Source organism: Aeromicrobium sp. (assembly GCF_032084975.1).
Classification (GTDB): Bacteria; Actinomycetota; Actinomycetes; order Propionibacteriales; family Nocardioidaceae; genus Aeromicrobium.
This window is the reverse complement of record NZ_DAMDLR010000021.1, coordinates 1-49,520: the sequence shown is the minus strand read 5'-3', so window position 1 is coordinate 49,520 and position 49,520 is coordinate 1. Positions and strand designations below refer to the sequence as shown.

Genomic DNA, 49,520 nt, shown 5'->3' with positions numbered 1-49,520 from the left:
CCCTCGCTGCGGCCGAGGCGCTGCACGACGGGCCCGCCGAGGTGGCCGTGGTGGGCGAGGTCGGCGGCCCGATGCACCGCGCGGCGCTCGCGATGACCAGTCCCGGAGCGGTGGTCGTGGCCGTCGAGCGCCCTGGCTCGAGCGTGCCTCTGCTGGCCAGCCGCGAGGCAATCGGCGGTGCGCCGACGGCCTACGTCTGCCGGGACTTCGTGTGCAACCTGCCGGTCACGGACCCCACCGCGCTGGCGTAGGGGAGTCGGTCAGGTCTGCTGGCCGTAGACCAGCAGGCTCACGCCGATGTAGTGCACGATGAACGCCGCGATCGTCAGCGCGTGGAAGACCTCGTGGTAGCCGAACCACCGCGGGCTCGGATCGGGCCACTGGAAGGCGTAGACGAGGGCGCCGATCGTGTACAGCAGGCCGCCGGTCACCAGCATCGCGAACACGGCCGTCGAGGACGCGGCCATGAAGTCGGGCAGGTAGATCAGGGCGGCCCAACCGAGCGCCAGGTACAACGGCACGTAGACCCACCGCGGCGCCGACAGCCAGAAGACCTTGAACAGCACGCCCAGGATCGCGCCACCCCACACCAGGGTCAGCAGCACCGCGGTCTGGTTCGGCTCGAGCAACAGCAGCGAGAACGGCGTGTACGAGCCGGCGATCATCACGAAGATGTTGGAGTGGTCGAGCCGGCGCAGGACCTGCTTGGCCCGCTCGCGCCACGGCACGGTGTGATAGACGGCGCTGACGCCGAACAGCAACAGGGCGCTGATCATGAAGACCGCGATGCCGGCTCGTGCCTCGCGGCTGTCGGCCAGCACCAGCATGACCAGGAACGAGATCAGGGCCAGCGGCGCCGTGGCGGCGTGGAGCCAGCCCCGAAGCTTGGGCTTGATCTCCTGGACCGTCTCGCGCAGGCGTCCACCGACCTCGTCGACGATGGACTCGGGCTGGGAGGGCGGCATGGGGACAACGATAGTCCGCACTGACCAGCACGCGCGTCGGCGAACGCGTGATGGTCATCCCATCGCCATGACGGCCGCGTACTCTGACCCCATGCCCGTCAGCGATCTCCTCTACGGCGCGTACGAGCGTCGCCTCGCGAAGGGGCTCGATCCCGAGCGTCTTCCGCGCCACGTGGGAGCCATCGTCGACGGCAACCGGCGCTGGGCCAAAGGCGCCGGAACCGCGGTCGACCACGGCTACCAGGCCGGCGCCGACAAGATCAGCGAGTTCCTGGGCTGGTGCGACGAGCTCGGCGTCGAGATCGTCACGCTGTGGCTCCTGTCGACCGACAACCTGCGCCGCCCGGCCGAGGAGCTCGACGCCCTGCTCGTCGTCATCGAGCGGCTCGTCGAGGACCTCGCGGCGACGGGATACCGCCTCCGGCTGATCGGCAACCTCGACATGCTGCCGTCCGAGTCCGCCGCCCGGCTCAAGCGCGCCGTCGACCTGACGGCCGCGGTCAAGTCGCGCGTGTCCGTGAACGTGTGCGTCGGGTACGGCGGCCGCCAGGAGCTCACCGACGCGATGCGGTCGCTGCTGCTCGAGCAGGCCGGCAACGGCCGGACCCTCGAGGAGGTCGCCGCGACGCTCGAGGTCGACCACATCGCCGAGCACCTCTACACGAAGGGCCAGCCCGATCCCGACCTCGTGATCCGCACGTCCGGCGAGCAGCGACTCAGCGGCTTCCTGCTGTGGCAGAGCGTCCACTCGGAGTTCTACTTCTGCGACGCGCTGTGGCCGGCCCTGCGCCGGGTCGACTTCCTGCGTGCGATGCGCTCGTACGCCGCGCGTGAGCGCCGCTTCGGCGGCTGACGCCGGCGCGTCCCACAGCGTTCACGCGTTCGTCATCGACACGCCGCGAGCCCTCCCGACCCACGCGGTCCGGCAGTCGTACTTTCAGGGTGTGCCCATGCTCCAACCGGAGCCTTTCGGTCACCCGAAGGCTCAGGCCCACACCCACTAGGAGGGCTGGGCGCTGGGCGCGCGCACGGCTCTCGAGGAGACTGCCGTGGCTGCATCGATGAGCGTGACCCCCCGCACCGACCGCCGCACCTACGTGCTCGACACGAGCGTCCTGTTGGCCGATCCGGCCGCCATGGCACGCTTCGGCGAGCACGAGGTCGTCATCCCGGTCGTGGTCATCACCGAGCTGGAGGCCAAGCGCCACCATCCCGAGCTGGGCTACTTCGCCCGCAACGCCCTGCGTTTCCTCGACGACCTGCGGGTCCAGCACGGCACCCTCGACGTCCCGATGCCGATCGGGGACGAGGGCGGATCGCTGCGGGTCGAGCTGAATCACACCGATCCGCAGGCGCTGCCGTCCGGCTTCCGGCTCGGCGACAACGACACGCGGATCCTGTCCGTGGCCCGCAACCTCGCCGACGAGGGACACGACGTCGTGCTGGTCTCCAAGGACCTGCCGATGCGCATCAAGGCCTCCGCCGTCGGGATGAAGGCCGAGGAGTACCGCGCCGAGCTGGCGCTCGAGGCCGGCTGGACCGGCATGACCGAGCTCGACGTCGACAGCGCCGACGTCGACGACCTCTACGAGCACGGCCACGTCGACCTCGAGTCCGCGCGCGAGTTGCCCTGCCACACGGGGCTGGTGCTGCTCTCCGACAAGGGCAGCGCCCTGGGCCGGGTGACCGCTGACAAGCACGTGCAGCTGGTGCGCGGCGACCGTGAGGCCTTCGGGATCCACGGACGCTCGGCGGAGCAACGCGTCGCGCTGGACCTCCTGCTGGATCCCGAGGTCGGCATCGTGTCGCTCGGTGGCCGCGCCGGCACCGGCAAGTCGGCCCTCGCCATCTGTGCGGGACTCGAGGCGGTCATGGAGCGGCGCCAGCACCAGAAGGTGATCGTCTTCCGGCCCCTGTACGCGGTCGGCGGCCAGGAGCTCGGCTACCTGCCCGGCAGCTCCGAGGAGAAGATGGGCCCGTGGGGCCAGGCGGTGTTCGACACCCTCGGTGCCGTCGCCTCGCCGCACGTGGTCGAGGAGATCGTCGACCGCCAGATGCTCGAGGTCCTGCCGTTGACGCACATCCGGGGACGCTCGCTGCACGATGCCTTCGTCATCGTCGACGAGGCCCAGTCGCTCGAGCGGAACGTGCTGCTGACGGTGCTGTCGCGCATCGGCGCCAACTCGAAGGTCGTGCTGACCCACGACGTCGCCCAGCGGGACAACCTGCGGGTCGGCCGGTACGACGGCATCGTCGCCGTCGTCGAGAAGCTCAAGGGCCATCCGCTGTTCGCCCACGTCACCCTCAACCGGTCCGAGCGCTCGCCCGTCGCCGCGCTCGTCACCGAGATGCTGGAGGACGTGACCCTCTGAGCGCATGGCCGCGGGGGAGCGGTGACCCAGCGTCCGAATGGGCCCGTGAACGGACGCTGGGTCACCGCCCCACACCCGCCGCCGGGTCCTGCGCACCGATCGTTCGTCCCGATGGGTGCAAATCGCAGTTACCGACCGGTACGGTGACCGGGTGAAGCGATGGATGCCATGGGGCTGGGCCGCGATCGTCGGGCTGCTGTACTCACTGATCACCCTGTTGTCGTGGCGGCGGCTGACCGTCAACTCATGGGACAACGCGATCTTCGAGCAGGCGGTCAAGGCGTACTCGCGGTTCGAGGCGCCGATCGTCCCGGTGAAGGGGCCCGGCTACAACATCCTGGGTGACCACTGGTCGCCGATCGACGCGCTGCTCGCACCGCTGTACTGGCTGTTCCCGTACGGGCAGACGCTGCTGGTCGCGCAGGCCCTGCTGATCGCGATCTCGGTCGTGCCGGTCACGAAGCTAGCCGTCGACCGCCTGGGCGACCGGCTCGGCTGGACGATCGCGATCATGTACGGCTTGGCCTTCGGTTTCGGCGGCGCGGTCGTCGTGGACTTCCACGAGGTCGCGTTCGCCGTGCCGATCCTGGCCATGGCGGGCGTCGCGTTCGTCGAGAGGCGGTACAACGCCGCCATCGCGTGGTCGCTCGCGCTGTTGCTCGTCAAGGAGGACATGGGCGTCACGGTGGCGGCCGTGGGCGTCGCCCTGTTCCTGGCCGGCGAGCGCCGTCGTGGCCTGATCGTCGCGGTCACTGGGGTCGTGGCGCTCGTCCTGGTGGTGTGGGTGCTGATCCCGGCCTTCAACACCGGCGGCGGGTACGACTACACGGGCAACCTGGGTGGGGACGCGGGCGTCATCGAGACGCTCCTGACCGAGGCCGACCGCAAGATCCTGACGCTCGTGCTGACCTTGGGGATCACGGGCTTCGCGGCGCTGTGGTCGCCGTGGGCGGTCGTGGCCGCCCCGACGTTCCTGTGGCGCTTCCTCGGCTCGGTCGACTACTACTGGGGCACCGAGTGGCACTACTCGGTGGTGATCATGCCGATCGTCTTCGTCGCGATGATCGACGCGCTCGAGCGGAGACCCCGGCTGGAGTTCCCGGCCGTGGTGCTGGGCGCCGCGATCGGCGGCTACATGCTCGCAGGCGGTCCCGTCGTGAAGCTGCTCGAGCCCGAGACGTGGGACGAGTCCCCGCGTCGCGCCGCGATGCAGGAGGCGATCGCCACCGTGCCCGAGGACGCGGTCGTCGAGACCGACATCGGCGTCCTGAAGTACCTCACCGGCAGTCACGACGACGTGTACTGGATCGGCACGATCGGCGACGTCGTGCCGGACTACATCGTCTTCGACCGTGGCGTGACGGGTCAGGACCCGGTCGAGCACGGCGCCGAGCACGGTGCGGACTACGAGGTCGTCTTCGACCGCGACGGCTACGTCGTGGCGCGAAAGGTCGGCTGAGACGACGAACGCCGCTCGCCCCTGTCGGGGGCGAGCGGCGCGTCGTCCGGATCGCGGTGTGTCACGGTGACACACCGGGTCACGGGTGGGTCATGCTCATGACGTCCAGCGCGGAGTCGAGGTCGGCCTCGCTGATGTCGCCGCGCTCCACGTAGCCCTCCTCGATCACGACCTGGCGGATCGTCTTGCGCTCCTTGACGGCCTTCTTCGCGATCGCCGCGGCGTTCTCGTAGCCGATGTGGCGGTTGAGCGGGGTGACGACGGACGGGCTGGACTCGGCCAGCTCGCGGCAGCGTTCGACGTCGGCGGTGATGCCGTCGATGCAGCGGTCGGCCAGGGTCGTGGAGGCGTTCGCCAGCAGGCGCATCGACTCGAGGATGTTGCGGCCGATCACCGGCAGCATCACGTTGAGCTCGAACGAGCCCGAGGCGCCGGCGAAGGCGATCGCGGCGTCGTTGCCGATGACCTGGGCGCACACCATGAGCGTGGCCTCGGGCAGCACCGGGTTGACCTTGCCGGGCATGATGCTCGAGCCGGGCTGGAGGTCGGGCAGGTGGATCTCGCCCAGGCCGGTGCGCGGTCCCGAGCCCATCCAGCGCAGGTCGTTGTTGATCTTGACCAGGCTGACGGCGATCGTGCGCAGCTGGCCGGACATCTCGACCAGGCCGTCGCGGGCGCCCTGCGCCTCGAAGTGGTCGCGCGCCTCGGTCAGCGGCAGGCCCGTGCGCTCGGCGAGGATCTCGATGACGCGCTGCGGGAAGCCCTTCGGCGTGTTGATGCCGGTGCCGACGGCGGTGCCGCCCAGGGGGACCTCGGCGGTGCGGGGGAGCGAGGCCTCGACGCGCTCGATGCCGCGGCGGATCTGCGCGGCGTAGCCGGCGAACTCCTGGCCCAGCGTGACGGGCGTGGCGTCCATGAGGTGCGTGCGGCCGGACTTGACGACCTCGGCGAACTCGGCGGCCTTGGCCTCGAGGCTCTTCGCGAGGTGGTCGAGCGCCGGGATGAGGACCGTGAGGGCCGACTCGGTGGCGGCGACGTGGATCGAGGTCGGGAACACGTCGTTGCTCGACTGCGAGGCGTTGACGTGGTCGTTCGGGTGCACCTCGATGCCGGAGTTGCGCGTGGCGAGCGTCGCGAGCACCTCGTTGGTGTTCATGTTGCTCGACGTGCCCGAGCCGGTCTGGAAGACGTCGATCGGGAAGTGTGCGTCGTGAGTGCCGGCGGCGACCTCGTCGGCGGCGGCGACGATCGCATCCGCCATGTCCTGCTCGAGGATGCCGAGCTCGGCGTTCGCCGTCGCGCACGCGGCCTTGATCTGCGCGAGGGCGCGGATCTGGGCGGACTCGATGGGAGTGCCGGAGATCGGGAAGTTCTCGACGGCGCGCTGCGTCTGGGCGCGATAGAGGGCGTCGGCGGGGACCTTGACCTCGCCCATGGTGTCGTGCTCGATGCGCCACTGAGTGTTGTCGGTCATGGTTCGAACCCTAATGGGCCACGGGGACAGGGGACGATCGAGGTCGGGCCCGTGACGCGAGGTGCCGGTGTGTCCCGCGGGCGATCGCTACCGGCCGTGCGTGGCAGGCGCGTGCAGCGCCGTGAACGTCGCCGACCACGGCCGGCCGACCACCTGGGTCCCCGGTGGGAGCAGCGCCTTGAACTCGCGCAGCGACAGCAGGCGGGTGAACTCGGGGCGGCTGTCGCGCCACCGTCGCGACCAGTGGCGGAACGCGACCGCGGTGTGCGACTCGACGGGGAACCAGCGGTTGGGCGTGGTCATCACCCAGCTGCGGCCGACGCGCAGGTGCTCGGCGACGAACCGGCGCTGGTCGGCCTCGTCGCCGACGTGCTCGATCACGGCGTTGGCCAGCAGGACGTCGGCCGCCTGGTCGCGGAACGGCATGGTTCGCGCATCGGCCAGCACGAACGGCCACTGCGTCTCGGCCATGAGGACGTCGCACGCGGCGAGCACGGTGGTCCGCTCGGCAACCGCGCGCTCGACGATGCCCTCGTTCTCGTTCGTCCCGGGACTGCAGCCGATGAAGATCGACGTCCTCAGGCCGTGCCGGTCGAGGAACGCGCCGATCACCTCGGCCTTGCGACGACGGCTGCGGATGCTGAAGCGGAGGACGGCACGACGGCTCAGACGCTTGAGATCCATGCGAGAAGGATGCCCCACGCGAGGCGGTCCGCGGAGCCGAAATCAGCGACGTCTCACGACGGCGGCGTCAGCGGGCGCGAGCGGCGGTCGCCGCGATCGCGTCGGCGAACGTCTCGTGGAGCTGGGCGGGCAGGTCGTGGCCCAGCCCGGCGATCTCGAGGAGCTCGGCGCCCGCGATCGCGCGCGCCGTCGCGCGTCCGCCGGACGGGTGGACCAGGAGGTCGCGGGTGCCGTGGATGACGGTGGTCGGGACGTGCACCGCGCCGAGGCGCTCGGTCCGGTCGCGCTGGGTGAGGACGGCCAGCATGTGGCGCGAGACCCCGCTGGCGATCCAGCCGCGGTCGTACGTCTCGAGAGCGCGGGCGCGCGCGACCTCGTCGTCGGTGGGGAACGCGGTCGATCCCGTGAGCTTGCCGTTGCGCACCGAGTTCTCGGCGTACTCGGGTCGCGTGCGACCGACGGGCGTCAGCATCATGGGGATGACGCGCGGGTCGACCCGGCCCACGCGGCGGGCCCCGGTGGTGGACATCATCGAGGTCAGCGAGCGGACCCGCGCGGCGTGCTCGACGGCCAGCGTCTGCGCGATCATGCCGCCCATCGAGATGCCGACTACGTGCGCGTCGTCGATCTGGAGGTGGTCCAGCAGCCCGACCGCGTCATCGGCCAGGTCATCGAGGCCGTACGGCGCCGACTCCCGGCCGAGGAACGCCTTGACGACGTCCGACCTCGACACGCGGTGGTGGCGCAGCTTGGTCGAGCGGCCGGTGTCGCGGTTGTCGTACCGGACCACGAAGAACCCGCGCTCGGCCAGCAGCTCGCAGAACCCGGTCGGCCACCAGCCCATCGGGCCGCCGAGGCCCATGACCAGCAGGACGGCCTCGTCGGCGGGGTCGCCGAAGGTCTGGTGGCACAGGTCGATGCCGCAGGGCAGGTGCGCGAATGACTCCTCAGAGACCTCGACGGTCTCGCCGCGCACCGGCCCCTCGGTCATCGACTCAGTGCTCGTAGTCGATCGCGGAGTAGGCGTTGAGCTTCTGGAGGCGGTGCTCGCTGCGGATCGTGCGGATCGTGCCCGAGCGCGAGCGCATGACGATCGACTCGGTGGTGGCGCTGCCCGAGCCGTAGCGGACACCGCGCAGCAGGTTGCCGGTCGTGATGCCGGTCGCGACGAAGAAGCAGTCGTCCGCGGTGACCAGGTCGTCGGTGCCCAGGACGCGGTCCAGGTCGTGCCCGGCGTCGATCGCGCGCTGGCGCTCCTCGTCGTCCTTGGGGGTCAGCCGTCCCTGGATGACGCCGCCCAGGCACTTCATCGCGACCGCGGCGATGATGCCCTCGGGCGTCCCTCCGATGCCGAGCAGCAGGTCGACGCCCGAGTCGGGCCGGGCCGCCGTGATGCCCCCGGCGATGTCGCCGTCGGCGATGAACTTGATCCGGGCGCCGGTCTGGCGGATCTCCTGCACGAGGGCGTCGTGGCGCGGACGGTCGAGCACGCAGACCGTGACGTCCTCGACGGCGAGGTGCTTGGCCTTCGCGACGATCGCGATGTTCTCTGCGGCGGACAGCCGGATGTCGACCTTGTCGGCGGCCTCGGGACCCGCGATGAGCTTCTCCATGTAGAACACGGCCGACGGGTCGTACATCGAGCCGCGAGGGGCCACGGCCATGACGGAGATCGCGTTCGGCAGGCTCTTGGCCGTCAGGGTCGTGCCGTCGATCGGGTCGACGGCGACGTCGCACTCGGGGCCGTTGCCGTCGCCCACGCGCTCGCCGTTGTAGAGCATCGGGGCGTCGTCCTTCTCGCCCTCGCCGATCACGACGACGCCGTCCATCTCGACGGTGTTGATCATCGAGCGCATCGCGTTGACGGCGACCTGGTCGGCACCGTTCTTGTCACCCCGGCCCACCCAGCGGCCGGCGGCCATCGCACCGGCTTCGGTGACCCGGACGAGGTCCAGGGCGAGGTTGCGGTCGGGGGCTGCCTCAGCGGGCTTCAGTCGGTCCACGCGGTCATCGTAACGGCTGCGAAGGCTAGGCTTGCCGCGGCGACCAGCCCGCAGACCCCGTCAGGACAGGAGCACGATGAGCGGATACTCCCGCGGCAATCCGGCGATGGGCGACGTCGTGCGCTCGGTGCTGGTGCTGGGGGCCATCGTGCTGGCCCTGTGGTTCGTCGGCCGACTCGTCACGGTGACGCCGGACCAGCCCACCTCGGACGCCGACTGGCGCACCGCGGCCAGCGGGGTCGAGCCCCGCGCCGGCTTCACTCCGCTCGTCCCGCCCGAGCTGCCCGACGGCTGGCGCGCCACCCGCGCCGAGCTGGTCGAGGACCGCTGGCAGCTGAACGTCGTGACCCGGGACGGCGACTTCGTCGGACTGAGCCAGCGCCCGGGCGACGCGAAGACCCTGGAGCAGCTGGTCGAGGACCGGGCCGAGGCGAGCGACGCCGACGGCGCCGCGCGCATCGGCGGCAAGGCGTGGGAGGTGTTCACCTCGGGGGAGGACACCACGCTGGCGCGGGTCGTCGGTCGCGAGGCCGTCGTGGTGACCGGCTCGGCCCCGCGCGACGTCCTGCAGGACTACGTCGCGTCGCTGGTGCCGTTCTCGCCCTGAGCCGGGTCCAGACGGGCGCGTGCCCCGTCGAGCCATCGCTGGCACGCCTCGGCCAACGCCTCGCCGCGCTCCCACAGCGCCAGCGACTCCTCGAGGGTGGTGCCGCCGGTCTCGAGGCGCTGCACGATCGTGACGAGCTCGTCGCGGGCCTGCTCGTAGGACAGGTCGGCGGGGTCGGGCGTGGCTTCACTCATGCGGGTGCTCCTGCAGGTCGGTGACGCGGACGGTGGCCTGTCCGTCGGTCAGGTGGAGGACGAGGTCGTCGCCCGGCGCGATCGAGCCGACGGACGTGACCGCGTGGCCGCCGGCATCCAGCGCCACGGCGTAGCCGCGGTGCATCGTGGCCAAGGGGGAGAGGGCGCGGACGCGGGCCAGATGGTGGCCGATCTCGTCGTTGGCGCGGGTGAGGCGGGCCCGCATCGCCATCGCGGAGCGCTCGCGCTGGACCCTGACGAGGTCCTGCTGGGCGTCGACGAACGCCGACGGCGAGTTGAGCACGGGCCGGCTGCGCAGTGCTGCCAGTCCCGCCCGCTCGCGCTGGAGGTGCGCCAGGACCGCCTGGCGGGCGCGTTCGCGCGCCGCGGCGAGGCCTGCCATCTCGTCGCCGACGTGCGGCACGACGCGCTTGGCGGCGTCGGTGGGAGTGGACGCCCGCAGGTCGGCCACCAGATCGAGCAGGGGCACGTCAGGCTCGTGGCCGATCGCGCTGACGACCGGGGTCCGGGCGGCGTGCACGGCGCGGATGAGCGCCTCGTCGGAGAACGGCAGCAGGTCCTGGAGCGACCCGCCACCGCGGGCGATGACGATGACGTCGACGTGCTCGTGGGCGTCGAGCTCGCGCAGGGCGCCGATGACGGCCGTGGCCGACTGCGAGCCCTGCATGAGGGCGTGACGCACCTCGATCGTCGCGCCGGGCCAACGGTCGCGGACGTTCTGCAGGACGTCGCGCTCGGCGGCGGACTCCTTGCCGGTGATCAGGCCGATCGCGATGGGCAGGACGGGCAGGGGACGCTTCCACCGGGCCTCGAACAGGCCCTCGGCCGCCAGCAGCTGCTTGCGTCGCTCGAGCTGGGCCAGCAGCTGGCCCTCGCCCGTGGGACGGATCTCGAGCAGCTTGAGGGACAGGCGTCCCGTCGGGGCATAGAACTCGGGCCGCGCGTGCACGACGACGCGGGTGCCGTCGGTGACGGGAGTCTCGCCCGACTCGATCACCATGCGGGGCGCGATCGCGTTGAGGCTGAGGTTGGCCGCGAGGTCGCGCAGCGTCAGGTAGTAGGTGTTCCCGCTGAGCTTGGGCTGGACGACCTCGGCTTCGACCCACACCGCGCCGAGCTTGCCGATCCATCCCTGCAGGGCGAGCGAGATGGTGCGCAAAGGCGCGGGGGAGTCCGCACTCGTCTCGAGGGCCATGCGCCCCACCCTATGAGGCGGCTGCGACAGTGTGGACCGCCATCGACGGGTCGGTAGGCTGGGGGCATGTCCCTACAGGTCGATCTCGGCATGCCCGGAAGCACGGGCCAGGTTCTGTTGGCGGACCCTCGCGGGTACTGCGCCGGCGTCGACCGGGCGGTCATCACGGTCGAGAAGGCTCTGGACCTCTACGGCTCCCCGGTCTACGTCCGCAAGCAGATCGTCCACAACAAGCACGTGGTGAACGATCTCGCGGCCCGCGGGGCGATCTTCGTCGAGGAGCTCGACGAGGTTCCGCCGGGCTCCACCGTGGTGTTCAGCGCCCACGGTGTCTCGCCGGCCGTCCACGTCCAGGCCGAGGAGCGCGGGCTCAAGACGATCGACGCCACGTGCCCGCTGGTCACCAAGGTGCACCACGAGGCGCGTCGCTTCGCGCAGGACGACTACCGCATCCTGCTGATCGGGCACGCCGGTCACGAGGAGGTCGAGGGCACCGCCGGTGAGGCGCCCGAGCACATCACGTTGGTCGAGCACCCCGACGACGTCGACGGCCTCGACTTCCCCGAGGGCACGCGCCTGTCGTGGCTGAGCCAGACCACGCTGAGTGTCGACGAGACGATGGAGACGGTCCGCCGGCTGCGCGAGAAGTTCCCGCAGCTGGAGGATCCGCCCAGCGACGACATCTGCTACGCCACCCAGAACCGCCAGGTGGCCGTCAAGGAGATCGCCAAGGACGCCGATCTGGTGATCGTCGTCGGCTCGGCGAACTCGTCCAACTCGGTGCGTCTGGTCGAGGTGGCGCTCGAGGCCGGCGCCAAGGCCTCGTACCGCATCGACGACGTCTCCGAGATCGACGAGGCGTGGCTCGAGGGCGCCACCACGGTCGGCGTCACGTCGGGCGCATCGGTGCCCGACGACCTCGTCCAGGACGTGCTGCTCTACCTGGCCGACCACGGCATCGGCGACGCCAAGGCGATCCGGACCGCCGAGGAGTCCTTGGTCTTCTCGTTGCCGCAGGAGCTGCGCCGCGACCTCAAGGCCGCCGGCCTGCCCCGCTGAGCGACCTCACCGGGGGCGGCGCGACGGCTTGACCACCAGCCCCGTGCCGCCACCGCGGCGCTCGGGCTCGGCCGCGGCGATCATCCGGCCGTGCCGATCGACCTCGATCGTGGTGGCGGCGCCGATCTCTGCGGCAGACGTGAACGTGTCCCCCGAGGGCACGAGTCGCTGACCGAACGGCGCCAGCAGGTCCCCGTACTGCTCGATGAACGCCGGCTCCGCGGGGGTCGTCACGGCGTTGCGCTGTGAGGCTCGCGGTGCCGCGACCGCCTCGGGCAGGGTCATGCCCAGGTCGATCCGGTTCATCAGGATCTGCAGGACGGTCGTGATGATGGTGGCGCCGCCGGGCGAGCCGACCACGAACCGCACCTTGCCGTTCTTCGTCACGATCGTCGGCGACATCGACGAACGCGGACGCTTGCCCGGCTCGATCCGGTTGGGGTCGTCGGGGTCGTACGCCGTGCTGAAGTCCGTCAGCTCGTTGTTGAGCAGGAACCCACGCCCGGGAACCGTGATGCCCGAGCCGCCGGTCTGCTCGATCGTGAGCGTGTAGGCCACGGCATTGCCCCACTTGTCCACGACGGACAGGTGCGTGGTCGAGATGTTCTCGGTGTCGGCCTTCTCGTCGTGCGCCACCGTGGCGCACCCGGAGTCGTCGAGCGCCCCGGCCGGGACCGGTCGCGTGGACGCCTGGTCGGGATCGATCGTGCAGTCGCGCGCGTCGGCGAAGTCCTGGCTCAGCAGGGTGCGGGTGGGCACGTCCACGAAGGCCGGGTCGCCCAGGTAGGCGGCGCGATCAGCGAAGGCACGGGCCGAGGCCTCGAGGTACAGGTGCAGGCTCTGGCCCATCCGGGCGCCTCCGCCGAGGCGATGGTTCTCGAGGATGTTGAGTGCCTCGCCGACCGCGATGCCGCCGGAGGAGGACGGCGCCATGCCGTAGACGTCGTGACCCCGGTAGGAGACCTTCGTCGGCTTCTGCACGCGCACGGAGTAGGCGGCCAGGTCCCGGGTGGTCATCGACCCGGGCGGCACGGGCAACGTCGTGTCGGGCGCCTTGGGCGGATCCTGGACGGTGCGGGCGATGTCGCGGGCGAGGGAGCCGGTGTAGAAGGCCCGGGGGCCGAACAGCGCGATCCGGGCGTACGTCCGTGCGAGGTCGGGGTTGCGGAACCGCGAGCCGACGCGGGGGAGGTCGCCGCCCGGCAGGAACAGGTCGGCGGTGTCGGGGAACGCGGCGAAGCGGGTGGCGTTGTCGCGGGTCTGGTTGCGGAAGGTCTCGTCGACCGTGAAGCCGCGAGCGGCGAGGACCGTGGCCGGCGCGAGGTTGCGAGCAAGGGACCTCTTGCCGAACAGGCGGGTCGCCTTGTCCCACGTGGCCACCGTGCCGGGGACGCCGACCGAGACCCCGGAGGAGACCAGGTCGGCGAAGGGACGGGGCTGACCGGTGGCAGGGTCGTAGAAGGTCTGCTCGTCGACCCCTGCGGGCGCGGTCTCTCGACCGTCGATCGTGGTGACCTTGCCCGTGCGGCCGTCGCGGTGGACGAAGTAGCCGCCGCCGCCGACGCCGGCGCTGTAGGGCTCGGTGACGCCGAGGGCTGCCGCGGTGGCGACGGCCGCGTCGGCGGCGTTGCCGCCGGACTTGAGCACCTGCAGGCCGACGCGGCTGGCGTCCTCGTCGACCGAGCTGACCGCCCCGCCGGAGCCGTAGGCCGTGTGGCCGCCGCGGGCCTGGGCGGGTGACTGCAGAGCCACCATCGTGGCGGCCAAGGACAGGGCCGACACGGCGGCCAAGGAACGTCGGACGAGCATGGTTTCCCCCCGGAAGTCGTCGTCCTGTCACGGTAGGGCGGGGCGCCGACACTGGCAACAGGTTCTCGGTCCGGCGTCCTGCCTGCCCGGTTCGGTTATCGTGGGCGCCGCCCCGTCGGGGCGCAACCACAGCCACCACCCTCAGGGGGACCCATGCGCCAGAGCCAGGCACTGCTGATGACGAGGGTCGTGGCGTGTGTGGTCGTGCTCGGAGCGCTGCTGTCGGTCCCGGTGTCGATCCGGGAGCCGGCCCAGCTCGAGCCCGGGCTCATGTTCCTGACGCTGTTCATGACCGGGCTGGTGGCCGGTGTCCCCGTCCTCGTCAGTGCGATCTTCCACGCGTGGGCCGGGCGCGTCGACACGTGGACGCCGGTCGTGGCGATGTCCGCCGCCGCGGTCGCTCTGGTCCTCTACATGGTGGAGGGTGGCCGTCCGGGGGACCTGGTCCCGACGGCGCTGTTCCTGATCGTCGTCTATGCGGCGCTCATGTTCTTCGGTGTGTGGCTGGCTCGCCGGGCGACTGGGCGTGACCCAGCCGGTCAGGTCAGCGCCGAGCGCTGAGGATGCGAGCGACGATCACGCCCAGTGCCAGGGCGTGACCGATCAGCAGCGGCACACCGTGCGCGATCGTGGCAGTGAGCGTCAGACCGAACACGCCCGCCGTGTCGGGGAGCTTGGGGATCTCGATGGCGGTCGGGGCGGCCCAGGCGATCGCCAGCATCGCGCCGACCAGCAGCACGGGCGGCAGCACGCCGACGGTGAAGAACCCACGCTCCTGCACCGCGGTGGCCGCCGAGAGCACGACCAGGACGAAGCCGACCGAGAACGCGACACCGAGCTGCCCGTCGATCAGGTCGAGGCTGGTGACCGCGGCGAGGCCCAGCACGGCACAGACCACCGTGGCACGCGGTGTCAGGTCGTACCTGGCGGCCGCGGCCGGGGTCCTGGCCAGGGCGATGACAGCGCCGGCTGCCGGCGAGCTCATGGTCATGACGTTAGTTCATCGAGCAGCTCGGGAGCCGTCATGAGCCGGGGTGTCGCGTCGATCACACGCGGATGGGGCGGAGGCGCGTCGTCGACCTCCAGCTCGTGCAGTCGACGGGCGCTGACGAGCAGTCGGGTCTCGACCGAGGCGACCGTGTCGTTGTACGAGCGCACGGCCCGGTCGAGCGACGACCCCAGCTTGTCGACGTGACCGGCGACGGTGCCGAGGCGCTCGTAGAGCTCGCGGGCCACGCGGTGGATCTCGCGAGCGTTCTCGGCCAGCGACTCCTGGGTCCAGGCCAGTGCGACGGTGCGCAGGAGGGCGACGAGCGTCGTGGGGGAGGCGAGCACGACCTGGCGCTCGGCGGCGTGTTCGAGCAGGCCGGGATCGGCCTCGAGCGCGGCGGACAGGAAGGCCTCGCCCGGGACGAACAGCACGACGAACTGTGGCGCGGACTCGAACTGCCGCCAGTAGGACTTCGCCGCCAGCTGGTCGACGTGGGTGCGCAGCTGGCGGGCGTGGCGGTCGAGGTGGGCATCGCGCGCGTCCGGCTGGTCGGCGGCCGTGGCGTCGAGGAAGGCGTCCAGCGGGACCTTGGAGTCGACGACGACGTGACGTCCGCCGACGAGGCGCACGACCATGTCGGGTCGCAGCCGGCCGCCGTCCGTGGCGACCTGCAGGTCGAAGTCGCAGCGATCGACCATGCCGGCCAGCTCGGCGGTGCGCCTCAGGTGCATCTCGCCCCACCGCCCCCGGACCTCGGGCCGACGCAGGGCGGTGGCCAGCGACGAGGTCTCGCGGCGCAGTGCCTCGCCGGTGACCCGGACGGACTCGACCTGCTCGCGCAGCTGGGCGTGCCACTCGATGCGGCTGGACTCCAGCTCACGCAGGCGAGAGTCGAAGCGGTCGAGGCTCTCGCGCACGGGCTGGACGGCGCGTGAGGTGGCCGCGGACGCGACGTCGACGTCGCGCGCCGAGACAGGGCGCCCACGCGTGCCCAGGACGAAGCCGAGGGCGCCGGCGAGGCCGGCGACGAGGACGAGGAGCAGCAGCGCGGTCAGGCTGGGGAAGGTGGCCATGCGGCCATGCTGGCGACTGGGTCCGACACAAATGAGGGGAGTTGCCGGCCCAGCGCGCCGCGTGGCCCGGCAGGTCAGCCTCGGGTCAGGTCGGCGACCTCGTAGCTCCAGACCTCGCTGTGCGTGGAGACGGGCTTGGGTGCCTCGCCGCCGGCACGCTCGGACTCCGAGCGGTGGCCGTGGGCGAAGGCCGACGAGCTGAGCCAGGCCTGGAACGACTCCTCGTCGCGCCAGCGGGTGAGGACGAGCCACTGCTCGCGGTCGTCGGTGGGCTTGAGCAGCTCGAAGCCCTCGAAGCCGTCCTGGCCGTCGACGGCGCCGGCTCGCTTGGCGAAGCGGTGGGCCAGCTCGTCGCCGGCGGACTTGGGCACGGTGATGGCGTTGATCTTGATGACGGTCACGGCCGTCATTGTGTCACCGATGGGCTCAGCCGAACATGACGACGGCGTCCCCGTCGTCGGACTCCAGCACGCGCCCGCCGACCTGGTCGGCCTGCCACGCGGAGAGCAACGTGACGAAGCGGCCGCCCGGCGCCAGCCACTTCGGCATGGTGTCCAGCACGGTGCGCAGGTGGTCGAGTCCGTCGGGACCGCCGTCGACGGCGGCGAGCGGCTCGTGCGACCGGAAGTCGGGATGGATGGTGAGCACGTGGTCGCTGGGCACATGGGGCAGGTAGCCCACGGCGAGGTCGACTCGCCCGCGCAGGTCGTGGGGCAGCCCGTCCCACCAGGACCCGTGGTGAGCGGTGAACCCGTACCGCCGGCCGTTGCACCGCGCCACCACGACGGCGGCCGGGTCGATGTCGACCGCGTGGACGTCGGCGTTCGGCAGGCGGTTGGCCAGGACGGCCGCCAGGGCACCGCACCCGCAGCCCAGGTCCACGGCCACGCGCGCGTCGGGCAGGTCGTGGACCGCGGCCCGGATGATCGACTCGGCCCGGATGCGTGGGACGAAGACGCCGTCCGCGACGGCGACGGTGGTGCCGGCGAACTCGGCTGCGCCGACGGCTTGCTCGAGGGGCAATCCCGTGACTCGACCCGCGACGGCCCGCTCAACGTCGCGCGGGTCGTCGAGGTGGCGCCGGATGAAGGCGGCCTCCTGCTCGGCGAACACACAGCCCGCCGCACGCAGCCGGGCGACGATCGGGTCGTCTCTCACGACCCGATCATCGCCCGGTGCGGTCACGCGTGGTCCATCAGGGGAGAAGTCGCAGCGATCCGCAGTTCGATCGCACGGACTTGCCCTCGAGGCGGTCCTGCAGCCAGTCGTGCGTCGCACCGAGGCGCGTGATCATCGGCGTCAGGTGGTTCAACGCCGTGCCAGCGGTGGGGATGATCTGGATGACGGGCGTGTAGGTGATGTTGGCGCCCTGGTCGCACCAGTCCTTCGCCAGCTGCTTGGCCTGGGCATGGTCGACGATGTCGTCCTTCGTGCCCGTCAGGACCTGGACCGGGACGGCCGGCTTGAGGCGGCCGATGCGCTGGGCGTCGACGGGAGCGCGGAGCTCGGGGTTGGTCTTGAGGATGTCGTAGAGCGACTGGCCCGTCGTGGTCCACTTCTTCGTCTTCTGGAAGCCGTACGAGAACAGCGTTCCGCCGATGCACTGGGTCTTGACCTTCTCGAGCGCCGCCTTGCCCTCCGCGGTCGCCAGGGTGTCGAGAGCGCTCTGCAGCTCGGGGTGGTAGGGCGTGATGCCGTTGATCGCGTAGGCGATGACGCCGGTCAGGTCCGTGCCGTCGGCCGACTTCAGCACCTCGGCGAGGTTGGCCGGGGGAGCGCCCGCGTAGGCGCCCTTGAGGTTGAGCTCGGGGGCGTAGGACGGAGCCAGCTCGGCCGCGGAGCCGGCGGCGCCACCGCCCTGGGAGTAGCCGTACAGGCCGACAGGGGAGGACTGCGAGATCGAGGTGTTCGGCAGCTTCAGCGCGGCACGCGCGGCGTCGAGCAGGGCATGGCCCATGTCGAGGCGGTTCGTGTAGGTGTGGACGCGGTCGGTGGTGCCCAGGCCGATGTAGTCGGTCAGCACGACGGCGATGCCACGGTTCAGGAAGTCGTAGATGCTGGGGATCTCGTAGCCGATGCCGAACTCGTCGCCCTCGACGTTGAGGAAGTTCTCGAGGGTCTTCGACGGCGCGCACGCGTCGCCCTGGCCCTGGGTTCCCGCGGCGACCGCGACGAGTGGGCGCGGTCCCGTGCCGCGCCACTTCTTGGTCGGCTCGATGTAGGCGCCGCTGACCGCGGCAGGCTCGCCGGCCTCGTCGGTGGAGGTGTACATGATCCGGGTGGCGTTGCCCGGCAGGTACAGGCCGCGCAGGGTCAACGCGAGCTTCATCGGCTCGGTGCGGACGATCGCGCCCTGTCCCGCGGGCAGGTCCGCCGGCGGGTCGTAGAAGGTGGCCGAAGCGGCGCCGGCCTGGGGCGCGGCGCCGAGGGCGGCGACCAGTGCGCCGGCGGCGGCTGTGGTGACGAGTCTGGTGAGTCGAAGCACGGGGGTCCCCTCGAGGAGTGTGATGCGGGTCACGCGGAATGTATCACGGAGTTACACCTGCGGTACATGGGCAGGAAACCGCTTTCGCGGCGCGGCAGTAGGCTGGTTCCTCGTGGCCCTCACCATCGGAATCGTCGGACTTCCCAATGCCGGCAAGTCGACGCTCTTCAACGCCCTGACCAAGAACGACGTCCTCGCGGCGAACTACCCGTTCGCGACGATCGAGCCCAACGTCGGTGTCGTCGGCGTCCCCGACTCGCGGCTCGAGAAGCTGGCCGAGATCTTCGGGTCCGAGCGCATCCTGCCGGCGACGGTCGAGTTCGTGGACATCGCCGGCATCGTGCGCGGTGCGTCGGAGGGCGAGGGGATGGGCAACAAGTTCCTGTCCCACATCCGCGACTCGGACGCGATCTGCCAGGTCACCCGTGTGTTCCGCGACGAGGACGTCACGCACGTCGACGGCGACGTGAACCCCGCCAGCGACATCGAGACCATCTCGATCGAGCTGATCCTGGCCGACCTGCAGACCGTCGACAAGGCGCTGCCGCGGCTCGAGAAGGAGGTCCGCAAGGACAAGTCCCTCGTCGCGCAGTTCGAGGAGGCCAAGAAGGCCAAGGAGGCGCTCGAGGCCGGCACCGGCGTGCACAAGGCCGGGCTCGACCTGGAGGCCCTGCGCGACCTGCACCTGCTGACCGCCAAGCGATTCCTCTACGTCTTCAACTGCGACACCGACGAGTTGAACGACGAGGAGCTCAAGTCCCGGATGCGCGAGATCGTCGCGCCGGCCGAGGCCGTCTTCCTCGACGCCAAGAGCGAGGCCGAGCTGGTCGAGCTGGGCGACGACGAGGAGGCCGAGCAGATGCGGGCCGAGATGCTCGCCGACCTCGGCATCGAGGAGCCGGGTCTGGACCAGCTGGCGCGCGTCGGGTTCGACACGCTCGGCCTGCAGACCTACCTGACGGCGGGCCCCAAGGAGTCGCGCGCCTGGACGATCCGGAAGGGCTCCACGGCCCCCGAGGCCGCCGGCGTGATCCACACGGACTTCCAGAAGGGCTTCATCAAGGCCGAGATCGTGTCCTTCGACGACCTCGTCGCCGCCGGGTCGATGAATGACGCCAAGGCCGCCGGCAAGGTGCGCATGGAGGGCAAGGACTACGTCATGGCCGACGGCGACGTGGTGGAGTTCCGCTTCAACGTCTAGAACATCTGGCAGCCGCCCTCGGCTGACGACGGAGCTGATGCTCGCGGACCCATGGGCTGAGGGGTGACCCCGCCTGACAGGCTTCTGTCATGGGTCACGTCGACGTCGCACACCTTGAATACGTCCTGCCGGACGGGCGGTTGCTGCTCGGTGACGTGTCGTTCCGTGTGGGGGAAGGGTCCGTCGTGGCGCTGGTCGGACCGAACGGGGCCGGCAAGTCGACGCTGCTCAGACTGATCGACGGCTCCCTGACGCCCGACTCTGGCACCGTGAACGTCTCCGGCGGCCTGGCGGTGATGCCGCAGTTCGTCGGGACAGTTCGTGACGGGTCGTCGGTGCGTGACCTGCTGGTGAGTGTGGCGCCCGACCGGATCCGCAACGCCGCGCGGGCGGTCGATGCCGCCGAGGCCGCGCTGGCCTCAAACGACGACGAGGCCACGCAGATGGCCTACGCCCAAGCGCTCTCGGACTGGGCCGAGGCCGACGGCTACGACTATGAGAACACCTGGGACATGTGCACGATCGAAGCGCTGGGTGCCTCGTACTACTCCGTCATGGACCGCGAGGCCGTGACGCTGTCGGGCGGCGAGCAGAAGCGGGTCGTGCTGGAGGCGTTGCTGCGAGGACCGGCCGAGGTGCTGCTGCTCGACGAGCCCGACAACTACCTCGACGTGCCCTCCAAGCGCCGGCTGGAGCAGCAGCTGCGCGAGACCCGCAAGACCGTGCTGCTGGTCTCGCACGACCGCGAGCTGCTGTCGGAGGCCGCTGACAAGATCCTGTCGGTCGAGCCGTCGCCGGCCGGGGCCGACGTGTGGGTGCACGGAGGCGGTTTCGCGTCCTTCCACGAGGCCCGCACGCAGCGTTTCGCGCGGTTCGAGGAGCTACGCAAACGGTGGGACGAGCAGCACGCTCGGTTGAAGAAGCTGGTGGTGAGCCTGCAGCAGGCTGCCGCCGTCAGCCATGCGATGGCGTCGCGGTACGCCGCGGCGCAGACCCGGCTGAGGAAGTTCGAGGAGGTCGGGCCGCCGCCTGAGCCGCCGCGCGAGCAGGACATCACGATGCGCCTGAAGGGCGGCCGCACCGGCGTGCGGGCGATCACCGTCGAGAAGCTGGAACTGACGGGCCTGATGATGCCGTTCGACCTCGAGGTTTTCCAGGGCGAGCGGGTGGCCGTGCTCGGCTCGAACGGCTCCGGCAAGTCGCACTTCCTGCGCCTGCTGGCGGGCCAGCCGGTCGACCACTCGGGCACGTGGAAGCTCGGCGCGAGGGTCGTGCCGGGGCACTTCGGACAGACCCACGCCTACCCCGAGCTCGAAGGCCGCACGCTCCTGGACATCCTGTGGGCCGAACATGCGCTGCAGCGTGGGCCGGCGATGTCGTCATTGCGTCGCTACGAGCTGGAGCAGCAGGCCGAGACCACGTACGAGCGGCTCTCGGGAGGGCAGAAGGCGCGGGTGCAGATCCTGCGCCTCGAGCTCGGCGGAGCGACGTCGCTGCTGCTCGACGAGCCCACCGACAACCTCGACCTGGAGTCGGCCGAGGCGCTGCAGTCCGCGCTCGAGTCGTATGAGGGCACCGTCCTGGCCGTGACCCACGACCGTTGGTTCGCCAAGACCTTCGACCGATTCCTGGTCTTCGGGGCCGACGGCGTGGTGCGCGAGAGCTCGGAGCCCGTGTGGGACGAGGGGCGCGTGCAGCGCGACCGCTGAGACACCGGACTGTCCGGTGGACACGCGCACCGGACGCTCTTCGACGACCTCGACCTGACGGTCGCGCCTGGTGACAGCGATCGCGGCTTGCGACACGACCTGCTGGTCGGGAGATTCGGCTAGTCACTCCCTGAGAGCTGGGCGGAGAAGTACTCGAGCGCTGACCTCGTCTTCGTCTGCTGCTCGCCCGAGAGATCGAGACCCTTCACGGTCAGGAAGGCCCTGAGCTCGGCCGCGGCCTGGAAGGTCTCCGCCGGAGGGCACTTGGCCGAGAGCTCGAGGATCCGGGAGCCGTCCGGGTAGAGCCAGAGCTCCGCGACGAGACGCATCCGCAGCTCGGGCGGATGCAACTTCAGCTTGAGCACGGTGATGGGGCCGAGGATCGACAGGTCGTCCAGTTCGACACCCTCGGGCGCATGGGCCGTGAAGAACGATCGTTGCTCCTTGGAATACGCCTTGTGGATTGCCTTCTCGCCTGAGGCGACCTCCTTCACCAGGGGCGGTTCCCACGTGGCTTTCATGGACGCCGAGCAGACGAAGCCCCCGGGCATCGCGTCGACCTCCACCCCGAGGTTGTCCGAGGCCCACGCCTCTTGGATGTGAGCCGGCGCCACGGGCCTCAGCTTGACCACCGAGTCGTCTCCCCGCCGCTGCGCGCGGCGGGCCCGGACGACGACACCGTGCTTGTCGAGCCTCAGGTCAGGAGTGTCGAAGAAGTACACCTGGCGAATCTCGGCATCGAGGGCATCCATCCCCAGGGCCGCCACGGCAGCGCGTCGATCCGAGTCCAGCACGGTCATCTTGAGCTCGACGCTGTCCACGTCCCTGGTCAGCGCGAGCAACTCGGCGACCTGCGCATCCGAGAGTCGGCCCTGCGATTGATCGGTCACGTTCGGCACCTGAGCCTTCCGGACGGTGGAGGTCGCGCCGTTGCGACACCGCACCCCGTCAGCCACTGTGCCGCGTGGCCAAGAGCAGGACATCACCCACCGCAGGTGAAGGGCGGTGCCTGAATCGCACGCCGTTTCGACCCGGCTGCGGCGGCTCGGTGACGAAGGCAGACAACGTCTGCGGTAGCCTCATTCCGCTCGAGAATCAGTTAGTTTCGGTACTTGCCAACGATCGTCGAAAGCAGCCGGGATGCCCCAGGACACGTCCGCTTCCATGTCTGAGACGCTGCCTCCCTGCCCCGCGTGCGGCGAGGACTACACGTACGAGTCGGGTGCCCTGCTGACCTGCCCGATGTGCAGCTGAAGTCGAGCGTGGTCAAGAAGGTCCTCTGACCGCGCTGGGCGACGGTGTGCCGTGGCTGTCGAGGCCGACCCGGACCAGGGCGCCACGCTCAGTGAGCAGCCCTCGACGTTCGAGCCGTGGGGCAGCCACCGCGCGCCGCTGGCCGCGTGACGGATCGGGCCGGGAAGTCGTGTCCTTCGGGACCTGGTCGTGCTTGCGCTTCAACGTCTGAATCGGCGCCCGAGTCGCGCGAAGCTGCAGCGGACGTGCTCAGCGCAGGGGTGCGCCGATGCTGGCTGCCCACCTGCGGATGGCTCGGCGCTCCTTCTTGTTGCAGACGTAGCCGTAGCCGATGCTCTGGCCGTCCCGCGAGAGCGTCCACTCGTTGTAGTACGTCATCGAGAAGCAGTCGGCCATGGATTCGAGGCTGCCGTGGAACATCCCCTTCGCGAGGAGCGCCTCGTAGTCGCCCTTGTTGTCGGCGAATCGGGCCTTGTCCGCGCGCTGGTAGACGTGTGCGAGCTCGTGGACCACGGCCCTCGTGCTGCCCCATCTGCCGAGCTCGCGCTCGGGCAGGAGATGAACCGTGAGGGAGTCTCCCTTCTTGACGCACCCGATTCTGCGCCAGCCCTCTCGCACCTCGGCCTTGCATGCGGTCGCTGCATCCCATCGGATGCCGATGAAGCCCTTGCCTGCTCTGTCCACGATGCGCTCGGTGACCGAGCCGCTCCGGTTCTTGCGCCGAGTCTTGGCCGCCACGATGCTGGCTTCGAGCTCTTCGCGGAACGTCGTGGTCTGAGTGGCGATCGTCTGCGCTGTGTACTCCAGCAACGCGGGGTCAGCCATCCTCTCGTCCTGTCGGTGGAGCCACTCGAACCAAGCAACGAGCGACGCGACAGCCGTGCCGTCGAACGCCACCGCGAGCTCGTCGATCCTGGTCCGCTCCTGCTGGTACCGCGCGATCTGCGTTTCGATCGCGGAGTCTGCCGCCGTGGGTTGTGCTGGGCCGGTGGGGCTGTCGCCCTCGGAGCTCAGCACAGCACCGAGACCGGCGATGACGACGACAGCCATGAATGCGGCGACAGCGAGGCAGCCGCAACCCACCAGCCAGGCGCCTGTCCCTGGGCGTCGCCGAGGTGTGCGTGGCGGCCCGAAGCCATACGCTGCCGGTCGAGCGGCGAACGGCGGTGACGTCTGCTGCCCGGGCCAAGCCTGGGGTTGGGGGCCCGATCCTTGCGGTGCTGGCTGATAGGGAGGATGAGCGTGCTTCTGAGGCGCGGCGCTGTGGGGTGCCTGCTGCACGGACAGCGTCGGGTTGACCTCCCTGATCCAGCGGACGAGCTCCGGCGAGGATGCAGGGTTCGCTGCGATCAGCCCGTGCAGGTCCCAGCGCCCAGCGGCAAGGTCGGTGAGGACGCGCAGTGGCGTGCCTGGATCCGAGGCTGCTGCTCGCTGCTGGTCTGGCGCGGACGGGTTCACGCGAGCTCCGCGGTTGCTCGGACGTGCCTCACCGCGTGAGCACGAACGCCGTGATGACCGTCACAGCGGCAACGGCGACGAGGCCGGCGCCGAAGCCGATCGCCAGGATCGGTCCGTAGCCGAGACGCGACGTGCGCGCGCCCGACTGCCGCGCAGCGGCGATGAACGCAGGACCGCCGTTCGCGGAGAACGAGCGTGCTGCGTCAGCGACGTTGATGCCGCGGCCGATGTCGACGCCCACCTCGAGCCCGGGCTTGTTCAGGACGTCCGCTGCTGTTCCGGCAACGCCGTATCCGATGGCTCTGTTCACGGAACCCGGATCCGCAAGGATCGGATAGCTCTGGCCGCGGACCACCAAGGTGACTCGCTGGGCGGCCGACTTCACCACGACCTCGTGAGCCGGAACGCTGAAGTACTGCGTCCAGCCCTCGGGCGACGCGACCCACAGTGACACCGCGCCGTCGCTCACTTCGGCTCGAGCAGGAACGTACCCACCGGCCGCTGTGTCGCCCAGTGCGCCGGTGAACACCGCGTGCGGCGGTTGGTGAGGTGACGTCATCGCTTCTCTTTCTCGACAGGGGTCCCACTCTGCTTCGGGCGAGTCAGAGCCAGGGCAAGGGGCCCCGCACCGCAAGCCGTCAGGGAGTGACCTGCCCGTGGGCTCGGATGCTGGAGGGGCGAACGGGACACCGGCTCAGATTACGGCAGGCGCAGGCGGCGCGGTCGTCGCGGAGCATTCCGCCTCGCCGGATGTTGTGCCGCTTCGGCCCAGATGTGGGCCGAGCAGCCACAACATTGCGCGGCAGCGCCACGCGGCCGGGTCACGCTCCCGTCGTCGAGACGTCCTCATGTCGTCGGCTCGTGCCCCGCGTCCTCGACGGCGCGGATGAACGACTCCCACTGTGCCGTCAGCTCCTCGCGCTGCGCCCGGCCCGCTGCCGTCAGCTCGTAGACCTTGCGGGCCGGTCCGGACTCGCTCTGCTCCCACTGCGCCTCGATGGCTCCCTCGTCCTCGAGGCGGACGAGTGCGGGATAGAGCTGCGCGCCGCGGATCGGCTGGAGCCCCGCGGACACGAGCGCCTGCGAGATGCCGTACCCGTGCCGTGGGGCGACGGAGAGCACGTTCAGGATGAGCAGTGGCAGCGAGGCTCGCTGCCAGGCGGCGGCGCTCATGCTCCCTTCGCCCACGGGCGGTCGTCCCAGCGGACGACGGGTGCGGCGAGGCCCGCGAGGGCCAGGACCACGCTGATCGGGATCGTCAGCGCACCCCAGCTCTGGTTCGCGAGGACGAGGGCCGCGATGACCAGCGGTGTGCCCGTGCCGGCGACGGTGGACACCCACCAACGTCGGGTCCGGGCGACGCGGTCGGCGGCGGCCACCTGACGGGCCAGGACGACGGGGTCGCCGAACTCGTCGTGGGCGGACGTCCCGGCGGCAGCCAGCGCCTGCTCGAGCTCGGCGACGTGACCTTGGGCCGCGGGGGCCGGCACCAAGCGGGATCGCAGCGCGCCACGGAAGCGGTGCAGCCACTGGGCGTCGTCCCAGGACTCACGGAACCGCTGCTGGGGCATCCGGCTCGCGAGGACGAGTGCGGTGACACCCGGCATGAGCATCGCCAGCGCGAGCAACGGCGTCGGCACGTCCCTCGCCACGATCCGGTCGGCGCCCAGGACCGCTGCGGTGGCGATCGCCGCGAGCGCGGCGGCGACGGCGGCGACCAGCGCGGAGACCGCCCCGCCGGACCGTCCGCTCGCGAACAGGGCCCGGGTGACGGTCCAGCCGACGAAGGCGATCGTCACGCCTGCGGCGACCAGGGTCAGGGCGAGGTCGAGATCGATGGTCCAGCCGTGGCGGGCGAACATGATCAGGACCGCGACGATCCCGATCCCCATCAGCGTGTGGCCGACCTCCCGGAGCGCGGGACGCAGGCCGCCACCCAGCGACTCGCGGACCTCCTCGTCCACGGTTGCCAGCTCGGCGGCGTCCTCGGCCGCCAGCACGTCCGCCTTCCCGAAGAGCTCGATAGCCGGCATGTCGGCGGCGCGCACCGCCTCGAGCAGCTCACGCTCCCGCTGTTCGAGCACGGCGGCCGGCACGTGCTTGCCGGCGATCGACCTGCGGTAGCGCTCCAGCCAGGCCTCGTCTGCTGCCGGCCATGCCGTCTGGTCCGCCATGCGGCACCGTCTCTCGTATCTAGGTCGAATCTGTATGTAGATACAACCACGAGAGACGGCATCGCGACAAGTCCTTCCGGAGGGGCCCCGCTCGGGATTCCTCAGCGCTGGCCCGGCAAGGTGCCGAAGCTGTTCGCGTACCGCGTCCCCGGCTTCGGGTGCGTGAACCTCAGCGCGCTCCACGTCTCGTCGATCGACAGGCACGTGCTCTCGACGAGACCGCAGTCGTAGCCGATCTCGATCACCCTCGGCAGGGTCAGGTCGGAGCCGAGGCGACGGCCCTTCGGCCAGGAGAGCCACAGCTTCCCCTGCGGTGCCAGATGGGGGACGAGCTCCGGGAACTCGGCGCGCATCTGCTCCTGGGTCGTCACGAACAGGTGCAGGTAGTCCAGCAGGCCGTCGAGGGAGTCGACGAGCTCCAGGTCGGGCAGGTCCATGGACTCGGGGACCCCGGCGGGCGCATGCACGAAGTGCGCGGTCCAGCCCGGCTTGACGCCCATCTTCTCCGCGACGCTGCGCGCAGTCATCCGAACGCACCCAGATCGAGGTCGGACCGAACCGCGCCTGTCCATCGCCGCATCATCATGGGTCCATTCCAGCGCCGTCGGTGGCATCCTGCAGGGTATGGAGTCCCGCCACATCAGCCGCGTGATCGCCGCGCCGTCCGCCACGGTCTACGCCTTCGCCGGTGATCCCGCGAACCTGCCGCGCTGGGCACAAGGTCTGGCGCAGTCCGAGGTCGAGGTGCGCGGAGACGTTCTCATCGCGCAGTCCCCGATGGGGCAGGTGTCGGTCCGGTTCGTCCCGCACAACGACCTCGGCGTCCTCGACCACGCCGTGACGCTGCCCTCCGGGATGACCGTCACGAATCCGTTCCGTGTCCTCACGCACCCGCACGGTGCCGAGGTCGTCTTCACCATCCGCCGGCTCGAGATGAGCGACGACGAGTTCGAGCGGGACTGCCAGATGATCGAGCAGGACCTCGACGCCCTGCGCCGTCTGGTGGAGTCGTCCACCTGACGCCCTGGCAGTGACTGCGCACCCACGGCACGAGACGGCCGGCTGGGCTATACAGGTGACGTGGCCCATGACCCCAGCGACCACTTCGTCCACGTCCGCGGTGCCAGTGAGCACAACCTGAAGAACATCGACGTCAAGGTGCCGCGCGATGCGCTCGTGGTGTTCACCGGGGTGTCCGGGTCCGGGAAGTCATCCCTGGCCTTCGGCACCCTCTACGCCGAGGCGCAACGTCGGTACTTCGAGTCGGTCGCGCCGTACGCCCGGCGACTGCTGCACCAGGTCGGCGCACCGCACGTGGAGGAGATCACCGGGCTGCCGCCGGCCGTGGCGCTGCAGCAGCGGCGTGGAGCGCCCAGCTCCCGCTCCACCGTCGGAACGCTGACGACCATGTCCAATCTCGTGCGGATGCTCTACTCGCGAGCCGGTACCTATCCGCCGGGTGCGACGCGATTGGACGCGGAGGCCTTCTCACCGAACACCGTCGCCGGGGCGTGTCCGCGATGCCATGGGCTGGGGGAGGAGCACGACGTCAGCGAGGAGCTGATGGTGCCGGACACCTCCCTGAGCATCCGGGAGGGAGCGATCGCGGCCTGGCCGGGCGCGTGGCAGGGCGCGAACCTGCGCAGTGTCGTCGCCGGACTGGGGATCGACGTCGACGCGCCGTGGCACACGTTGAGTGCTCGGGACCGCGAGTGGCTGCTCTTCACCGAGGAACAGCCCAAGGTCCTGGTCGAGCCGGAACCCGGTCGCATCGACCACGGCTACTACGGCCTCTTCTGGAGTGCCCGCGCGCACGTTCACCATGTGCTGGCCACCTCCAAGAGCGAGATGATGCGCACGAAGGCGATGCGCTTCGTGCGCAGTGCACCGTGCGGGCTGTGCCGGGGAACCGGACTGCAGGAGGCCTCGCTGGCGGTCACGTTCGCCGGACGGACGATCGCCGAGCTCAATGCGCTGTCGTTCGACGACCTTGCTGCGGTGATGCGACCGGTGGCGGAGCTCACCGACGTCTCGACGGCCACTTCGGCCGCCGACTCCGGCGAGGGCACCGAGGTCGCGGTCAGGATCTGCGGCGACCTGCTCGCCCGCATCCGGGTGCTGCTCGATCTCGGTCTCGGCTACCTCTCGCTCGATCGCAGCTCCACGACGCTCTCACCGGGCGAGGCGCAGCGGTTGCGCATCGCGACCCAACTGCGCTCCGGGCTCTTCGGCGTCGTCTACGTGCTCGACGAACCGTCGGCCGGTCTCCATCCGGCCGATGCCGCGCCCCTGCTCGACGTGCTCGACCGGCTCTTGGGCTCGGGCAACTCGCTCTTCGTCGTCGAGCACGATCTCGACGTCGTCCGTCGCGCCGACTGGATCGTGGACATCGGTCCCGGTGCCGGCGAACGAGGCGGTCACGTCCTCTACTCGGGGCCGGTGGCCGGCCTGGAGCACGTGGCGGACTCGGTCACGGGAGCCCACCTCTTCGGTCGGGCCGAGCCCTGGGAGCGTCCCCAGCGCTCTGCGAGCGGATGGTTGCGCCTGCGAGGCATCAGCCGGCACAACCTCGACGACCTGTCGGTCGACATCCCGCTGTGCGTGCTGACGGCCGTCACCGGGGTCTCCGGCTCGGGCAAGTCGACGCTCGTCATCGACGTGGTGGCCGAGCTGGTCCGCCGGCACCTCGGACAGGTGCCGGACCGCGAGGAGTCCTCGACGATGCGGATCGAGGTGGATGACGCCGACGGGCTGGAGGCCTTCGACCGACTCGTGCTCGTGGACCAGCGCCCGATCGGGCGGACGCCTCGCTCGAACCTGGCGACGTACACAGGTCTGTTCGACGCCGTTCGCAAGGTCTTCGCGGCGACTCCGCAAGCGCGTGAGCGCGGCTACGGCGCGGGCCGGTTCTCGTTCAACGTTCCCGAGGGACGCTGTGACACCTGCCAGGGCGAGGGATTCGTCTCCGTGGAGCTGCTGTTCATGCCCGGCACCTACGCGCCGTGCCCGACCTGCCACGGTGCGAGGTACAACGCCGAGACGTTGGAGATCCGTCATCGCGGGAAGACGATCGCGGACGTGCTCGCCCTCTCCGTGGACGAGGCGGCCGACTTCCTGGCCGACGTCCCGGCCGCGGCGCGCAGTCTGATCACCTTGCAGGAGGTCGGTCTCGGGTACCTGCGCCTGGGTCAGCCGGCCACCGAGCTCAGCGGCGGCGAGGCGCAGCGCATCAAGCTCGCCACCGAGATGCAACGGGCGCGGCGGGGACATGCCCTCTACCTGCTCGACGAGCCGACGTCAGGTCTGCATCCGGCCGACATCGCGCTGCTGGTGCGACAACTGCACCGACTCGTGGACGCCGGGAACACGGTGGTCGTGGTGGAGCACGACCTGGACACGGTCGTCAGCGCCGATTGGGTCATCGACCTCGGCCCGGGCGGCGGTGATGCCGGCGGACGCGTCGTCGCGGCCGGCACTCCGCAGGAGGTGGCTGCGGCCGGTCTCGGCGCCACCGCTCCGTACCTGCGGGCGCGACTCGAGGCTGACGCGCCGCGGAGCTGAGCCGGCACGGACTCGCGTTGCCGGTCCGCGGCAGGCGACCGAGACTGGACGCGGCACATCGATTCGACCAGGAGCGGACATGAGCGACCGGTTCAAGGTGGGCGACCACGTGACGTGGAACTCCGAGGCGGGACACGTCACCGGACGGATCATCAAGGTCCACACGAAGGACTTCGACTACAAGGGTCACCCTCGACGCGCGAGCGAGGACGATCCCCAGTACGAGGTGCAGAGCGACAAGACCGACCACATCGCCGCGCACAAGGGATCCGCGCTCACGAAGAAGTGAGTCCCGACCGGCAGCGAGCGCACCGTGCTGCCTGACGTCGTCATGGCCGCGGGGACCGCGCGTTGCCCGATGCCTCGTCCTCGAGGCGACCACGATCCAGGATCGCGGTCCAACGGCGTCCCGAGTCGATGCTGCCCTCCTTCTTCCACCGACTCATCACGCGGGAGACCGACTCGGGCGTCGAACGAGCCAGGCCCGCCAGGTCGGCGCGCGAGAGCGGCACCTCGAGGACGATTCCTTCGGCGCCACGGTCCACACCGAGCTTGTCGGCCAGTCGCAGCAGTGCGATGGCGGTCCGTTGGGGGACGGTCTCTGTGACCTGTCCGCCGATGTCGGACCGGGCACGGACGAGCTGTCCGGCCACGTCGTCCAGGACCTTGAGCGCGACGCCGGGAACCGACGCCAGCACTTCCCGGAACTCGGCCTGGGAGATGCGCAGGGTGCACGTGCCGACCAGGGCCGACGCCGACTGCCGGTGGATCGGCTCTCCGACGGAGTCCATCGCACCCAACAGCTCTCCGGGCACGAGGATGTCCGTGACGGTCTCGGTGCCGTCGGCCGTCGTCTGGGACAGCTTCACCCGGCCCTCGGCGACCACGTGCAAGGCGGTCGCGCGGTCGCCCGCGCGATAGAGGTGGTCGCCGGCCTCCCACGAGCGGGTTTGCATGCGGCGGTCGATCCCGTCCAGTTCCGTCTCGCTCAACCCCTCGAAGTAGGGCGCACGTGCCAGCACCGCCATGCGCACGGGCCGGGGGCACGCATGCGGAAGGGTGACCTGCCGCAGTGGAATCGTCCGACGCCCCTGGGGCGCCGGTGTATCCGCTCCATCGGTGTCCGGGCGCGACATGCCAGCACCCTAACCCCGTTCGGGACGCCGGATCGCTCGCGGTCGCAAGCCCCTGCGGTTGATTGATCGCCATCATGTCCCGGCGCTCGGAACCTTCCTACGTTGGAGGTGTCATCGAGGAGATCCTCGGAGTCATCGCAGAAGGAAGTCCCACCATGAGCACCGCCACCCCCATCGCCCACACGATCCTGCGTGCCGACGGGTTCACCTGCCCGTCGTGCGTCTCCAAGATCGAGAAGCGGGTCGGACGACTGGCCGGCGTCCAGGAGGTGAGCGTGAAGTTCGCCTCCGGCCGGGTCGAGGTCGACCACGACCCCTCGGTCACGTCGGTGGACGAGATCGTCGCGGCGATCGCCAAGGCCGGGTACACGGCCGTTCCCTCCGCCTTCTGATCCTCCGGCAGTCGGCAGACGCGTTCGACTGCTCCACTCCTTGCGAAAGGTCACACCATGAGTCCCCTGACCCGCTGCTGGCGCACACCGTGGGCCGTCCCGATCGTCGCGGGCCTGCTCGTCGCCGCCGCCGCGACCCTCTCCTTCGCCGCGGGCGTGAACCCGTTCTCCGCGGGGCATGCCGCAGCCGATGTGCCGACCGCTGTGCTGGCGTCGGATCTCCTCATGATCGCCGCGGCGGTCGTCGCCGGCACGCCGATCCTGCTGAAAGCGATGCGAGCGCTGGTCGTCAGGACCGTCGCGATCGAGCTGCTGGTGTCGATCGCAGCGATCGGAGCGGTCGTCATCGGCGAGTACTGGGAGGCCGCCGCCGTGACCTTCCTGTTCGCGATCGGGCACGCGCTCGAGGCTCGGACGATGAACAGGACCCGGTCCGCTCTCGCCGAGCTGGTCGCCGTGGCCCCAGACGTCGCCATCGTGGTGCGGGACGGAGCACAGATCGAGATCTCGCCGACTGAGGTGCGGCGCGACGAGACCGTCCTGGTCAAGAACGGCGCCAAGGTCCCGGTCGACGGCACGGTCATCGCCGGCACCGGCGCGCTCGACGAGGCGTCCATCACCGGTGAGTCCCTGCCCGTCGAGAAGGTCGGGGGCGACCGGGTGTTCGCCGGCACGATCTCCCGCGGTGGCTTCCTGCAGGTCCGTGCCACCGGCATCGGTGCCGACACCACCTTGGCGCGGATCATCCACCGCGTGGAGGAGGCGCAGGACGCCAAGGCAGCGACCCAGACGTTCATGGAGCGGTTCTCGTCGTGGTACACCCCGGCGATCATCGTGCTCGCCCTCGGCACGGGCGTGGCCACCGGCAACGTGGTGCTCGCGCTGACGTTGCTGGTCATCGGCTGCCCGGGCGCCCTGGTGATCTCCATCCCTGTCGCGGTCGTGGCCGGGATCGGGCGCGGTGCGAGGGACGGGATCCTCATCAAGGGCGGCGAGTACCTCGAGACCAGCGCACGGATCTCGGCCGTCGCGCTGGACAAGACCGGGACGCTCACCGAGGGCCGGCCGCACCTGACCGACATCGTCGTCCTGGACCCCGCCCTGGACAGCGTCGACGTCCTCGGGTGGGCGGCGCGCGCCGAGGCCGGATCCGAGCACCCGCTGGCTCGACCCGTGATCGAAGCGGCGTCGGCGCAGGGAGTGCGCCTGGGAGCGATCCCCGAGCACACCGAGCCGGTGGTCGGCAAGGGCATCGTCGCCACCCTCGACGGTCGCCGCGTGGCCGTGGGCAACCTGTCCCTGATCGCTGATGAGGGCGCGCCCGATGCCGGGGCCGCAGCGGCGGTCGAGACGCTTGCTCGACGGGGCCGCACCCCGCTGGTGATCGCACTCGATGCCCGGGTCATCGGCGTCATCGGGGTCGCCGACCGGCTCCGCCCGGACGCCACGGAGATGGTCAGGCGCCTGCACGGCGCAGGCGTGCACAAGGTCATCATGCTCACCGGTGACATCCAGCGGGTCGCCGAGGGAGTCGCTGCCGAGGTCGGACTGGACGACGTCCGCGCCCACCTTCTTCCCGAGGACAAGCTGGACGTGGTGGCGCAGCTGCAGGTCGAGGGTCACACGGTCGCGATGGTGGGGGACGGGGTCAACGACGCGCCCGCGCTCGCCACGGCCGACATCGGGGTGGCGATGGGCGCCGCGGGCTCGGGGGTCGCCATCGAGACCGCGGACATCGCGCTGATGCAGGACGATCTGCTCGAGCTGCCACGTGCCATCGACCTGGCCCGGCGCACCGTCGCCGTCATGCGCCAGAACATCGCGATCGCCCTCCTGACGGTGTTCGTCCTGTTGGCGGGAGTCTTCGCCGGAGGGGTCACGATGGCGGTCGGCATGTTGGTGCACGAGTTGTCCGTCCTGCTGGTCATCGTCAACGCCATGCGATTGGTGCGCCCTCCGCGAGAGCAAGCGCGGGTGGTGCGGCCGCTGGCGTCATCCCTGCGCCGGCGGACCTCCGCTCAGGAGGCGGAAATGCTCACGTCCGATGGCCTCAGTCCCTGACCGAAGCGAGAATCCGGCCCCGCACTCGGGGTCGCGGACGGAGGCAGCACGATGAACAACTTCCCCAGCAACCCCTTCTCCCGTCGGCGGCGCACCGCGATGGCGGCGACGCTCGCGGCCGCGGCCCTGGCCCTCGCCGGCTGCGGTGACGATGCCGGCTCCGGCTCCGACGAGACGCGCCTGATCAAGGACGGCCAGCTCGTCGTCGCGATGAGTGGCGAGTTCCGGCCCTTCAGCCACTACGAGGACAACGAGCTCACGGGCTTCGACTACGACATCGGCATGGCGATCGGCGACGAGATGGGCCTGGACGTCAAGACCGAGACGGGCGCCTTCGACACGCTCATCCAGGGCCTGAAGAGCAAGCGATACGACGTGCTCATCGCGTCAATGACGCCCACCGACAAGCGCGAGAAGGCCGTCGACTTCACGGACAGCTACTACACGTCGGGCGCCACGGTGTTCGTCAAGACGGACTCCGACTGCGAGGATCCGACGAAGCTCGACAAGCCGTCGGTCGGTGTCGCCACGGGCACCACCTACCAGGACTTCCTCAATGGTGAGGACTAGGTCGGCAAGATCCGCACGTTCACGTCCGACGTCACCGCGCTCGAGGATGTCGATCGCGGTCGACTGGACGCCGCCATGACGGACCGGCTCGTCGGTCTCTACCAGATCGAGCAGGCCGAGCGTGACCTGCGCGTGTGCGGGGAGCCGCTCTACACCGAGGAGCCGGCGTTCGCCGTCGACAAGGGCAACGAGGGTCTGGCGGACGAACTGAACGAAGCACTCGCGGCCATCAAGGAAGATGGCACGTACGCGGAGATCAGCGAGAAGTGGTTCGGTCAGGACATCTCCTGATCATGAGCTTCCTCGATCACCTCGTCGACACGGCCCCGATCTTCCTGGAGGCCACGTGGGTGACCCTGCGCCTCACCGCGACGGCCCTGGCCTTCGCGATGGTGCTGGGCGCGATCGTCGCCTCGATGTCGATGAGCCGGCTCGCGGTCCTGCGCTGGATCGCGACCGGCTTCATCGGCATCATCCGCGGCACGCCGCTCATCGCGCAGATCTTCGTGCTCTACTTCGGCATCACCGAGGTCGTGCTCCTGCCCGCCTTCTGGGCCGGTGCCATCGCCCTCGCGATCCACAACTCGGCCTACATCGCCGAGATCATCCGGTCGGGCTTCCAATCGGTCCCGATCGGACTCAACGAGGCGTCCAGGTCCTTGGGCATGTCGCGCCTGAAGACCCTGCGCCGCGTCCGTGCGCCACTCATGCTGCGTGCGATCCTGCCGGTGCTCGGCAGCCAGTTCATCATCGCCGTGAAGGACTCGTCGCTCGTCGCCTTCATCGGCATGACCGAGCTCTTCCAGGCGTCGCGCAACCCGGCTGCCTCGACGTACGAGCCCCTGACGATGTATCTCATCGTCTCGCTCTACTACCTGGCCATCGTGCTCGTGCTCACCTTCTTGGTGAACCGTCTCGAGCACCGACTCAGCGCCCACCGGAGGTGACGCATGACCGTCCACGAGACTTCCGGACTCAGTGACCTGGACCCCGGCCGGCCGCTCGTCGAGATGCGCGGCATCGTCAAGAAGTTCGGCGAGACGACCGTGCTCGACGGGGTCGACCTGGCGGTGCATCCCGGCGAGGTGGTCGTGTTGATCGGACCGTCGGGCGCCGGCAAGAGCACGCTGCTGCGGTGCATCAACGGCCTCGAGCGCGTCCAGTCGGGCACGATCCGGCTCGGCGGCGAGGAGCTGACCTACTCCGAGAAGCACCTCAACCGCCTGCGCAGCCGCATCGGCATGGTGTTCCAGTCGTTCAACCTCTTCCCCCACATGAAGGTGATCGACAACCTGACGATGGCCCAGCAGGACGTGCTCGGACGGTCGAAGGCCGAGGCGCGCGAGCGGTCCGTCCAGCTGCTCGAGCGGGTCGGCCTGGCCGAGAAGGCGCAGGCCTACCCCGACAACCTGTCGGGCGGCCAGCAGCAGCGCGTGGCCATCGCCCGGGCGCTGGCCATGGATCCGGAGGTCATGCTCTTCGACGAGCCGACCTCGGCGCTCGATCCCGAGCTCGTGGGCGAGGTGCTGCAGGTCATGCGCGGGCTGGCCGACGACGGCATGACGATGGTCGTGGTGACCCACGAGATGCGCTTCGCGCGCCGCGCGGCGGACCGGGTCGTCCTGATGGCGGACCGGGGCATCGCCGAGGAGGGCACGCCGGAGCAGGTGCTCGAGAACCCCACGAGCGAGCGAGGTCGCGCGTTCCTCGCCGAGCTCAACGAGGGCTGAGCGGCGGGCCCGGCGGTTCAGGGATGGATCGCGCGGGCCTCGGCCGGGTGGCCGGGGTCGAGGTGGGACGCGTCCGAGACGCGAAGCGGGGTGAACGTCCCGCCCGTGTGGGCGCTCAGCACGCGCGTGGTCAGGCAGACGTGGTCCCCGCCGTCGTCCAGCACCGCCGTGCGCTCGAGGACGAGCCGGTTCGGGCATTCCCGCAGCAGCGGCGACCCGTGCTCGTCGGAGTCGATCGCGAGGCCGGCGAACTTGTCGGTCTCCGCGCCGCACTGCGTGCCGAACCGCTCGGCCAGCGCGAGGTCCCGGTCGGTCAGGAAGTGCACCGCCAAATGAGTCGCCCGCAGGGCCGCGCGGTAGGTGTGGTTCGCCTTCGACAGCCACACGCTGTAGTGGCCGCTGTCGATGCTCGACTGGGAGTGGAATCCGACCAGGCACCCCGCTCGCTCGCCGTCGACCTCCGTCGTCACCACCACCAGGGGCGGGTCGACCGAGGTCATCAGGGTGTCGAAGGCGTCGTCGCTCACGCGGACACCCTACGACCGGCGTGGGGCTCCCGCTGGGGGACGCACGATGAGGCATTCGACCCCGCTGGGGTACCCGAAGGCATCATCGTTCGTCCCACCTACGGTGGACCGATGAGCGAGGAGACCGTGGCCCGGATCGTGCTGTTCGTGGTGATGGGCGGGACGGGTGTCCTGCTGCTGTGGATGGCGCGCGCCGCAGCGTCCGGGCGGCTGGGGCGCAATCAGTGGGCCGGGATCCGCACGCCCAGCACGATGACCAGCGACGAGGCGTGGCTGGCGGCGCACCAGCGGGCCGAGCGCCCGACGCAGCTCGCGGCGGCCGTGTCGATCCTCGTGGCCCTCAGCGTGGCGATCCCGTCGCCGGACGCGGTCCTGTTCGGCTCGGTGATGGTCGGCGCGGCGGTGATCCTCGGCCTCGTCGTCCACGGAGCGATCGTGGGCGGGCGTGCGGCGCGCCAGGCGGAGGGCCGCTCCGGCGAGGGACGATGAGGCATTCGGGCACCTGAGCAGGACGCGGTGCATCATCCTGCGTCCCCCACGGGCGCTCAGGCGCCGCGGGGCGCGTACATGATCAGGGCGACGCCGGCGAGGCAGACCGCAGCGCCGGTGAGGTCCCAGCGGTCGGGACGGAAGCCGTCGACCAGCGTCCCCCAGGCGAGCGATCCGGCGACGAAGACGCCGCCGTAGGCCGCCAGGATGCGGCCGAAGTTCGCGTCCGGCTGCAGCGTCGCGACGAAGCCGTACAGGCCGAGGGCGATGACGCCCAGGCCCATCCACACGACACCCCGGTGCTCGCGGACGCCCTGCCAGACGAGCCAGGCACCGCCGATCTCGGCGACGGCGGCGATGGCGAACAGGGCGATCGAGCGCAGGACGTCCATGGGTCGATTGTGTCGTGCGAGGCTGGGGCGGTGACCGAGGAGCCCCAGACCGCCGAGGCGCTCATGAGATCGCGGTTCGACGCGTTCAAGAGCGGCGACTCCGCCTGGCTGCTGCGGACGTGGCACCCGTCGACCCGTCCCGAGGACCTCGACCTGTCGGACAACCCGCGCTGGCGCGGGCTGCAGGTGCTCGACACCGTCGAGGGGCGGCCGGACGACACCACGGGGATCGTGGAGTTCCGGGCCTCGTACATCGCGGCCGGCGAGCTGCGGATCCTGCAGGAGCGCTCGCGGTTCGTCCGCGAGGACGGGCGCTGGTACTACGTGGACGGAGACGTGAGATGACCGAGAACACCGAAGCGCCCGATCCGGGCGACCTGCCCGCCGGGATCGGCCGGCCCGCCACCCGGGCGCTGACGGACGCCGGACTGACGTCGCTGGCGCTCGTGGTCCAGCGCCCGCAGTCCGAGATCGCCGCGCTGCACGGCGTCGGCCCGAAGGCGGTCCGCCTGCTGGAGGAGGCCGTCGTCGCCCACGGCCTGATCTGGGGCGAGTCCGGCTGACGAAAGCCCGTCCACTCGTCCTAGGCTCGGGCGCATGAGCGACGTGAAGGGTCCCGCCTCGTACTTCCCGGCCATCGAGGCCAAGTACGGCCAGCCGATCGAGCACTGGATGCAGCAGCTCGAGCCGGTCGCCGACGCCAAGCACATGGAGCAGGTCGCGTTCCTGAAGGACCAGCACGGCTTCGGCCACGGTCACGCGAACGCGCTGGTCGCGGTGTTCCGTCAGCGTCGGGGCCTGTGATGACCGAGTCGCGCATCGCCTTCGCCACCTGCGCCAAGCTCGCCGAAGGGTTCGAGGACGACCGTGAGGCCGCGCGCCTGCTCGGTGCCGAGTTCGTGGTCTGGGACGACCCCGAGGTCGACTGGTCGCGGTTCGACCTCGTGGTGATCCGCTCGGTCTGGGACTACACGATCCAGCGTGACGCGTTCGTCGCGTGGGTGCGCTCGCTCGGGGATCGGGTCGCGAACCAGGCCGACCTCATCGCCTTCAACTCCGACAAGGCCTACCTCGGGGCGCTGGGCGTCCCGACGGTCCCGACGACGTACGTCGTGCCCGGGGGAGAGGCGCCCCGGCTGCGAGGCGAGGTCGTCGTGAAGCCCACGGTCTCCGCGGGTGGGCGCGACACGGGCCGGTTCGACCCCGACCACCACGACGAGGCCCGCGGGCTCATCGCGCAGATCAACGACTCGGGCCGGGTGGCGATGGTCCAGCCCTACGTCGAGGGCGTCGACGCGCAGGGCGAGACCGCCGTCGTCTTCGTCGGCGGTGAGCTGTCGCACGTCCTGCACAAGAAGCCGGTGCTGCGCGAGCAGGGCACCCAGCCGCTGCTCGACCCGGACGACCCGTCGTCCCCGGCCGCCGTGATGCACGACGACGACCTCGTCACCGTCAGCGAAGCCCCGCCGGAGTTCCTCGATCTCGCGGCCTCTGCCCACGACCAGCTCGCGGCACGGTTCGGCATGCCGCTCTACCTGCGGGTGGACATGGTGCCGGGCCCGGCGGGTCCGGTCGTGATGGAGCTCGAGGCCGTCGAGCCGTGCCTCTACCTCGACCTCGTCCCCGGCGCGGCCGAGCGCTTCGCCGATGCCGTCAGGACCCGACTGACCCGCTGACCGGCGCGTTCGCCCGCGCCGACACGGCGTGACGTCCTAGACCTGGACCTCGGCGGGGCGGGACTTCGCGGGGGCCAGCCACACGGCGATCGCCGTCGTGATGGGGACGGCCAGCACGAGACCGATGGCACCGACCAGGGTCCGCACGACCTCCTGCGCGATTCCCTCGGTCACGGCCACCTCGAGCAGGGATCGCTGGTACGCCGAGATCAGCAGCAGGGTCGTCATGGCGGTGCCGGCGTACGCGAAGACCAGCGTGTAGACGCTCGACGCGATGTGGTCGCGGCCGATGCGCATGGCCGAGGTGAACAGCTCGGTCCTGCCCGCCGTCGGCTTCAGCGCACGCATCTCCCAGACGGCGCTGGCCTGGGTCACGGTCACGTCGTTCAGCACGCCGAGACCCGCGATCACCATGGAGGCGGCGACGACTCCGGCCAGGCTCATCTGCGGGGCCGTGGCCAGCAGCAGGTGGTCGTCCTCGGACCCGATGCCCGTCAGGTGGGCCCAGTCGGTCGTGGCGGCCCCGATGATCGCCGTGAAGGCGATGCCGAACAGGGTCCCGAACAGCGCCGAGGTCGTCCGGATCGAGATGCCGTGAGCGAGATAGAGCACGGCCAGCATGATCACGGTCGAGCCGGCGACGGCCACCGCGATCGGCGGGCGGTCGGCCAACAGTGCCGGCATCACGAACCTCAGCAGGATCAGCAGCGTGATGCCGATGCCGATGAGGGCGAAGAACCCGCGCCAGCGGCCGACCAGTGCGACCAGGACGGCGAACACGATCGCGAGGATGCCCAGCTGCGATCCACGCTGGTGGTCGTAGAACTCGTACGTCGCCTGCTGGCCCTCGGGCGCGATCTCGATGACGCGGATCTGGTCGCCCGGCTCCATGCCCGCGCCGACGTACCTGGTCGGGTCGAGCGTGAACACCGCGGTCGTGCCCCGTTCCGTCTCGGCCGTGACCTGGGCGCAGGAGCCCTCGACCATCGGGGTGTTGTCGGGGCCGATCCCACTGCTGTTGCAGTCGAACGGCGTGGCCTTCGTGACCTCGGCGTCGAGGATCGCCACGTTGCCGTACGGGTCCGCGCCCTGTGGGACGTCGGCACGGTCGGGCCACAGGACCCCCAGGGCGGCCAGCGACAGCAGTGCCAACACGACGACGACGGCGGCCAGCGACCACGCCAGCCGCGGGCGCGGGGGACCTTCGGGAGGCTGGATGGCGTGGTGATGTGTCACGATGCCAGCGTGGCAGAAGGTGAAGAGATCCCCGAACACCTCCCCGGCGGTTCCGGCGGCGTCTGGCGTGTCGGCCGCACCGTCCGGCGCCCGACCGGCCCGTGGACCCCCGCGGTCCACGAGCTGCTGGGTTGGCTCGCCGACGAGGGACTCGGTGGCATCCCGCACGTGTCCGGAATCGACGAGGACGGCCGCGAGATCGTCTCGTACATCGAGGGCCGCGGCGTCCCGGTGGACGGCGAGGTCGTGCTGGACGACGTCCTGGTCGAGGCGGTCGCGTGGCTGCGCGACTTCCACGACATCGTCGACGGCTTCCGCCCCGATGGCCCACGTGTGTGGCGCCAGGGCGGCGAGGAGCCGATCGAGCTGGCGGACGACCAGATCATCTGCCACAACGACACCGGCGCCTACAACTGGATCATCCAGAGCGGGCACTTCGTGGCGATGATCGACTGGGACCTGGCCGGCCCGGGGGAGCGCATCGACGACCTCGCGTTCCTGTGCTGGACGGCCATCCCGCTCTACCGCGAGATCCCCGTCGAGGACGTCGCCCGCCGCCTCGACCTGGTGGTCGACACCTACGCGGAGTGGGGTCCGATGACGCTGCTGGACGCCGTCGTCGCGCGGATGACGACGGCGACCGAGCGGATCGCCGCGGGCATCGAGCGCGGCGACCCGGGGATGCTCAACCTCGCGACGAAGGGCGAGCCCCAGCGCACCCGTGATCGCCTGGCGGCCTTCGAGGCGCGGCTGCCCGCGATCCGCGACGCGCTCTGAGTTCAGCCAAACATGTGACCTGTGTCACGTAGGGTGACCGCCATGGATTCGGCTCTGTCGACCGTCGGCCTGCCCGTCGCGCTCGGTGTCATCATGTTCGGTCTCGGCCTGTCGCTCACCGTGGCGGACTTCGCGCGGGTGCGCCGGTCGCCCCGTGCGGTCACGGTCGCCCTGCTGTGCCAGCTCGTGCTGTTGCCGGTCGTGTGCTTCGGCCTCGTGCTGGCACTCGACCTGTCACCGTTGCTGGCGGTGGGCATGATGCTGCTCGCGGCCTCGCCCGGCGGCAGCACGGCGAACCTGTTCAGCCACCTGTTCCACGGCGACGTCGCCCTCAACATCACGCTGACGGCGATCAACTCGATCGTCGCGATCGTGTCGCTGCCGATCGTCACCAACCTCGCGATGGCGTACTTCGACCTCGGGGACGAGGTGTCCCTGCAGTACCGGAAGGTGGTCGAGGTCTTCGCGGTCGTCCTGGTGCCGGTGGCGCTCGGCATGCTCGTCCGCGCGAAGCGACCGGACTTCGCCGACCGCATGGACAAGCCGGTCCGCATCGGGTCCGCCTTCCTGCTCTTCGTCATCATCGCGGGGATCGTCGCGGACCAGCGCGAGAACGTGGCCGACTACGCAGCCTCCGTGGGGCTCGCGGTCACCCTGTTCTGCGTGGCCAGCCTGCTCGTGGGCTACGTGGTCCCCAAGTGGGCCGGAGTCACCGATCGGCAGGCCGTCGCCTGCTCGTTCGAGATCGGCGTCCACAACGCGACGCTCGCGATCTACGTGGCGGTGGAGGTCCTCGACAGCGTCGAGCTGTCCGTGCCGGCCGCGGTCTACGGCCTCGTGATGTTCGTGGTGGCCGCGGCCTGGGGCGTCGTCCTCACGCGGTGGGTCCTGCCGCGAGCGCAGGAGGGCGCGCTACCGTCGCAGCATGCGTGACGCCTCCGCGATCCACTTCGACGAGCGCGACGACGCCGAGGCGTTCGTCGAGATGCTGGCCGAGCGCCGGGTGACGGCGCACCTGCACCGTGAGGAGTTCGCGGGCGAGGACGACGCCGAGGACGCGGCCTGGATCGTCGAGGTCGCCGGCGAGGTGGAGGACCTCGCGTCGTTGGCCGAGGAGGCCGGGGGCTGGCTCATCGACGCAGGGCCGACAGCGATCAGTCCGGCGCCGCCGTTGCCAGAGGCGCCGAAGCGGCTCAAGCGGGGCTCTTCGCCTCGTCCGGCAGGTCGATGAGGCCCTCGTAGATCGTCAGCATCAGCTGGTCGAGCACGACTTCGCGATCGAACGTCCGCTTCGTCCACCGGGCCATCTCGGCGGTGAACCACAGGGCGCCGAAGATCTTCTCCATGCCCAGGCGGACGTCGACGTCGTCCTTCATGAGGTCCGGGATCCCGCTGACGGTGATGGCCGTCGCGACGTCGAACAGGGCGTCGAGGCGCTCGACGAGCTTGGTGCGCACGGGGGAGTCCGGACCGAAGAGCGTGGCGCCGATGAGCGGCCCGAGCTCGACGGCGATGTCGGCCAGGTCGGTGAAGAACTTGCGGATGCCGTCGTCGATCTGGGTGGCCGAGCCCGCCAGGTCGCGGCTGATGCCGCGCGCATTCGCGGTGGCGCGGACCATCGCTGCGTCGATGGATTCGAGGACGGAGGCCTCGAACAGCTCCTCCTTGGACGGGAAGTGCCGGTACAGCATGGCCTCGTTGACCCCGGCCTCGGCCGCGATCTCGCGGGTGCGGCTGCCGGCGTAGCCCTGGCGAGCGAACACCGCGCGTGCCGAGTCGATGATCTGGGCACGGCGCCGCTCGGCGGACATCCGCCGCTTGGGCCCTGGCTCAACGGTCACGGCAGTCACCGTAGGTCACGGCCCCCCGCCACAGGCAAAAGATGGCGTTACTGGTGGGGTGCATGTGACCAATGTGACGGGATTTACAGAAGTAAGTGCGTACTTCGACAAATTTCTGCAATCAAGTTGAAAGTCGCGTCATGCGGCTCTTAGTCTGACGTCACTTCCTTGAAGTCAATACCTACTTACTTAAGTGATGCTGCTGCACCGCTTTCTCGGAGGAGACCAGATGAGCGTTCCCAAGCCGCTCGTGCGCACGCGGTTGATGATGGCGCGCCCCGTCATGCACTCGACGCGTGTCAGCCTGGGCGCCAAGCGCACCATGGCCGACTCCATCTCCGGTGGCGCCCGCGCCCCGGAGGGAACCATCTACGACTTCGACGTGATCGCCGGCCTGCCCGTGCAGTACGTGACGGTCGAGGGCTCCGGCCCGGCGACCGGCCGCGCCACGATGATCTACCTGCACGGCGGCGGGCTCGTCGTCGGCAGCGCCAAGGCCTACCGCCCCTTCGCCGCCAACATCGCGCTGCACTCGGGCATGGACCTGATCGTGCCGGAGTACCCGCTGGCCCCCGAGAACCCGTACCCGGTCGCGCTCGACTCGCTCATCGCCCTCTACCGCGCCCTGCCGTCCTACGGCATCGACCCGCGCACGGTCGTGCTGGCCGGTGACGACGCCGGCGCCGGCCTCGCGCTGTCGATGGCCCTCGAGATCCGCGACCTCGGCCTGCCGATGCCCGCCGCGATCGGCATGATCAGCCCGTGGCTGGACAAGAGCGTCGACCTCGACCGCTCCCGCCCCGCCTCGTCCGACCCGTGGTTCACGCCGGCCCTGGCGACCCGCTGGGCGCGCACGTTCCTGGGCGGCACCGATCCGATGGACCCGATGGTCTCGCCGCTGCACGGCGACTTCGACCAGCTGCCGCCGATGGTCGTGCACTACAGCGGGCAGGACCCGCTGCGCACCGACGCCGAGGCCTTCCTGCAGAAGGTCACCGCGATGGCCGAGGGTCCGCGCGTCATCGCTCGCGAGTACCCCGACATGTGGCAGTCGTTCCACCTGCAGGTCGGTCGCCTCGAGGACGCCGACGTCGCGGTCGAGGAGTTCGGCTCGGCGATGGCCTCGCTCGTGCAGGCCCCGCGCCGCCACGCCGACGTCGTCCCGATCAACCGCCCCGTCGCGGCGCAGGGCGGACGCCGGCTGCGCCTGGTCAAGCCAGTTGCTGCCGCAGGAACTCCATCTGTATGAGCTTGAGGTTCTCCGCGACCTCCTCCTGAGGCGTCATGTGCGTGACGCCCGAGAGCGGCAGCACGGTGTGTGAGCGCCCGGCCGCGAGCAGTGCCGACGAGAGCCGCAGGGTGTGGGCCGCCACGACGTTGTCGTCGGCCAGCCCGTGGATCAGCATGAGCGGCCGCTCCAGCCGTGGTGCCAGCGGCAGCAGCGAGTTCGCGTCGTAGACCTCGGGCACCTCGGCCGGGTGGCCCAGGTACCGCTCGGTGTAGCACGTGTCGTACAGGCGCCACTCCGTGACGGGTGCGCCCGCGACGGCGGCGTGGAACACGTCGGGCCGGGCCAGCACGGCGAGCGCCGAGAGGTAGCCGCCGTACGACCAGCCGGTGATGCCGACGCGGTCCGCGTCGACGTCGTCGGGGTACATCGCGGCGACCGCGGCGACGGCGTCCACCTGGTCGGCGAGGGTCACGTCCGCGAACCGGTGATGGATCGCCCGGTCCCAGGACGAGCCGCGACCCGGGGTGCCCCGGCCGTCGGCCACGACGACGCAGAAGCCCTGGTCGGCCATCCACTGCGCCTCCAGGAACATCCGGCCCGAGGCGAGGACGCGCTGGGCGCCCGGCCCGCCGTAGGGGTCCATCAGCAGGGGCAGGCGCTCGGAGCCGGGCACGTGGTCACGCGGGAAGAGCACCGCCGCGCACAGCTCGCGCTCGCCGAGACGGACGAGCCGGGGGCTCGGCTGGAGTGGCGGTGTCGCCGAGAGCACCCGGATCGGCTGCGGCTCGCGGCCGCCGGAGTGCACCGTGACCGTGGTGGAGGTCGAGTCCAGCTCGCTGCGCACGATGACCGTCGTGTCGCCCCCGACGACGGCACCGTGGACGCCGGTCCCCGTGGTGAGCACCTCGGCTGCGCCGTCCGCGCCGAAGCGGACGAGGTGCACCTCGGTGGGCTCAGCCGAGGCCGTGACGAGGATGCCGTGCTCGTCGACCGCGACGATCGAGCGGACCTGCCACTCGTCCCCACTGACGGGGGACCCGTCGACGCAGACACGACGACGGTCGCCCGTGTCCTCGAGGGTCACGAGGCGGCCGGCGGCATCGCGCCGGGGCGTGGCGGACAACTCGACCCAGGCGTCGTCGTGCAGCTCTCGCACGGTGCGGGTCGCGCCGCTCACGGGATCGACGTCCAGCACGAGGCTCTCGCGCTGGTCGCGGCTGATGACCTGGATCACCGGGTCGGAGCCCTCGGACCAGTCCACCCGCGCGAGGTACTCGAACGCGTCGTGGTCCCACGTCACCTCGTGCGGCTCGCCGCCCTCGAGGGGCACGTGCCACAGCGTGACGCGGCTGTTGGGCGTGCCTGCGGCGGGGTAGCGCTGCTCGACCGCGGGCCGGTCGGGGTTCGCGGGATCGGCGATGTGCCACGCCTGCACGGGGGCGTCGTCATACCGCTCGACCAGCAGCGAGCGCCCGTCCGGGGCCCACCAGAAACCGCGGTGCCGGTCCATCTCCTCGGCGGCGATGAACTCGGCTCGACCCCACGCCTCGGTGTCGCCGGCGGGTGAGACCAGGGCGCGGTCGCGGTCGCCGGCGACGTCCACGACGCGCAGCTCGCCCTCGGCGGTCGCGTAGGCGACGTTGCGTCCGGTCGGGTCGAGGCGAGGGTCGATGACGGTGCCACCGGCCGGCAGCTCGCGCACGGCCTTCGCGCCCAGGTGCACCGCGAACAGGCGGCCCGAGAGCGTGAAGCACGCCCAGCGTCCCGTCTCGTCGACGGCGTACGAGACGAGGCCGCCGGAGGACTCACGACTGCGCTCGCGCCGCGAGCGCTCCTCGTCGGAGAGGTCCTCGGCGGCGCCGCCGAGCACGTCCTGGGGGTCGACGAGCAGCGTCTCGTCACCGCTCTCGACGTCGAGCTCCCAGAGCTGGCCGCTGCGCGTGACCCCGTCGGGCGTGCGGATGAACCGCACCGCCGCGCCGTCGGGGGAGACGGTGATGTTGCGGGGGATGCCGAGGGTGAAGCGCAGCGTCCGTGCCGCCAGCCGGGGATACGAGTCGGTCATGGGCTCCATCTTCGCAGGGCGCTCTACATTGGTCGCATGCCCGATCGCCGCCTGCTGCTCGTCCACGCCCACCCCGACGACGAGTCCATCGGCAGTGGGCTCGCGATGGCCCGCTACGCCGCCGAAGGCGCCCAGGTCACGCTCGTGACCTGCACGCTGGGCGAGGAGGGCGAGGTCCTCGTGCCCGAGCTCGAGCACCTGGCCGTCGATCGCGAGGATCGCCTCGCACCGCACCGCCTGACCGAGCTGGCGGACGCGATGGCGCACCTGGGGGTCACGGACCACCGTCGCCTGGGTGGCGACTTCACGTACCGCGACTCCGGGATGATCTGGGACGAGAACGGCAACGCCGCCGCGATGGTCGAGCTGCATCCGCAGGCGTTCTGGCGCGCCGACCTGCTGGAGGCCGCGAACCACCTCGTGGCCGTGATCCGCGAGGTCCGGCCGCAGGTCCTCGTGACGTACGACGAGTTCGGCAACTACGGACACCCGGACCACATCCAGGCGCACCGGGTCGCGCACTACGCGGCCTCGCTCGCGGCCGTCGAGTCGCATCGTCGCGACCTCGGGGCCGCGTGGGACATCCCCAAGATCTACTGGCTCAGCGAGTCGGCGTCGCGGCTGCGGGAGGGAGCGCGCATGGCGGCGGACGCCGGGATCGAGATGCCGTTCGAGTTCGACCTCGACAACCTGCCGCCGATGTTCGCCGAGGACGAGGACCTGAGCACGGCGATCTCGTCCACTCCCGAGCACGTCGAGGCCAAGCTCGACGCCATGCGGGCCCACGCCAGCCAGATCACTCCCGACGGGCAGTTCTTCGCCATGGGGATGGACCTCGCGGCGATCACGTGGGGAACCGAGTACTACCGCCTCGCGAAGGGCCAGGCGGGACCGCGTGGCGAGTCGGGCTTCGAGGAGGACCTGTTCGCGGGTCTGGCGTGAGTAGCCGGTTGGTCCGCAGCCCGTAGGCTGGGAAGGTGGAGAAGTCCGTCGACCAGGCCGCATTCCGGGGTGCACTGTCACGATTCGCCAGCGGGGTGACCGTCGTGTCGACCCAGCACGACGGCGTCGACCACGCGATGACGGCGAGTGCTTTCACGTCCGTCTCGCTCATCCCACCGCTCGTGCTGGTGTGCTCCAACAAGGGCAGCCGGTTCCACGACGCGGTGCTCGAGTCGAAGCGCTGGGGCGTCTCGATCCTGGCCGAGCAGGGACGTGAGGCGTCCGCGTGGTTCGCCCACCGCGGTCGCCCGCTGGAGACCCAGTTCGCCGACATCGCCCACACGCGCAGCCCCGGCGGACTCGCGCTGCTCGACGACGCGCTGTCGTGGCTGGAGTGCGAGACCGAGGCCGAGCACGACGGCGGCGACCACCTGATCCTCGTCGGGCGCGTCACGTGGGCCGACTTCCGGGCCGACACCGACGACCCGCTGTTGTACTACCGCTCGCACTACGGCTCGATCGTGCGCCAGGACGAGTCCGAGAAGACCGCCTACAAGGGCATCGGCCGGTGACCCGCCGTCGCGTCCTGGTGGCCGTCGCTGGACTCGTGGCCGTCCTGGGCGTCGCGTACGTCGTCGGCTACGTCATGACCGGCCAGCGCCTCGCCGCGGACACGTCCGTGGCCGGCGTGGAGGTCGGCGGCAAGAGCCCCGACGACGCCGAGTCCGCGCTCGAGAAGGGCCTGGCCGACCGGATCGACGAGCCGATCGTCGCCACGTTCGATGACCAGGACTTCGAGATCGAGCCGCAGCAGGCCGGGCTCGCGGTCGACGTGCCGGCCAGCATCCGTGCGGCCGGTGGCCGGTCCTGGGACCCGCGCGCCATGATCGCCCTCGTCGCCGGTGGCAAGGATCACGACCCCGAGCTCGAGGTCGACGAGGCCAAGCTCGAGGCCGCGGTCGCCAAGATCGCCGAGGCCGTCGACCAGCCGGTCGTCGAGGCCCAGATCACCTTCCCGGACGCGAAGCCGAAGGCCCGCCGGCCGCGGGCCGGCAACGAGGTGCCGCAGGACGAGTTCGCCCAGCAGCTCCGCGATGCCTGGCTCACGACCGACGGCCCGCTCGAGGTGCCCGTCGAGGCGGTCGCACCCAGTGTCGACGCAGCAGGCCTGCAGGACGCCATGCGCACGATCGCCGGGCCCGCCGTGGCGGCACCCGTCACGCTCAACGTCGGATCCGACAAGGTCGACCTGCCGGTGACCGCGTACGCGCCCGCGCTGGCGATCGTCGTGCGCGACGGCCAGATGGTGCCGACGATCGACGCCAAGGACCTCGCCGGACCGCTCACCAGCTCCACGACGGGGATCGGCCGGCGCGCCGTCGACGCCTCGTTCCGCTTCTCCGGGGGCAAGCCCGAGATCGTCCCCGGCAAGGCCGGGGTGGGCCTCGACCCCGAGAAGATGGCAGAGCGGCTCGTGCCGGTCATCACCAAGACCGGCGCTGAGCGCTCGGTCACGGTCGAGGCGACCGCGGTCCAGCCGGACTTCACGACCGAGGACGCGAAAGCCCTGGGCATCAAGGAGAAGATCGGCGGCTACACCACCGAGTACCCGCACGCCGACTACCGCAACATCAACCAGGCCGAGGCGGCTCGCCGGATCAACGGCACGATCCTGCAGCCGGGCGAGACCTTCAGCTTCAACGACATCGTCGGCGAGCGGACCGAGGCCAACGGCTTCACCTCGGGCTTCGTCATCAACGGGGGCGTGTTCCGCGAAGAGCTCGGGGGAGGCGTCTCGCAGGTCGCCACGACCGCCTACAACGCGGCGTTCTTCGCGGGCCTCGACGACATCGAGCACCATCCGCACGCCTTCTACATCGACCGCTACCCGGTCGGGCGCGAGGCGACGATCTACTACGGCAGCCTCGACCTGCGGTTCCGCAATCCGTACAAGACGGGCGTCGTCATCCGCGCCTGGGTCGATCGCAGCACCCCCGGCACCATCGGCAGGATGAACGTCGAGATGTACGGCACGAAGGTGTACGAGGTGAAGTCGCGCTCGAGCGAGCGGTACAACTTCCGCACTCCGGGCGAGCGCTACGACGACACCGCCGCGTGCGTCGCCCAGGCCCCGGTCACCGGCTTCGACATCGACATCCACCGCGACTTCTACCAGGGCGGCAAGCGCGTGAAGACCGAGAAGGACACCGCCTACTACCAGGCGGCCGACCACGTCATCTGCGGCAAGAAGCCCGAGCCCAAGAAGAAGCGGGGCTAGCTCGCCCTGCCGTTCCACTCGCCGGCCGTTTCCCACTTTTGGTGCGTGTTTACGTCCTGAGGGCGGCTGGGCCGTCATCCTGCACCAAAAGTGGGGGGCAGGTCAGCCCGGCGTCAGGTACCGGTACGCGTGGTGCGTCGTGAACCCGTAGGGCTCGTACAGCGCGAGGGCGGCGTGGTTGTCGCGCATCGTCTGCAGGTACGCCTTGTCGGCGCCGCGCTCGACCGCCCAGGCCAGCGACGTCTCGACGATGCGCCGGGCCAGGCCTCGGCGGCGGTGCGCGGGTGCGACCTCGACGGCCGCCAGTCCGGCCCACTCGCCCGTGACGACGACCCGGCCGATCGCGACGTCCTCGATCGCGACGAAGCCCACGGTGCTCGGGCCCTCCATCACGGCGCGGGCGAGCGCGGGGTCGACGACCCGTCCGTA

56 protein-coding genes and 1 pseudogene are annotated in these 49,520 nt (G+C 70.4%); 31 read left to right on the top strand and 26 right to left on the bottom strand.

What is annotated here, in order from left to right:
• Positions 1 to 251 (top strand): annotated as a pseudogene (locus tag RT323_RS07680) (hypothetical protein); the annotation flags it as partial.
• A 9-nt stretch (positions 252 to 260) separates the two neighbouring features.
• On the opposite strand, the gene RT323_RS07675 reads toward RT323_RS07680, so the two are convergent.
• Positions 261 to 965 (bottom strand): hemolysin III family protein, encoded by a 705-nt coding sequence (locus tag RT323_RS07675; RefSeq protein WP_313406661.1) that lies wholly within the window; start codon positions 963 to 965, stop codon positions 261 to 263.
• A 91-nt stretch (positions 966 to 1,056) separates the two neighbouring features.
• Here RT323_RS07675 and RT323_RS07670 point away from each other — a divergent pair, with 91 nt between their 5' ends.
• From RT323_RS07670 to RT323_RS07660, 3 genes are all read left to right on the top strand, one after another.
• The gene (locus RT323_RS07670) at positions 1,057 to 1,818 is read left to right on the top strand and encodes an isoprenyl transferase (RefSeq protein ID WP_313406658.1); all 762 of its coding nucleotides are present in this window, start codon (positions 1,057 to 1,059) and stop codon (positions 1,816 to 1,818) included.
• A gap of 208 nt (positions 1,819 to 2,026) precedes the next feature.
• On the top strand, positions 2,027 to 3,337 hold the full coding sequence (locus RT323_RS07665; protein ID WP_313406655.1) for a PhoH family protein: 1,311 nt from the start codon (positions 2,027 to 2,029) through the stop codon (positions 3,335 to 3,337).
• Positions 3,338 to 3,488: 151 nt separating this feature from the next.
• Positions 3,489 to 4,796, top strand: a complete 1,308-nt coding sequence (locus RT323_RS07660) for a DUF2079 domain-containing protein (RefSeq protein WP_313406652.1) — start codon at positions 3,489 to 3,491, stop codon at positions 4,794 to 4,796.
• Positions 4,797 to 4,875: 79 nt separating this feature from the next.
• Here RT323_RS07660 and RT323_RS07655 read toward each other — a convergent pair whose 3' ends face one another.
• The 4 genes from RT323_RS07655 to glpX all read right to left on the bottom strand — a co-directional run bounded on the left by RT323_RS07655 (position 4,876) and on the right by glpX (position 8,957).
• On the bottom strand, positions 4,876 to 6,270 hold the full coding sequence (locus RT323_RS07655; protein WP_313406649.1) for a class II fumarate hydratase: 1,395 nt from the start codon (positions 6,268 to 6,270) through the stop codon (positions 4,876 to 4,878).
• Positions 6,271 to 6,357: 87 nt separating this feature from the next.
• Positions 6,358 to 6,954 (bottom strand): methyltransferase domain-containing protein, encoded by a 597-nt coding sequence (locus RT323_RS07650; protein ID WP_313406647.1) that lies wholly within the window; start codon positions 6,952 to 6,954, stop codon positions 6,358 to 6,360.
• Positions 6,955 to 7,021: 67 nt separating this feature from the next.
• A complete protein-coding gene (locus tag RT323_RS07645) occupies positions 7,022 to 7,945 on the bottom strand; it encodes an alpha/beta fold hydrolase (protein WP_313406645.1) in 924 nt (307 codons plus the stop codon).
• A 4-nt stretch (positions 7,946 to 7,949) separates the two neighbouring features.
• On the bottom strand, positions 7,950 to 8,957 hold the full coding sequence (gene glpX, locus RT323_RS07640; protein WP_313406642.1) for a class II fructose-bisphosphatase: 1,008 nt from the start codon (positions 8,955 to 8,957) through the stop codon (positions 7,950 to 7,952).
• Positions 8,958 to 9,033: 76 nt separating this feature from the next.
• Between glpX and RT323_RS07635 the strand changes: the two genes are divergently transcribed.
• The gene (locus RT323_RS07635; protein WP_313406639.1) at positions 9,034 to 9,564 is read left to right on the top strand and encodes a DUF4245 domain-containing protein; all 531 of its coding nucleotides are present in this window, start codon (positions 9,034 to 9,036) and stop codon (positions 9,562 to 9,564) included.
• On the opposite strand, the gene RT323_RS07630 is transcribed toward RT323_RS07635, so the two are convergent.
• Together RT323_RS07630 and xseA are read right to left on the bottom strand one after the other, a co-directional pair.
• Entirely contained in the window at positions 9,531 to 9,758 is a 228-nt protein-coding gene (locus tag RT323_RS07630) for an exodeoxyribonuclease VII small subunit (RefSeq protein ID WP_313406636.1), read from the bottom strand. The two genes, RT323_RS07635 and RT323_RS07630, sit on opposite strands and share 34 nt — an antisense overlap.
• Complete coding sequence (gene xseA / locus RT323_RS07625) at positions 9,751 to 10,974, bottom strand: exodeoxyribonuclease VII large subunit (protein WP_313406633.1); 1,224 nt, start codon at positions 10,972 to 10,974, stop codon at positions 9,751 to 9,753. Before xseA ends, RT323_RS07630 begins: the two co-directional genes overlap by 8 nt.
• 66 nt (positions 10,975 to 11,040) lie before the next feature.
• Here xseA and RT323_RS07620 point away from each other — a divergent pair, with 66 nt between their 5' ends.
• Positions 11,041 to 12,033, top strand: coding sequence for a 4-hydroxy-3-methylbut-2-enyl diphosphate reductase (locus RT323_RS07620; RefSeq protein ID WP_313406630.1), 993 nt, complete (start codon positions 11,041 to 11,043; stop codon positions 12,031 to 12,033).
• A gap of 6 nt (positions 12,034 to 12,039) precedes the next feature.
• Here the strand turns inward: RT323_RS07620 and ggt are convergent, their stop codons facing one another.
• Positions 12,040 to 13,842, bottom strand: a complete 1,803-nt coding sequence (gene ggt / locus RT323_RS07615; RefSeq protein WP_313406628.1) for a gamma-glutamyltransferase — start codon at positions 13,840 to 13,842, stop codon at positions 12,040 to 12,042.
• A 153-nt stretch (positions 13,843 to 13,995) separates the two neighbouring features.
• Between ggt and RT323_RS07610 the strand changes: the two genes are divergently transcribed.
• Positions 13,996 to 14,403, top strand: a complete 408-nt coding sequence (locus RT323_RS07610; RefSeq protein ID WP_313406625.1) for a hypothetical protein — start codon at positions 13,996 to 13,998, stop codon at positions 14,401 to 14,403.
• Here the strand turns inward: RT323_RS07610 and RT323_RS07605 are convergent.
• The 5 genes from RT323_RS07605 to RT323_RS07585 form a co-directional block, all read right to left on the bottom strand.
• A complete protein-coding gene (locus RT323_RS07605; protein WP_313406622.1) occupies positions 14,387 to 14,827 on the bottom strand; it encodes a DUF6542 domain-containing protein in 441 nt (146 codons plus the stop codon). The genes RT323_RS07610 and RT323_RS07605 overlap by 17 nt on opposite strands.
• A 2-nt stretch (positions 14,828 to 14,829) precedes the next feature.
• The gene (locus RT323_RS07600) at positions 14,830 to 15,906 is read right to left on the bottom strand and encodes a DNA recombination protein RmuC (protein WP_313406620.1); all 1,077 of its coding nucleotides are present in this window, start codon (positions 15,904 to 15,906) and stop codon (positions 14,830 to 14,832) included.
• Between the two features lie 74 nt (positions 15,907 to 15,980).
• Positions 15,981 to 16,307 (bottom strand): antibiotic biosynthesis monooxygenase family protein, encoded by a 327-nt coding sequence (locus RT323_RS07595; RefSeq protein WP_396172143.1) that lies wholly within the window; start codon positions 16,305 to 16,307, stop codon positions 15,981 to 15,983.
• Positions 16,308 to 16,332: 25 nt separating this feature from the next.
• Positions 16,333 to 17,064 (bottom strand): methyltransferase, encoded by a 732-nt coding sequence (locus RT323_RS07590; protein WP_313406615.1) that lies wholly within the window; start codon positions 17,062 to 17,064, stop codon positions 16,333 to 16,335.
• A gap of 37 nt (positions 17,065 to 17,101) precedes the next feature.
• Complete coding sequence (locus tag RT323_RS07585) at positions 17,102 to 18,424, bottom strand: lipase family protein (protein ID WP_313406613.1); 1,323 nt, start codon at positions 18,422 to 18,424, stop codon at positions 17,102 to 17,104.
• Positions 18,425 to 18,503: 79 nt separating this feature from the next.
• Between RT323_RS07585 and ychF the strand changes: the two genes are divergently transcribed.
• Together ychF and RT323_RS07575 are read left to right on the top strand one after the other, a co-directional pair.
• Complete coding sequence (gene ychF, locus RT323_RS07580) at positions 18,504 to 19,592, top strand: redox-regulated ATPase YchF (protein WP_313406610.1); 1,089 nt, start codon at positions 18,504 to 18,506, stop codon at positions 19,590 to 19,592.
• Positions 19,593 to 19,681: 89 nt separating this feature from the next.
• Positions 19,682 to 21,301 carry an ATP-binding cassette domain-containing protein gene (locus RT323_RS07575; protein WP_313406608.1) on the top strand — a complete coding sequence of 540 codons (1,620 nt, stop codon included), beginning with the start codon at positions 19,682 to 19,684 and terminating at the stop codon, positions 21,299 to 21,301.
• A 119-nt stretch (positions 21,302 to 21,420) separates the two neighbouring features.
• Here the strand turns inward: RT323_RS07575 and RT323_RS07570 are convergent, their stop codons facing one another.
• Positions 21,421 to 22,191, bottom strand: a complete 771-nt coding sequence (locus tag RT323_RS07570; protein ID WP_313406606.1) for a hypothetical protein — start codon at positions 22,189 to 22,191, stop codon at positions 21,421 to 21,423.
• 250 nt (positions 22,192 to 22,441) lie between these two features.
• On the opposite strand from RT323_RS07570, the gene RT323_RS16715 reads away from it, so the two are divergent.
• A complete protein-coding gene (locus tag RT323_RS16715) occupies positions 22,442 to 22,555 on the top strand; it encodes a hypothetical protein (RefSeq protein ID WP_396172141.1) in 114 nt (37 codons plus the stop codon).
• Between the two features lie 249 nt (positions 22,556 to 22,804).
• Here the strand turns inward: RT323_RS16715 and RT323_RS07565 are convergent, their stop codons facing one another.
• From RT323_RS07565 to RT323_RS07545, 5 genes are all read right to left on the bottom strand, one after another.
• Positions 22,805 to 23,605 carry a hypothetical protein gene (locus RT323_RS07565; protein WP_313406605.1) on the bottom strand — a complete coding sequence of 267 codons (801 nt, stop codon included), beginning with the start codon at positions 23,603 to 23,605 and terminating at the stop codon, positions 22,805 to 22,807.
• Between the two features lie 436 nt (positions 23,606 to 24,041).
• Positions 24,042 to 24,572, bottom strand: coding sequence for a hypothetical protein (locus tag RT323_RS07560; protein WP_313406602.1), 531 nt, complete (start codon positions 24,570 to 24,572; stop codon positions 24,042 to 24,044).
• Positions 24,573 to 24,859: 287 nt separating this feature from the next.
• Complete coding sequence (locus tag RT323_RS07555) at positions 24,860 to 25,186, bottom strand: helix-turn-helix transcriptional regulator (RefSeq protein WP_313406600.1); 327 nt, start codon at positions 25,184 to 25,186, stop codon at positions 24,860 to 24,862.
• Complete coding sequence (locus tag RT323_RS07550) at positions 25,183 to 26,187, bottom strand: hypothetical protein (protein ID WP_313406598.1); 1,005 nt, start codon at positions 26,185 to 26,187, stop codon at positions 25,183 to 25,185. Before RT323_RS07550 ends, RT323_RS07555 begins: the two co-directional genes overlap by 4 nt.
• Before the next feature lie 101 nt (positions 26,188 to 26,288).
• Positions 26,289 to 26,714 carry a hypothetical protein gene (locus tag RT323_RS07545; RefSeq protein ID WP_313406595.1) on the bottom strand — a complete coding sequence of 142 codons (426 nt, stop codon included), beginning with the start codon at positions 26,712 to 26,714 and terminating at the stop codon, positions 26,289 to 26,291.
• 97 nt (positions 26,715 to 26,811) lie between these two features.
• On the opposite strand from RT323_RS07545, the gene RT323_RS07540 reads away from it, so the two are divergent.
• The 3 genes from RT323_RS07540 to RT323_RS07530 all read left to right on the top strand — a co-directional run bounded on the left by RT323_RS07540 (position 26,812) and on the right by RT323_RS07530 (position 30,037).
• Positions 26,812 to 27,207: an SRPBCC family protein gene (locus RT323_RS07540; RefSeq protein ID WP_313406592.1), complete on the top strand. Its 396-nt coding sequence runs from the start codon at positions 26,812 to 26,814 to the stop codon at positions 27,205 to 27,207.
• Between the two features lie 60 nt (positions 27,208 to 27,267).
• The gene (gene uvrA, locus RT323_RS07535; RefSeq protein WP_313406590.1) at positions 27,268 to 29,748 is read left to right on the top strand and encodes an excinuclease ABC subunit UvrA; all 2,481 of its coding nucleotides are present in this window, start codon (positions 27,268 to 27,270) and stop codon (positions 29,746 to 29,748) included.
• Positions 29,749 to 29,827: 79 nt separating this feature from the next.
• Entirely contained in the window at positions 29,828 to 30,037 is a 210-nt protein-coding gene (locus RT323_RS07530; RefSeq protein ID WP_313406587.1) for a DUF2945 domain-containing protein, read from the top strand.
• Between the two features lie 40 nt (positions 30,038 to 30,077).
• Here the strand turns inward: RT323_RS07530 and RT323_RS07525 are convergent, their stop codons facing one another.
• Complete coding sequence (locus tag RT323_RS07525; RefSeq protein WP_313406585.1) at positions 30,078 to 30,776, bottom strand: Crp/Fnr family transcriptional regulator; 699 nt, start codon at positions 30,774 to 30,776, stop codon at positions 30,078 to 30,080.
• A 263-nt stretch (positions 30,777 to 31,039) separates the two neighbouring features.
• Here RT323_RS07525 and RT323_RS07520 point away from each other — a divergent pair, with 263 nt between their 5' ends.
• From RT323_RS07520 to RT323_RS07500, 6 genes are all read left to right on the top strand, one after another.
• Positions 31,040 to 31,276, top strand: coding sequence for a heavy metal-associated domain-containing protein (locus tag RT323_RS07520; RefSeq protein ID WP_313406582.1), 237 nt, complete (start codon positions 31,040 to 31,042; stop codon positions 31,274 to 31,276).
• 57 nt (positions 31,277 to 31,333) lie between these two features.
• Entirely contained in the window at positions 31,334 to 33,337 is a 2,004-nt protein-coding gene (locus tag RT323_RS07515) for a cation-translocating P-type ATPase (protein WP_313406581.1), read from the top strand.
• A gap of 51 nt (positions 33,338 to 33,388) precedes the next feature.
• Positions 33,389 to 33,907 carry a transporter substrate-binding domain-containing protein gene (locus tag RT323_RS16710; RefSeq protein WP_396172139.1) on the top strand — a complete coding sequence of 173 codons (519 nt, stop codon included), beginning with the start codon at positions 33,389 to 33,391 and terminating at the stop codon, positions 33,905 to 33,907.
• A 75-nt stretch (positions 33,908 to 33,982) separates the two neighbouring features.
• A complete protein-coding gene (locus RT323_RS16705; protein ID WP_396172137.1) occupies positions 33,983 to 34,198 on the top strand; it encodes a transporter substrate-binding domain-containing protein in 216 nt (71 codons plus the stop codon).
• A 2-nt stretch (positions 34,199 to 34,200) separates the two neighbouring features.
• Positions 34,201 to 34,854 carry an amino acid ABC transporter permease gene (locus RT323_RS07505; protein ID WP_313406578.1) on the top strand — a complete coding sequence of 218 codons (654 nt, stop codon included), beginning with the start codon at positions 34,201 to 34,203 and terminating at the stop codon, positions 34,852 to 34,854.
• 3 nt (positions 34,855 to 34,857) lie between these two features.
• Complete coding sequence (locus RT323_RS07500; protein ID WP_313406575.1) at positions 34,858 to 35,637, top strand: amino acid ABC transporter ATP-binding protein; 780 nt, start codon at positions 34,858 to 34,860, stop codon at positions 35,635 to 35,637.
• Between the two features lie 17 nt (positions 35,638 to 35,654).
• Here RT323_RS07500 and RT323_RS07495 read toward each other — a convergent pair whose 3' ends face one another.
• Positions 35,655 to 36,164: a flavin reductase gene (locus RT323_RS07495; protein ID WP_313406573.1), complete on the bottom strand. Its 510-nt coding sequence runs from the start codon at positions 36,162 to 36,164 to the stop codon at positions 35,655 to 35,657.
• Between the two features lie 111 nt (positions 36,165 to 36,275).
• On the opposite strand from RT323_RS07495, the gene RT323_RS07490 reads away from it, so the two are divergent.
• The gene (locus RT323_RS07490) at positions 36,276 to 36,653 is read left to right on the top strand and encodes an SdpI family protein (protein WP_313406570.1); all 378 of its coding nucleotides are present in this window, start codon (positions 36,276 to 36,278) and stop codon (positions 36,651 to 36,653) included.
• Positions 36,654 to 36,709: 56 nt separating this feature from the next.
• On the opposite strand, the gene RT323_RS07485 is transcribed toward RT323_RS07490, so the two are convergent.
• Complete coding sequence (locus tag RT323_RS07485) at positions 36,710 to 37,045, bottom strand: YnfA family protein (RefSeq protein ID WP_313406568.1); 336 nt, start codon at positions 37,043 to 37,045, stop codon at positions 36,710 to 36,712.
• 30 nt (positions 37,046 to 37,075) lie between these two features.
• Between RT323_RS07485 and RT323_RS07480 the strand changes: the two genes are divergently transcribed.
• The 4 genes from RT323_RS07480 to RT323_RS07465 are packed head-to-tail and all read left to right on the top strand — an operon-like array spanning position 37,076 to position 38,721.
• Complete coding sequence (locus RT323_RS07480; protein ID WP_313406565.1) at positions 37,076 to 37,390, top strand: YchJ family metal-binding protein; 315 nt, start codon at positions 37,076 to 37,078, stop codon at positions 37,388 to 37,390.
• Positions 37,387 to 37,608 carry a helix-hairpin-helix domain-containing protein gene (locus RT323_RS07475; RefSeq protein WP_313406563.1) on the top strand — a complete coding sequence of 74 codons (222 nt, stop codon included), beginning with the start codon at positions 37,387 to 37,389 and terminating at the stop codon, positions 37,606 to 37,608. The genes RT323_RS07480 and RT323_RS07475 overlap by 4 nt, the downstream gene beginning before the upstream one ends.
• Before the next feature lie 34 nt (positions 37,609 to 37,642).
• Complete coding sequence (locus tag RT323_RS07470) at positions 37,643 to 37,849, top strand: DUF4287 domain-containing protein (protein WP_313406560.1); 207 nt, start codon at positions 37,643 to 37,645, stop codon at positions 37,847 to 37,849.
• Complete coding sequence (locus RT323_RS07465; protein ID WP_313406557.1) at positions 37,849 to 38,721, top strand: hypothetical protein; 873 nt, start codon at positions 37,849 to 37,851, stop codon at positions 38,719 to 38,721. The genes RT323_RS07470 and RT323_RS07465 overlap by 1 nt, the downstream gene beginning before the upstream one ends.
• Before the next feature lie 36 nt (positions 38,722 to 38,757).
• Here the strand turns inward: RT323_RS07465 and RT323_RS07460 are convergent, their stop codons facing one another.
• Entirely contained in the window at positions 38,758 to 39,957 is a 1,200-nt protein-coding gene (locus tag RT323_RS07460; RefSeq protein ID WP_313406555.1) for a YibE/F family protein, read from the bottom strand.
• Between the two features lie 9 nt (positions 39,958 to 39,966).
• Here RT323_RS07460 and RT323_RS07455 point away from each other — a divergent pair, with 9 nt between their 5' ends.
• Genes RT323_RS07455 through RT323_RS07445 form a run of 3 tightly spaced genes read left to right on the top strand, consistent with a single transcriptional unit; the run spans position 39,967 to position 41,965 of the window.
• On the top strand, positions 39,967 to 40,734 hold the full coding sequence (locus RT323_RS07455; protein WP_313406552.1) for a phosphotransferase: 768 nt from the start codon (positions 39,967 to 39,969) through the stop codon (positions 40,732 to 40,734).
• A 42-nt stretch (positions 40,735 to 40,776) separates the two neighbouring features.
• A complete protein-coding gene (locus tag RT323_RS07450) occupies positions 40,777 to 41,667 on the top strand; it encodes a bile acid:sodium symporter family protein (RefSeq protein ID WP_313406549.1) in 891 nt (296 codons plus the stop codon).
• Positions 41,660 to 41,965 (top strand): hypothetical protein, encoded by a 306-nt coding sequence (locus RT323_RS07445; protein ID WP_313406547.1) that lies wholly within the window; start codon positions 41,660 to 41,662, stop codon positions 41,963 to 41,965. The genes RT323_RS07450 and RT323_RS07445 overlap by 8 nt, the downstream gene beginning before the upstream one ends.
• Here RT323_RS07445 and RT323_RS07440 read toward each other — a convergent pair.
• On the bottom strand, positions 41,928 to 42,575 hold the full coding sequence (locus tag RT323_RS07440) for a helix-turn-helix domain-containing protein (RefSeq protein WP_313406544.1): 648 nt from the start codon (positions 42,573 to 42,575) through the stop codon (positions 41,928 to 41,930). The two genes, RT323_RS07445 and RT323_RS07440, sit on opposite strands and share 38 nt — an antisense overlap.
• 229 nt (positions 42,576 to 42,804) lie before the next feature.
• Here RT323_RS07440 and RT323_RS07435 point away from each other — a divergent pair, with 229 nt between their 5' ends.
• A complete protein-coding gene (locus RT323_RS07435; RefSeq protein ID WP_313406541.1) occupies positions 42,805 to 43,824 on the top strand; it encodes an alpha/beta hydrolase in 1,020 nt (339 codons plus the stop codon).
• Here RT323_RS07435 and RT323_RS07430 read toward each other — a convergent pair.
• Positions 43,787 to 45,871 carry a prolyl oligopeptidase family serine peptidase gene (locus RT323_RS07430; RefSeq protein WP_313406539.1) on the bottom strand — a complete coding sequence of 695 codons (2,085 nt, stop codon included), beginning with the start codon at positions 45,869 to 45,871 and terminating at the stop codon, positions 43,787 to 43,789. The two genes, RT323_RS07435 and RT323_RS07430, sit on opposite strands and share 38 nt — an antisense overlap.
• A gap of 36 nt (positions 45,872 to 45,907) precedes the next feature.
• On the opposite strand from RT323_RS07430, the gene mshB reads away from it, so the two are divergent.
• The 3 genes from mshB to RT323_RS07415 are packed head-to-tail and all read left to right on the top strand — an operon-like array spanning position 45,908 to position 49,091.
• On the top strand, positions 45,908 to 46,813 hold the full coding sequence (gene mshB / locus RT323_RS07425; protein ID WP_313406537.1) for an N-acetyl-1-D-myo-inositol-2-amino-2-deoxy-alpha-D-glucopyranoside deacetylase: 906 nt from the start codon (positions 45,908 to 45,910) through the stop codon (positions 46,811 to 46,813).
• Positions 46,814 to 46,848: 35 nt separating this feature from the next.
• On the top strand, positions 46,849 to 47,385 hold the full coding sequence (locus RT323_RS07420; RefSeq protein WP_313406535.1) for a flavin reductase family protein: 537 nt from the start codon (positions 46,849 to 46,851) through the stop codon (positions 47,383 to 47,385).
• Positions 47,382 to 49,091 (top strand): VanW family protein, encoded by a 1,710-nt coding sequence (locus RT323_RS07415; RefSeq protein ID WP_313406533.1) that lies wholly within the window; start codon positions 47,382 to 47,384, stop codon positions 49,089 to 49,091. The genes RT323_RS07420 and RT323_RS07415 overlap by 4 nt, the downstream gene beginning before the upstream one ends.
• A 102-nt stretch (positions 49,092 to 49,193) precedes the next feature.
• On the opposite strand, the gene RT323_RS07410 is transcribed toward RT323_RS07415, so the two are convergent.
• Positions 49,194 to 49,520, bottom strand: a 327-nt coding sequence (locus RT323_RS07410; RefSeq protein ID WP_313406531.1) for a GNAT family N-acetyltransferase, incomplete at its 5' end; no start/stop codon positions are given.

What these genes read in the sequence shown, in the direction of transcription:
- RT323_RS07555 (WP_313406600.1), bottom strand. Translation starts at nt 25,186, where the DNA reads ATGAGCGCCGCCGCCTGGCAGCGAGCCTCGCTGCCACTGCTCATCCTG.
- RT323_RS07635 (WP_313406639.1), top strand. Translation starts at nt 9,034, where the DNA reads ATGAGCGGATACTCCCGCGGCAATCCGGCGATGGGCGACGTCGTGCGC.
- RT323_RS07575 (WP_313406608.1), top strand. Translation starts at nt 19,682, where the DNA reads ATGGGTCACGTCGACGTCGCACACCTTGAATACGTCCTGCCGGACGGG.
- RT323_RS07560 (WP_313406602.1), bottom strand. Translation starts at nt 24,572, where the DNA reads ATGACGTCACCTCACCAACCGCCGCACGCGGTGTTCACCGGCGCACTG.
- RT323_RS07645 (WP_313406645.1), bottom strand. Translation starts at nt 7,945, where the DNA reads ATGACCGAGGGGCCGGTGCGCGGCGAGACCGTCGAGGTCTCTGAGGAG.
- RT323_RS07630 (WP_313406636.1), bottom strand. Translation starts at nt 9,758, where the DNA reads ATGAGTGAAGCCACGCCCGACCCCGCCGACCTGTCCTACGAGCAGGCC.
- RT323_RS07430 (WP_313406539.1), bottom strand. Translation starts at nt 45,871, where the DNA reads ATGACCGACTCGTATCCCCGGCTGGCGGCACGGACGCTGCGCTTCACC.
- RT323_RS07605 (WP_313406622.1), bottom strand. Translation starts at nt 14,827, where the DNA reads ATGAGCTCGCCGGCAGCCGGCGCTGTCATCGCCCTGGCCAGGACCCCG.
- RT323_RS07655 (WP_313406649.1), bottom strand. Translation starts at nt 6,270, where the DNA reads ATGACCGACAACACTCAGTGGCGCATCGAGCACGACACCATGGGCGAG.
- RT323_RS07565 (WP_313406605.1), bottom strand. Translation starts at nt 23,605, where the DNA reads ATGGCTGTCGTCGTCATCGCCGGTCTCGGTGCTGTGCTGAGCTCCGAG.
- RT323_RS07620 (WP_313406630.1), top strand. Translation starts at nt 11,041, where the DNA reads ATGTCCCTACAGGTCGATCTCGGCATGCCCGGAAGCACGGGCCAGGTT.
- RT323_RS07470 (WP_313406560.1), top strand. Translation starts at nt 37,643, where the DNA reads ATGAGCGACGTGAAGGGTCCCGCCTCGTACTTCCCGGCCATCGAGGCC.
- RT323_RS07670 (WP_313406658.1), top strand. Translation starts at nt 1,057, where the DNA reads ATGCCCGTCAGCGATCTCCTCTACGGCGCGTACGAGCGTCGCCTCGCG.
- RT323_RS07475 (WP_313406563.1), top strand. Translation starts at nt 37,387, where the DNA reads ATGACCGAGAACACCGAAGCGCCCGATCCGGGCGACCTGCCCGCCGGG.
- RT323_RS07675 (WP_313406661.1), bottom strand. Translation starts at nt 965, where the DNA reads ATGCCGCCCTCCCAGCCCGAGTCCATCGTCGACGAGGTCGGTGGACGC.
- RT323_RS07545 (WP_313406595.1), bottom strand. Translation starts at nt 26,714, where the DNA reads ATGACTGCGCGCAGCGTCGCGGAGAAGATGGGCGTCAAGCCGGGCTGG.
- RT323_RS16710 (WP_396172139.1), top strand. Translation starts at nt 33,389, where the DNA reads ATGAACAACTTCCCCAGCAACCCCTTCTCCCGTCGGCGGCGCACCGCG.
- RT323_RS16715 (WP_396172141.1), top strand. Translation starts at nt 22,442, where the DNA reads ATGCCCCAGGACACGTCCGCTTCCATGTCTGAGACGCTGCCTCCCTGC.
- RT323_RS07485 (WP_313406568.1), bottom strand. Translation starts at nt 37,045, where the DNA reads ATGGACGTCCTGCGCTCGATCGCCCTGTTCGCCATCGCCGCCGTCGCC.
- RT323_RS07650 (WP_313406647.1), bottom strand. Translation starts at nt 6,954, where the DNA reads ATGGATCTCAAGCGTCTGAGCCGTCGTGCCGTCCTCCGCTTCAGCATC.
- RT323_RS16705 (WP_396172137.1), top strand. Translation starts at nt 33,983, where the DNA reads ATGACGGACCGGCTCGTCGGTCTCTACCAGATCGAGCAGGCCGAGCGT.
- RT323_RS07525 (WP_313406585.1), bottom strand. Translation starts at nt 30,776, where the DNA reads ATGGCGGTGCTGGCACGTGCGCCCTACTTCGAGGGGTTGAGCGAGACG.
- RT323_RS07450 (WP_313406549.1), top strand. Translation starts at nt 40,777, where the DNA reads ATGGATTCGGCTCTGTCGACCGTCGGCCTGCCCGTCGCGCTCGGTGTC.
- RT323_RS07490 (WP_313406570.1), top strand. Translation starts at nt 36,276, where the DNA reads ATGAGCGAGGAGACCGTGGCCCGGATCGTGCTGTTCGTGGTGATGGGC.
- RT323_RS07540 (WP_313406592.1), top strand. Translation starts at nt 26,812, where the DNA reads ATGGAGTCCCGCCACATCAGCCGCGTGATCGCCGCGCCGTCCGCCACG.
- xseA (WP_313406633.1), bottom strand. Translation starts at nt 10,974, where the DNA reads ATGGCCCTCGAGACGAGTGCGGACTCCCCCGCGCCTTTGCGCACCATC.
- RT323_RS07500 (WP_313406575.1), top strand. Translation starts at nt 34,858, where the DNA reads ATGACCGTCCACGAGACTTCCGGACTCAGTGACCTGGACCCCGGCCGG.
- RT323_RS07600 (WP_313406620.1), bottom strand. Translation starts at nt 15,906, where the DNA reads ATGGCCACCTTCCCCAGCCTGACCGCGCTGCTGCTCCTCGTCCTCGTC.
- RT323_RS07665 (WP_313406655.1), top strand. Translation starts at nt 2,027, where the DNA reads ATGAGCGTGACCCCCCGCACCGACCGCCGCACCTACGTGCTCGACACG.
- RT323_RS07530 (WP_313406587.1), top strand. Translation starts at nt 29,828, where the DNA reads ATGAGCGACCGGTTCAAGGTGGGCGACCACGTGACGTGGAACTCCGAG.
- RT323_RS07550 (WP_313406598.1), bottom strand. Translation starts at nt 26,187, where the DNA reads ATGGCGGACCAGACGGCATGGCCGGCAGCAGACGAGGCCTGGCTGGAG.
- ggt (WP_313406628.1), bottom strand. Translation starts at nt 13,842, where the DNA reads ATGCTCGTCCGACGTTCCTTGGCCGCCGTGTCGGCCCTGTCCTTGGCC.
- mshB (WP_313406537.1), top strand. Translation starts at nt 45,908, where the DNA reads ATGCCCGATCGCCGCCTGCTGCTCGTCCACGCCCACCCCGACGACGAG.
- RT323_RS07610 (WP_313406625.1), top strand. Translation starts at nt 13,996, where the DNA reads ATGCGCCAGAGCCAGGCACTGCTGATGACGAGGGTCGTGGCGTGTGTG.
- RT323_RS07465 (WP_313406557.1), top strand. Translation starts at nt 37,849, where the DNA reads ATGACCGAGTCGCGCATCGCCTTCGCCACCTGCGCCAAGCTCGCCGAA.
- RT323_RS07435 (WP_313406541.1), top strand. Translation starts at nt 42,805, where the DNA reads ATGAGCGTTCCCAAGCCGCTCGTGCGCACGCGGTTGATGATGGCGCGC.
- RT323_RS07520 (WP_313406582.1), top strand. Translation starts at nt 31,040, where the DNA reads ATGAGCACCGCCACCCCCATCGCCCACACGATCCTGCGTGCCGACGGG.
- RT323_RS07515 (WP_313406581.1), top strand. Translation starts at nt 31,334, where the DNA reads ATGAGTCCCCTGACCCGCTGCTGGCGCACACCGTGGGCCGTCCCGATC.
- RT323_RS07445 (WP_313406547.1), top strand. Translation starts at nt 41,660, where the DNA reads ATGCGTGACGCCTCCGCGATCCACTTCGACGAGCGCGACGACGCCGAG.
- RT323_RS07505 (WP_313406578.1), top strand. Translation starts at nt 34,201, where the DNA reads ATGAGCTTCCTCGATCACCTCGTCGACACGGCCCCGATCTTCCTGGAG.